Here is a 55381-nt window from a genome sequence, read left to right on the forward strand (position 1 = left end):
AGCGGCAAGGCTCTAACAGGGCCGTTGGTCCCCGGTCAGTCGGCTTCGAGCGACGCGGGGCCGTCCGCTTCCGGTCAGACCAGCCGCGCGGAGCAGTCAGCGTTCGCCGAAACACAAACCCATACGGTCTCCGGGCGAAGGCCCGGCTGCTCCGCCCGCCCTTCCCACCCGTTCACAGCGAAGAGCGATGACGCATGGCCCCACCCGCTCTCCGCCCCCCGGGCGGAGACAGGCGGCGGAGCCGCCAGAGGCGGGCCCGTCACAGCATACCCCATGCGACATCGCCGGAGGAGGATGACGACGAGATCGGGGCGTCGTGGCCCTCGAAAGCCCCCTCCCATTCCCCACCGATTCCCCTATGTCCTGACCCCATGATTCACGACGCCCTCGCCGACGCCCGCGCCGTTCTGGAGCGCGTCTGGGGCCATGCCGACTTTCGGGGCCTGCAAGCCTCCGTGGTCGCCGAGGTGCTGGCGGGACGCGACGTGCTGGCCGTCCTGCCGACCGGCGGCGGCAAGAGCGTCTGCTATCAGGTCCCGGCGCTCATTCGTCCCGGGCTGGGCCTCGTCATCTCGCCGCTGATCGCGCTGATGACCGACCAGGTCGAGGCGCTGCGCCAACAGGGCGTCCGCGCCGCCCGTCTGGATTCCGGCCTGACGCTGGACGAACGCTCGGCCGTGCTCCGCGCCGCCCGCTCCGGCGATCTCGACCTGCTCTACGTCTCGCCCGAAGGCCTGCAATCCGGGGCGCTGCTGGACCGTCTGTCCGAAACGCCGTTGGCCCTGATCGCCATCGACGAGGCCCACTGCGTCAGCCAGTGGGGCCACGACTTCCGCCCCGATTACCGGACGCTGGGCCGCCTCGGTCAGATGTTCCCGGGCGTGCCCCGGATCGCCGTCACCGCCACCGCCGACGCCCGCACCCGCGACGACATCCTGGCCTCCCTGCACCTGGAGGGCGCCGCGGTCTTCGTCGACAGCTTCGCCCGGCCGAACCTTCAGCTGTCCGCCATCCGCAAGGACTCGGCCTCTCGCGCCAAAACGGATGCTCACGTCATCGAACTGGTCCGCGCCCGTCGCGGTCAGTCCGGCGTCGTCTATTGCGGCAGTCGCGATGGCTGCGAACGCGTGGCCGATGCGCTCAAGGCCGCCGGAACCAACGCCATCGCCTATCACGCCGGCATGGCCGGGCCAGAGCGCGACCGGCGCCTGGAACGCTTCCTGGCCGAAGACGGGGCCGTCATGGTCGCCACGATCGCGTTCGGCATGGGCGTGGACAAGGCCGATGTCCGCTTCGTCATCCACGCCGATCCGCCCGGGTCGCTGGAGGCCTACTGGCAGGAGATCGGTCGCGCGGGCCGCGACGGCGAACCGGCCGACGGCATCACCCTGTATGGCCCGTCGGACATCGCCTGGACGCTCCGCCGTCTCGAAACCCGGCCGATGGCCGAGGAGGTCAAGGCGGTACAGACGCGAAAGGCCCGCCAGCTGTTCGCCATGCTGGACGGCGCGACCTGCCGCCCCCAGGCGGTTCGCCGCTACTTCGGAGAGACCGACGCCGGCGTCTGCGGGGTCTGCGACATCTGCCAGGATCCACCGGCCCTCTATGACGCCACCGTCCCGGCCCAGAAGGCGCTGGCGGCGGTTCAGCGGCTGGGCGGTCGGTTCGGCCGGGGCCGCATCGTCGATCACCTGACCGGCAAGACCAAGGACGTCCAGCCGTGGGAAAGCGACCTCTCGACCTGGAGCATCGGCAAGGACATCGCCCCCACCGGCTGGCGCGATATCCTGGATCACCTGATGTTCGAGGGCCTGCTGGTCGAGGACCCGAACGAGGGCAAGCCCTTGGTCATGCTGGGCGACCCCGAACGCATCCGCGCCGTCTATCGCGGCGAGACCAAGGTGGAGGTGCGCCGCACCCCGCCCGGCTTCGGTGCCTCAGGTCGCTCAGCCGCTCCCCGAGACCGCACCCGCAACGACCGGAACGCCGCCGTCGAGGCGCTCGACGCCGACATCCGCGCCCGCTTCGACGCTCTGCGCGCCTGGCGCCGCGACCGGGCCTCGGAACAGCACGTCCCGCCCTACGTCATCTTTCAGGACAAGACCCTGCTGGAGATCGCCACCCGCGAACCCGGCACGCTTGACGCGCTGGCCGCCATTCCGGGCGTCGGCCAATCCAAGATCGACCGCTATGGCGCGGGCGTGCTCAAGGTGCTTGGGGAACTGGCCTGAGCGTCGGGACCGCTCTCAGGCCGGAGCCGTCTCACGGAAGCTGGGCCGCGTCTCCAACTCGGCCTGAAGCGCGACCAGCCCCGGACGCCCGGCCTTCCAGTCGTAATCCGGATGCCGGAAATCCAGCCAGGTCACCGCGCACCCCGCCGTGATGACGCCCATGTCCAGCGGCTCAGCCGCCACGCCCGCCGCCTCCAACGCATCGAGCGCACGTCCCATGTTTTCGATCCACCGCATCATCCAAGACGGCGACCGCTCGCTCTCGGGTCGTCGCTTCTCCAGCACCAGCTTGACGCCCATCTCCAGCACGGCTGCCGCCAGACCCTCGACCTGCTTGACCCGCCACCGCTCTGGGCCATCGATCGGCAGGAGGACCGGACCCGCCCCCTGCCGGTCCAGCCATTCGCAGATCACCGGACTGTCCAGGATCGCCTCGCCGCCGTCGGTCAGCAGGGCGGGCACCTGCGCGATCGGATTGACCGCCAGCAGCGCATCGGGGCTCTCGTACGGATTGACGAGGACCTCCTCGACCCGGTCAAGCAGTCCCTTCTCGCGGACCACGATCCGGCACTTGCGCGCGAACGGCGAGGGCGGGGCGATGAACAGCTTCATGGGATTAACGCCTTTCGATCTGCACGCCCGCAGGTGCCGGCAGGGCCGCCAGCCGCGCTTGTGCGGTCGTATCGCCCAGCGTGTGGGCTCGCAGGAAATCCAGGCTCACTTCGGCGAGGAAAGCCCTCTGCGCCTGCGTGCCCTCGACGACCAGTCCATGTCCGCCGCCTTCGAAGATCACCAGCATTCGGTCTCCCGGCGGCGCTGTGTCGAAGGGAATACGGTGGTCGCGCCAGTCGGGCGCATAGGTCTCGACCACATCCGCATCGCCCGTGACCATCAGCATCGGGACTGTCAGCCCGCCGTAGGTTTCAGGCTGGACCAGGCCCTGAATGGCTCCTGGGGAAGACAGGGCCACGACCACGCGGACGTCGGGATCGCTCTGCGGACCGACCGCCGTCACCGCCCCGCCTGCCATCAGGGACAGCAGGGAGCCGAACGAGTGTCCGGCTGCGGCCATGGGCTTTCCGGCATGCTCAGCGCGCACATGGTCGCGCACCACCGCCAGATCGGCGATGCGCGTCATGAAGGCTACGGCTCCGCCCGCGCGTCCTCCGCCCGGGTGCCTCTGGCTATCGACATGGAGTGGCGCGACCACGGTGAACCCTGCCTGTGCCCACCGGCCGATGATCTCACGATAGGCCCGGGGGTCTCCGCCCAGGCCGTGGCTGAACACCACGACCGCCCGCTCCTCAGCGGCCGGAAAGACGAAGACCGGGATATCGCGACCATCAGGGGCCCGCAGCGTCAGGTCGCCCAGGACCGCGCTCGGTGCCGGCGCCGTCAAGGTCGCCGTATCCTGGGCCGCGACGGGGACGGCCGAAGCGAGCGCGAGGCTCGCAGCAAACAGACCAATAAGGCGCAGGTTGACGGTCACGAATCCCCTCCCTCGTACTCGCGGCACCCTAGCGTGTCGGGATCGAAAGAGGAGTGCCTACTCGGCCGCTTCCAGGGCGGCTGCCTGGGCAGCGCGGGCGGCGTTCAGCTCTTCGGCCTTCTGTTCGACCATCTCGACGATCTTGTCGACCATGCCCTCGTTGGCCTGTTTGTGGGCGATCTTGCCGTTCAGATAGACCATGCCGGACCCTGCCCCGCCGCCGGTGAAGCCGATGTCGGTATAGAGCGCCTCGCCCGGCCCGTTCACGACGCAGCCGATGATCGACAGGCTCATGGGCGTGGAAATGTGGGCCAGCTTTTCTTCGAGGATGCCGACCGTCTCGATGACGTTGAATCCCTGACGGGCGCAGGACGGGCAGGCGATGATGTTGACCCCCCGGTGGCGCAGACCCAGCGACTTCAGGATATCGAAGCCGACCTTGATCTCCTCGACCGGATCGGCGGCAAGCGACACGCGGATGGTGTCGCCGATGCCGGCCCACAGCAGATTGCCCATCGCGATGGACGACTTGATCGTGCCGGTGCGCAAGGGCCCCGCCTCGGTCACGCCGACGTGCAGCGGGCAGTCGATCGCCTCGGCCAGCTGGTGATAGGCGGCGACCGTCAGGAACGGGTCGGACGCCTTCACCGATATCTTGAACTCGTGGAAATCGTGGTCCTGGAGGATTCGGGCGTGGTTCAACGCGCTCTCGACCATGGCGTCGGGACAGGGCTCGCCGTACTTTTCCAGCAGCTCCTTCTCCAGCGAGCCGGCGTTGACGCCGATCCGCATGGAGCAGCCGTGATCCTTGGCCGCCTGGATGACCTCGCGCACCCGGTCCGGGCTACCGATATTGCCTGGATTGATCCGCAGGCAGGCCGCGCCGGCCTCGGCCGCCTCGATGCCGCGGCGGTAGTGGAAGTGGATATCGGCGACCAGGGGAACCCTGGCCTCACCCGCGATGGTCCGGAACGCCGCCGTCGACTCCTCGTCCGGGCAGGAGACGCGGACGATGTCAGCTCCGGCCTCCTCCAGCTGACGGATCTGGTCGATCGTGGCGGCCGCGTCCGACGTCGGCGTGTTCGTCATGGACTGGACGCTGATCGGCGCGTCGCCGCCGACGGCCACCGAGCCCACGCGAATCTGGCGGCTCTTCCTGCGTTCGATGGTCCGCCAGGGACGGATGTGGCCGAGTTCAGTCGCGTCGTGGCTCATGACGCGAGAATATAGGCGAGCAGTCGAGACAAGGCCATGACGGCCGTTCGGCGGCGATCAGCGCGGAGCGACCGAGGGCGTCAGGGCTGTCTGGGCGGCCTGCGTCGTCTGCGTCATGGCCGCCTGGGTGGCGGACGCGGCGCGGGCGGCGGCGGCCTGACGGGCCGTGGCTTCCGCCTCGATGCGAGCTGCCGTCTGGCGCGCCAAGGCGGCGGCGCGCGTGTTGAGCTGGGCCAGAGGCGTGACGGCCGCAGGCAGGGTGCCGCCATGTTCGCCGTTCAGGTAGACGTCGAAGTCGCCGGGCTCGGACACGTCCACCAGTGCGCTGACCCCGACCGGCGCGCGCCAGGCTTCGCCGGCGGCGAGCTGGCGGGCGAAGAGGACGCGGCCGTCGTTCATGCGGACCACAAAGGCCGCGGCGCGACGGGCCTGGATCACCACCTGGGAGGCGGCGGCCTCGGTGCCATAGACCGCGCCACGCGGATTGAAGGCGGCCTGGACCGGCGGGGCGTTGGCGGCGGCAGCGGCGGCGAGCGCCTCCGTGTCGGCTGGGTCGATGCCGGTGAGTTCAGCCTCCAGGCCGGGCGTCAGATAGAGCGCCGGCGTCGTCTGGTCCGGCGGTGCCGGAAGCGGCGCGCCGACGCTGACCGGTTGCTGGCCGATGACGGCGCCCAGGCTCCAGCTCTCGGGCACTTCGGCAATGTCGGACGGCTGGGGCGCGCGCATCAGGCTGACGCGTTGCCAGACGTTCCAGCCGACGATGGACAGCACGATCAGGGCGACGGCGCCGATGATGCGGGGCGAATAGCGACGGACGTCCTCGAACGCGATACCGACGGGCGGCTGCAGCGGCACAGCTGCGTCCGGCGTCTCGCGCTTGAACCGTTCGACCGCCAGCTGTTCGTCGAGGCCCAGCGCACCGGCATAGGCGCGCACATAGCCGATGGCGAACACCCGCGACGGCAGGGCCGAGTGGTCGTTCTGCTCAAGCGCCCGCAGATAGCGTTCATGAACCCGGGTGTCGGCGGCCAGTTCGGCGAGCGAGCGCCCCGCCTGTTCGCGGGTGCGTTTCAGGCCATCGCCGAGGGTCGGTGCGTCAGTGATGGAGGGCACAGGGTCCTTCCAATCCGGATGAGCCCGAAACTCGTCGGGGACGTTCCCCGTGTCCAGCGCCATGACGCCCTGCCCCATACTCAGCGACGGACTGACAGACCCCGTCGCAGTACCCCACACGGGTGCGCCTAGCATGGTGCTGTGACGAAACCCGCCCGGCCCTCCGGGGATACTGAAATCGTCTTGTGGATAACCCATTTCGGCCGCTGGTTCAACGTCTTGTTAAGCTTGTTCGCCGTCCCGAAAGGGAACGGTTCACAGACCGACGTTCAGTTTCCGGGCCAGACTTTCGATCTCGTTCCGGACCGACCCAGCCGAGGAGCCGAGCAGCTTGTCCATGCCGCGACGCGCCGCCGCCAGATCGGTCGACAGGATCATGCGCTTGACCGGACCGACCCCACCCGCCGGAGCCGACAGGCGGGTAAAGCCGAGGCAAATCAGGGCGAAGGCCTCCAGCGGCCGCCCGGCCAGCTCGCCGCAAACCGACACCGGCGTGCCGGTCTCGGCGCAGGCCTTCTGGATGGTCTGGAGCGCCCGGAGCGCCGGGGGCGACAGGGGATCGTAGCGATCCGACACCAGCGGATTGGTCCGGTCCGCCGCGTACATGTACTGAAACAGGTCATTGGACCCGACCGAGACGAAGTCCGTCAGCGGCAACAGCGCGTCCAGATGCCACAGCAGGCTGGGGCACTCGATCATCGCCCCGACCCGCAACAACGCTGGCAAAGGCCGCCCCCGCCGCCGCGCCCATTCGCACTCGACATCGACCAGATCGCGCGCCGCCCGGAACTCGTCGACCGTGGCGATCATGGGGAACATGACGCGCAGCTCGCGCCCCGCGCCGGCCGCCAGCAGGGCGCGCAGCTGGAGCCGCAGCAGGCTCGGCCGATCCAGACCCAGACGGATGGCGCGACGACCCAGCGCGGGATTCTCCTCCCGCTCGGTCGTCTCCATGTAGGGCAGGACCTTGTCGCCGCCGATGTCCAGCGTTCGGAAGGTGACGGGCCGGTCGCCCGCCGCGTCCAGCACCAGACGATAGAGCTCGGTCTGGGAGTTCAGGCGCGGCAGCTCCTCGGACACCATGAACTGGAACTCGGTGCGGAACAGGCCGATGCCCTCGGCGCCGGTGGCGTCGAGGTTCTCGAGATCGACGGCCAGACCGGCGTTGGTCAGGAGGGTGATCCGCGTGCCGTCCAGCGTGACGGCGGGCGTGTCCCTCAGCTTGGCGAACTCAGCCTGACGCTGGCTGCGGACCGCCATGCGGGACCGCACCGAGTCCAGCATGTCCGCGCGTGGCCGCAGATGCGCCTCGCCCGTCTCGCCGTCGACGATCACGAGGTCGCGCTCGCTCAGCCGGTCACGCACGCCCTGAAGGCGCCCCACGCAGGGTATCTGCAGGGCCCGGGCCACGATGGCGGCGTGGCTGGCCGCCGACCCCTCCTCCATCAGAAGGCCCCGGATGCGGTCGCGCGGATATTCCAGCAGGTCGGCCGGGCCGAGGTTCTTGGCCACCAGGATGGCGTCGTCCGGAAGTTCCCGCTCGCTCGGATTGTCGCCCGCCAGGATCCGCAACAGCCGGTTGGCCAGATCCTCGAAATCGTGCAGCCGCTCGCGGATGTAGGGATCGCGCGCCTGGGCGAAGCGGGCGCGATGCTCGTTTCGCACTCGGTCCACGGCCGCCTCGGCGGTCAGGCCGCCGCGCACCGCCTCCTCCAGCGACCGGTTCCAGCCCCGGTCGTCCGCGAACATGCGATAGGTCTCGAGCACTTCGAACGACTGGCCCGCCAGCTTGCCCTGGCCCCCGTCCAGCAGGTCGTCGATGGACTTCTTGAGCGTGTTCAGCCCTTCGCGAAGTCGGATTTCCTCGACCTGCTGGTTCTCGGCCAGCAGCCGTTCAGGCGGCAGCGGCGCCTCGTGGAGCACGACGTGGCCGTACGCCAGGCCTTCGGCGAACCTCTGGCCCTTGATGCGCTCGGGCCGGTGGGGCGCCAGTTCGACGTCGCGCAGTTCGTCGGCCGCCAGCAGCTCGCCGGACGCCACCGTCTCGGCCAGAACCATGGCGATGGTCTGGATGTCCTCGACCTCGTCTTCGTCATAGCGACGCTCGGCCCGGTTCTGGACGACCAGCACACCGATGGCCCGGCCGCCGCGCAGCAGGGGCGCCCCGAGGAAGGCGTGATAGGGGTCCTCGCCCGTCTCCGGTCGATAGGAAAAGCTGGGGTGGCTGGGCGCGTCCGACAGGCTGATCGGTTGGGCCAGCCGCGCCACCTCGCCGACCAGACCCTCGCCGGGCTTCAGCCGCGTGCGGTGGACGGCGTCGGGGTTCAGGCCCTGGGTGGCGAACAGCTCCAGCTCGCCGGACGCCCGCCGCAGATAGATGGAGCAGACCTCGGCCACCATCGACTGGGCGATGGTCTTGACCACGACATCAAGCCGACCCTGCGCCGGACCGCCGTCGGCCATCGCCTCGCGGATCTGGCGCAGGAGGACGCGCGGCCCCCTCGTCATCGCTCCGCCTGCTACGGCCATCCGGTCTCCCTGCTCGGCCCCAAAATGGGGCGGGCCTCAGCCAAACCTATACCGCTTCCAGCCCATAGGCCGCATGCAGCGCGCGCACGGCGAGTTCGGCATAGGCCGCGTCGATCAGGACGCTGATCTTGATCTCGGACGTGGAGATGGCCTGGAACTTGACCCCCTTGTCGGCCAAGGCCCGGAACATGGTCTGGGCGACGCCGGCGTGGCTCCTCATGCCGACGCCGACCACCGAGACCTTGGCCACGTCCTCGTCGACGCGCAGGTCGGCGAAGCCGATCTGATCTTGCGCGGATCGCATCAGCTCGGCGGCGCGCGCAGCGTCGCGGCGACCCGTCGTGAAGGTCAGGTTGACCGCGCCTTCGGTGCGGGCCTGGCTCTGGACGATCATGTCGACGTTGACGTTGGCCTCGGCGAGGCGGGTGAAGACGTCGGCAGGGGCGTCGGTGCGATCGGACAGCCCCAGGAGCGTGATGCGGGCCTCGTCTCGGCTCATGGTCACGCCGGACACGATGCGTTTTTCCACGATTTCCTCCTCGTCGCAGATCAGGGTGCCGGACTTCGGCGGAAGGTTGCCATGCTCGTCGGGCTCGACGAAGCTGGACAGGACGCGCACGGGCACGCGCATACCCATGGCCAGTTCGACCGAGCGGGTCTGGAGCACCTTGGCGCCCAGGGACGCCATCTCCAGCATCTCCTCGTAGGAGACCTTCTCCAGTCGCCGAGCCCGGCTCTCGATGCGCGGGTCGGTCGTATAGACACCGTCCACGTCGGTGTAGATATCGCACGCGCAGCCCAGCGCCGCCGCCACCGCCACCGCCGAGGTGTCTGAGCCGCCTCGGCCCAGGGTGGTGATCCTTCCGTCCCTCGTCACACCCTGGAAGCCCGGCACCACCACGATCTCGCCGCCGTCGACAGCAGTGGCCAAGGCGTCGCCGGGGATGTCCTCGATGCGCGCCTTGCCGTGGGCGTCGTCGGTCAGGATCGGCACCTGCCAGCCCATCATCGACCGGGCGCGAAAGCCCATGTTCCGGAGCGTCAGGGCCAGCAGCCCCGCCGTCACCTGCTCGCCCGAGGCAACGACGACATCATATTCGTTATCCGACAGGGCGATGCCTTGCGCAGGCGGACCGGCCCCATCGGTCCAGGCGACCAGCTCGTTGGTCTTGCCCGCCATCGCCGACACCACCACGGCCACGCCATGACCGGCCCGGACTTCGGCGGCGACGATGCGGGCGGCGCGGCGGATCCGCTCCAGGTCGCCCATGGAGGTGCCGCCGAACTTCATGACCAGCCGAGAGGCTGTTGGCCGCGTCATCGTGACGGGGTCTCCCTGTTGCGCGGCCTTCCGAAAAGGGGTTCACCCTGTCAGCCCATGGCCGCTTCTAACGACCCCTCCGCGATGCGCAAACCCCTTGCCGCCCAAGGATTCGAAGGCGAGGCGCAAGGCCCGTCCATCGACCCCGCCGACGTGGCCCGCTTCTCGGCCCAGGCGGCGGAATGGTGGGACGCGAAAGGGCCGTTCGCGCCCCTGCACAAGTTCAACCCGGCGCGGCTCGCCTTCATCCGCGATCAGGTCGGCGCCCGCTTCGGCCGCGACCCCCGGGCCATTCGCCCCTTCGAGGGCCTGAGCCTGATCGACATCGGCTGCGGCGGCGGCCTGGTGGCCGAGCCGATGCGGCGGATGGGGTTCAACGTCACCGCGATCGACGCCTCGTCCGAGAACATCGGCACCGCCCGCGCCCACGCCGAACAGATGGGGCTCGACATCGTCTACCGCGCCGCGACCGTGGAGCAGATCGAGGCCGAAGGGGGCGGGCCGTTCGACGTCGTCCTCGTGCTCGAGATCATCGAGCATGTGGCCGATCCGGAGGCCTTCATCCGCACCTGTTCGTGCCTGATCGCGCCAGGCGGCATCATGATCGTCGCCACCCTGAACCGGACGCTGAAGTCGCTGGCCCTGGGCAAGGTTGCGGCGGAGTACGTCCTGCGCTGGGTGCCGGCAGGAACGCACGACTGGAACCAGTTCCTTAAACCCGACGAGATCCGGCGGATGCTGTCCGAGGAGCCCGTCGGCGTGCGAGGGCCCTATGGCCTGGCCTACAACCCCCTAACCGACCGGTGGTCCGAGAGCGCCGACGCCGACGTCAACTTCATGATGGTCGCCGAGCGGCCCTAGGCGGCGGGCACCCCCACAACCTCGTCGACCGAGCCGGACGTCACCGGGTGATAGCCCGGCCGCGCCTGGGCGTAGAGCCGTGTCGCGATCGGGCGGCCCCAGTCGCCTTCGGCCCAGAGGCTGGTGAACAAGGGCAGGACGAACTTGCGGCGGCCCTGCGTCGTCAGGAAGCGCTCCAGCGTCGGGACGGCGGGCTGGTAGCGGTGGGCCACCGCGATCTGGAGCCAGGCGAACAGCACCTCGGCGTTGCCCTCGTCCTTCAGGGCCAGGGTCGTCTCCAGATCGGCCAGCTGTGCGGGTGTAAGCCAGTCGCGGGATGCCGCCGCGCCCGTCGGACGCCAGGCCAGGAAGTGCTGACGCTCCTGCGTCGACCAGCGCCGCCACGGGATGGCCGAGGCCGGACCCCTGGCGACGTAGAAGGCCTGGGCCGCCTGATCGACGGCGGCCAGAGCCGTGGAGGTCGGGGCCTGGGCGTTCGACGGCAGGCCGGGCTGGTCGATCCATTGCTCGAGCATCAGCTGCTGTTCAAGCGCGGCGTCGCCCTGGATCAGATTGGCGCGGATGTCGGCGAGGAAGCCGTCGGTCGTCATGGGGCGGAAGGCGTTCCTTTCGAAATAGCCCTTCAGCCAGGCGTCGAACCGCTCGCGCCCCACGATGCGCTCGATAGTGCGCAGGAAGGCGGCGCCCTTCTCATAGGCGATGTCGGTCAGGCCGTCGTCGGGATCGCGGCCGGTCAGGTCGAGCCGCAGCCGGGTGTCGGCGGGCGGCAGGTCGGCCAGCGTGTTCTGAAGGTCGTTCCAGCCCAGCACCTGCAGCATCTGGGCGCGCTCGCGGCCATAGACCGCTTCCATGATGCGGTTCTCGAAATAGACGGTGAAACCCTCGTTGAGCCAGAAGTCCGCCCAGGTGGCGTTGGTCACCAGATTGCCCGACCAGCTGTGCGCCAGCTCATGGGCCACCAGGCTGACCAGGGATCGGTCGCCCGCGACAATCGTCGGCGTGGCGAAGGTCAGGCGCGGGTTCTCCATCCCGCCGAAGGGGAAGGACGGCGGCAGGATCAGCAGGTCGTAGCGACCCCAGCGATAGGGGCCGTAGAGGCCCTCGGCGGCGTCGACCATCTGACGCAGCTCGGCGAACTCGTTCTCGGCCGCCGCCAGCCGCGACGGCTCGGTCCAGACGCCGACGCCCTCGCCCACCTCGGCGAAGGCCAGGTCGCCGACGGCGATGGCCATCAGATAGGGCGGGACCGGATTGGTCATGCGGAAGCGGTAGGTCTTGCGCCCCTCGCCAACGTCCTCACCGTCGGGCGTCAGCATCTCGGCCGACATGACCGCCTTCAGCGCCTCCGGCACGGTGATCTTCGCCGAATAGGTCTGGCGGATGCCGGGGCTGTCCTGGGTCGGGACCCAGGTGCGGGTCAGGATGGCCTGGCCCTGGCTGAACAGGAAGGGCTGTTGACCGCCCGCTGTCTGGGCGGGCGTGAGCCATTGGAGCGCGGCCGCGTCCGGGCGGGTCGAATAGGTGACGACGATCTTCTTCGTTTCGTCGGCCTCGAACGCGGGGACGGTGATCGTCAGGGGACGGCCGAGAATGGAGTCGTCTTCGCCGAGCGCGAACGTCAAGGGCCGGCCGTCCGCGTCGGCGACCGAGCGGATGTCCAGATTTCGGCTGTCGAGGATGACCTGGGTGGCGCCCGGCTCACCCGTCACGTCCAGCGTCGCCGTGCCCGACAAGGTCTGGGCCTCGAAATCGGCGACCAGATCCAGAGCGACGTGCTTGACCCGTGCGATCTCGGGCCGGGCGTAGGAATGGATGTCGCGCACGTAGTTCACCGGAGCGGTGGCGGAGGCGGGCAGCGGCGGCATGTCGGATCTAGGCTCTCCCAGGCCCTCACAGCCCGACAGGGCGGCGGCGAGGGCGAGAGCGGACGCCATCACGGCGAGACGGGCGCAGGACATGGGCAACTCCGAGAACAGCGGCCCGCAACGAGCCCCGAAAGCATGGCCAAATCAAGGGGCGGGGCCGTGGCGGAAGCCGAGCGGCGCCAGGCGAAAACAGCGTCTGAATCGTCTGAAATGTGCGAAATCCCCCCGAGCGATGGTCCAGGACGGACCTGCAGCCGACGCCTGCGTCGAAATCGGACGCACCTCAGGACGCGGCGGCGAGCGGCGGCGCGTTCCGCGACACGAACAGTCGACCTCTCTCCGCCACGAGGACGAAGCCGAGCGCGATCAGGCCGCAGACGGTGATGCCCACCGCCATGGGGGTGACCGTGCCGTCGAACTGTTGTCCGATGAACAGGCCCGCCAGCGAGCCGAAGACGGTGGAGATGAAGCCCTGGGCCGAGGACGCCGTGCCCGCGATGTGGCCCATCGGCTCCATCGACATGGCCCCGAAGTTGCCCGCCAGAAAACCAAAGCAGAACATGGTCAGGCCTTGCAGCACGGCGAAGGTCCAGATGTTTTCGTGACCCGACAAGGCGACGGCGGCGTGGACGGCGGCGAAGCCGATGAAGCCCAGGAGCGCCGTGTGCCCGATCAGCCGCGAGCCCAGCCGCTCGACCAGCCGCGCATTGGTGACGGCGGCCACCGCGATGCCTGACGCGATCACGGCGAAGGTTCCGGCGAACAGATGGGGCGCTTCAAACACATCGAAGAAGATCTGCTGCGAGGAGTTGATGAAGGCGAACAGGGCCCCGGTGATCGCCGTCATGGCCAGGGTGTAGCCGATGGACTGGCGGTTGGTGACGGCCTCGGCGAAGGCGCGGGCGATGCGCCTGGCCTGGACCGGTTGGCGATGTTCGGGATGCAGCGTCTCGGGAAGCCGGATCGCGATCCAGAGGATGAGGGCCAGGCCCGCCACGCCGAGCAGGCCGAAGATCGCCTCCCAGGGGGCGACGGACAGCACCAGTTGGCCCACCGTCGGCGCGATGATCGGCACGCCGAGGAAGACGAGGAAGCTCAGCGACATGACCCGCGCCATGGTGCGGCCAGAGTAGCGATCGCGCACGATCGAGACAGCCAGCACCCGCGTCGCCGCCGTCCCCATGCCTTGGCCGACGCGCGCCAGGATCAAGGTCTCGAAGCTGGGGGCCAGCATGGCGACGGCGCTGAAGACGACGAAGACGCCGATGCCTGCGAGGATCAGCGGCTTGCGCCCGTACCGATCCGCCAGCGGGCCATAGACGATCTGCAGGGCGCCGAAGCCCAGCAAATAGGCGGTGATCACCCACTGGCGGCTGTTCTCGTTGGCCACCCCCAGCGCCTCGCCGATCTGCGGCAAGGCGGGCAGCATGATGTCGATCGACAGGGCGTTGATCGCCATCATCGAGGCAATGAGGCAGACGAATTCGGGAAACCCCGGCCCTTTCGCGGGCGGAGCGACGGCGTCGGGGGAGGTCATTCAGGCCAGATGCGCGTCGGGTGCGACAGGCGCAACCGCCGCGCCGTCACATTCTGCAACGCCGTTCGACGGTCAGGGCGTGAAGACGATGGTCCGGGCGAACTGGACGTCGCGCGGCCCCGGCTCGACCTCGGCCCCGTTCATCAGGGCGACGGCCGCCTCGCCAAAGCCCAGGCCGGGATGGGTTTCGTCCATCACCCGGCAGGCCTCGACCTTGCCGCTGGCCTTCGCCGTGCATTCCAGCGTCACCGTCACCCCCTGAAGCAACGGCGCCGGGGCCGGAGCCGAGGCGGTCGCGGCGGCGGGCGCGACGCGGAGCGCGCTTGGCACGATCGAGGGATTGGCGACGAGGGCGACGGAAAGGATCAGCGGGATCATGACGTTGGACCAGGGTTGCCCCTTTCAAATGTCTTAACGGCGCTTGCGTTCCGTGGGCGCGGAGGTCACCCGCCCAGGGCGTCGATCACCTTGACGGCGGTCTCGGCCCCGGAGAAGTTCTGCTGACCGGTGATCAGATTCCCGTCCCGGACCGCGAACCCGCGCCAAAGCCCCGCCTGTATGAAGTTGGCACCCAAGGCCTTCAAAGCGTCCTCGATCCGCCAAGGCATGACATGCTGGTCGCGCGGCAACACACCCATGGACCAGACGGCCTCGTCGGCAAAATCCTCCTCCACGTTGGCGAAGCCGGTCACCGTCTTGCCTTCGACCAGAAGACGACCGTCTGACAGACGGGCATAGCGAAGGATGGCCGTGCCGTGACACAGGGCGGCGGTGACCTTTCCCGCTTCATAGAAGGCGACGAAGGCGCGGTGCAGCGCCTCGGCCCGGTCGAAGGTGAACATGGGCGATTGCCCGCCGGCCACCACAAGGGCATCGAAATCCTCGACCCGCAGGTCCGACACGGGTCGTGTCGTCTCGACCAGGGCGGCGAGCCTGGGGCTGGCGATGAAACCCATGGAGACGAGATCGGTCTCGGAATAGCCCGACGGATCGCGCGGATCGCTCATGGCATCGGCCTCGCAGCGGCCGCCGTCGGGCGAGAAGATCGAGACCGAATAGCCCCTCTCCGTGAAGGCCAGATACGGGTGGGCCAACTCCGACCACCAGAATCCGACCGGCCAGCCGGTCGTCGTGGAAACCGCAGGATTGGCGATGACGATGGCCACGCGCCGGGGCCGGCGGGCGTTGACAGGGTTGGGATCTCTGAGGCTCACGACCGACGCTCCACTTTTATTTCGCTGATCACACCCCGTCGGGATATGAGCAAAGTGAATTCAGCCCTACTGAAATAGGCGCATATCCGATATGCAGGATGCTCAACTCAGGCGGCTGGACCTCGGCCTGCTGTTGGTCCTTTCCGAGACCCTGAGGCATCGGCGGTTGACCCTCGTGGCCGCGCGGCTGGGGCAGACCCAGTCAGGCGTCAGTCATGCCCTCGGCCGGCTCCGGCAGATTTTCGACGATCCGCTGTTTCTGCGACGACCGCATGGGCTGGAGCCCACGGCGCGGGCCTTGGCGCTGGAGCCCACCGTCAATGCCATCCTGGCGCTGGCGCGGCAGGCGGTGGCGGGGGCCGAGTTCGATCCCGCCGTCGTCGAGGGCGAGGTCCGCATTGCGGCCCAGGACTACCATTGCGGTCTGTTCGCCGCCCCTTTGATCGCGAAATGCCAGGCCGAGGCCCCGGGCCTGAAACCCGTGTTCTTGCCTCTGACGCGACGGCGTGCTCTCGACGCACTGGAAGCCGGCGAAGTCGATCTGGTCATCGGCTTTATCGTCCGCCCGGGCGACCGGTTCGTATCGGCACCGCTGTTCGAGCAGGACTATGCGGTCACGGCCCGGGCGGATCATCCGCGTCTGGACGACCTGTCCGACCTGGACGCCTATGCGGCCGAGCGACATCTGCTGATCAGCCAGAACGGCGAGCGGACCGGGGTGGTCGACGGTGTGCTGACCCAAATGGGACGGCGGCGCGAGGTGGCGGCGGCCTTGCCCTATGCGCTGGCGGCTCTCGCCACAGTGGCGACGACGGACCTTATCGCCACCGTCCCGCGAAGACTGGCGGAGCGGTTCGGACCCACCTTCGGCCTTGCGATGGTGGAGCCGCCCCTGGCGATCCGGCGGTTCACCCTTAGCCTGATCCGGCGCAAGCGTGACGTCGGCTCAGGACGGCTGGACTGGATCGAGGCGGCGCTGAAGGCCGAAGCCTGACAGGTGGTGCCCCGGGTCGGGCTCGAACCGACACTCCTCTCGGAACCGGATTTTGAGGCCGGTGCGACGTTAGCAAAATCAGATACTTAGGCAGTCTGCGGCGCTATCGCGGCGCTCAGAGCGTTTGCGGAGTCGTCGGAAGCATACCGGAAAGCCCGGGAATAGCGCGATGGTGCCCCCTCCCGGACTCGAACCGGGACGCCTTGCGGCGGGGGATTTTGAGTCCCCTGCGTCTACCAATTTCGCCAAAGGGGCGCGCGGCGATCGTCATAGACGAAGGGGCGCCCGGCGCAAGTCGCCTGTCGGGCGGCCCCTCCCGCCGAGCGGAACAATAGCGGAACATTCTCTTGCGCGCGAACCTATCCCGGGCGTACGGGTGCGCGGGTCGACCGCCCGTTTGGAGCCGAGGGATGAACGACAACGAACCCGGCCGATCCAGCCGATCGCCAGCTGCGCGACGGGCGCGCCTGGTTCTCCTCGCGACCAATCTGGAACACGGCCCCGACGGCCGCCCCCTGATCGGCGAGATCTTGCGCGAGATCGAGGCGCTTCACCCGGGCGCGATCGAGCGGGAAGCCTCGCGGCTGCAGCGCCGGCGAGCCGCGCCCCGATCAGGAGGGCTGGATCTCGCCCTCCTCGACGATCCGAGGAGCTGAGGCGATGCGCGATCCGTTCGCGCATCTGGGCGACGATCGCTTCCCCATGGTTTCGGGTCAGGGCGGGGGCGCCGGTCCGCTGATCGATCTTCCGCACCGCGGAAACGCGCTGGACGTCCGCTGTCTGAGCTGCGGCCGCGAGGCCAGGCTTTCGGGGAGACGCCTCGCGACAGAGTTCCGCAGCCGACTGGCGGCCTCAGTCGGCCAGTTCGTTCGTTCCCTTCGCTGCGGCGAATGCCAAGGGAAGCGCCTTGTCGCCTATGTCGCGAGTGATCCCATGGCCGAGGGCTTCCGGCGTAGCACCCTGGACCCCGCGCAGATGATCTGGGCCCGCCGCCTTGACGCCTGGCTGCAGGAGGCCGGATCAAGCCTGGGCGAGTTTCGGGACGTGCTGCGCGATCTTCCGTCCGAGGCCGACCGCGTTGTTACCGGGACCCGTGCCAAACCGTCGAACGATGGTCCGGTCGCGTGAAATGCGAACCCGGTTCGCATGCGCGGCGCACGGTCCGTCTCTTGCCCCGGAATCGGGCCCAGAAACGCGAAAAGGCCCCCGGGCCGCCCCGCATCTGCGGAGAGGCCCGGGGGCTAGGCTCAGGAGGGGGAATCCGATCGGGATCAGTCAGTCGAGCGGAGCGCCCCGATCACGGCGCGCAGCTCGGGAACGCCGACATAGATCCGGACATAGGAACTCCCCCCTTCGCCCAGGATCGGGCGATCGGCGAGTTCCGACCAGGTGTCGGCGATGGTCGCGAGATCAAAGAAACCTTCGCTGGGCCCGGGCGAGCCGTCGCTCTGGGCGACCAGGCTCGCGCCCAGCGTCTGGATCTCGGCGAGTGTCAGGGCCTTCGGATCCCGCATCGCCAGCGAGGCGAGCGTCTGGACCCGGGCCGAGGGTTATTTGTCAGTCATCCGGCGGCCTCGGATCTGGCGGCGGCGGGGACGCGGGGCACGACAGCCGCGCGTCCGCGATCACCGCGTCGAGGAGATCCTCGCGGGCGAAACGGCGCGCGACGTAGTTCAGGCCTTCTGGACTGCCCTGCAGGGTCGCCCCGGCCGGAAGCGAGATCGCCTCCGGAACCGGCGCGAGCAGCTCGGGCGGACAGGCCGTCCGCGTTTCAACGCGGGTCGCGAGGACCGGCTGCGGAACCGACGGCGGGTCGGCCGCCGGCGAGCTGGCGCATGCAGTCAGCGTCGCAGACGACAAGGCCAGAAGGATCCCGAGGCGCAGCGTCGATTGCGCTTTGAGCATTGGCGTAACTCCGGGCTTGAGAAGCGCCGCGGGCCTGGGCCCGGGCGATGGCGGCCGATTGGCCGGATCTGAGCTGCGCGATCTCCCGATCGCGATCTGCGACCGCATCGATCGCCACGTTCTGCGCGGCCGTCAGCTCATGGATCCGCGCGTCGCAGCCGACCGGCGCCGCCCAGCGCTGCGGATCCGCGTCGAGGCGACCGATCCGAGAAACGCAGGCCTGCGCCTCGGCGGCCGCCTTGAGCTGGTCGACGACGGGAGCCGGACAGCGCTCGCCCTTCTGTCGGCCGAGTTCGCCACCGGCGATGGACTGACAGTCGGCCAAGCGCTCCGAACGCGCGAACGCGCGCTGCATCTCGCCGACGATGACGACCAGGAGGAGGAGGACCGCGAGGCCGCCCAGGACTTTCAAGGCGAGACGGGTCATGCGGCAAGCTCCACATTCGGGACGGTCGCCCAGACCGTGGCCAGGTGTTCGACCTCGGCCAGGCGGCGAAGCCAGCCCTTGCCGAACGTGTCGAAGGTCGACAGCGAGCGATAAAACTCCTCGCGGATCTCGCTCAGGCGATCGACCAGGCGTTCGGGGCGCAGAGCCAGGGCGGCGGCGATCGTTTTCGGGCCGACGATCCCGTCCTCGGCGACGCCGGCGGCGCGCTGCAGATAGCGGATCGCCCGCTTCGTCCCCGAGTTCACCGCCAGGTCGAAGATCATGTAATCGACGCCGGGCGGAAGGCGGTCACAGGCCGCCTTGAGCCAGTACCCGTCATAATAGACGGGGGCGGCCGTGGTCGGCGTCAGTAGCCGCAGATCCGCGACGTCGACGTCGCCGTCGCCGTCCAGATCCAGACGCCAGGCCTTGGCCGTTCCGAGGGTGATCCCGAGGTTCGTCGCGCCCCCGGGGTCGCGGGGGTGATTGACGAAGCCGCCCTCATGACGAAGCAGGAAAGGCAAGGCGCGCTGAAACCGCGCCCGTTCGCTGAGCATGGTCGTTCTCCGGATTTGGGGTCTGAGGCGACGCGGCCGTCGGGCGCGCCGCTATCGGCGCGGGCGGTGGGCCGTCGTGACGATCTCGGGCCCGCGATCGCCGCCGAGGAAGGGTGAATCGATCGAGCGGGCCCGCTGCTCGATCCGGCGGCCGTACGTCAGGACGACCAAGCCGAGGACGCCAGCGAGGAACACAAGGTCGCCCAGGCCGACGCCGCCGGCGCTCAGGCGCGAAGGGGCGGCCATGACCAGGCCTGACGCGATGGCGCAGAGGGCGATGCGTTCGCCCCGGGGCGCGGACGCCCAATCGAGCAGCGCGACCAGGACGACGATCGCGACGATGGCGCTCGCCAGGGCTCCGCAGGGGATCAGGAACAGCGCGCTCATGCCGGACCGACCTTGACCTTGAGCAGGCTCAGCGGATCGCCGGCCAGTTTCTGCAGCCAAGCCAGGAGCTTCGGCAGGCATCCCATGGCGCAGAGGCCCGTCAGGAACAGGATCGCCTTGGCCACCGTCCCGGGAAGGTCGCCTGGCCAGAACAGGTCGAGGAGCGAGCAGATCGCCGGCGCGAGGAAGATCGCCGAAAGCAGGCCGACCAGAACGGCGACCATGCGCCCCCGGATCGTCAGCGTCTCGACGAAGGCGAGCGACAGCACCGCCCCGGCGAACCCGGGGGCGAATGCTATGACTTTCGCCAGGACGCCAGCGATGGCGGGTTCGGTAAGCGGAGCGTCGGCCATGCGGCCTCCTATGGATTCGATGATGCAACAGGGTTGTCGTCGCCTCTGACGGGCGACTTGACTTCGACCGCCGCGGGAGGGCCCGGCGACGCGGATCAGAGCTGGTCTGAGAAGGCGATGGCGTTCAGGCGATCCATGACCATGCGACCGGCGTCGACGGTGTGGACGTAGGTTCCGAGGAAGAGGGCCGGCGAGCGCCAGCCGCCCGCTTCCATGGCGACGCGGACATTGACGCCCGCATTCAGAGCATTCGTCGCAAAGGCGTGACGCCCGACGACATGGCTGGACTTGTACGGCAACCCCGCCCGGGCACAGACCGCCTTGATCCGCTCATTGACGGAGTATCGGCTTGTGTAGCGAAACACCCGTTCGCCCGGCCGCGGATCGAGCGCGCGGATCCGCTCGATCAGGGGATCCGGAAGCCAGCGGAGACTGTCGACGTCGGTTTTCGTCCGGACCAGGACTGCAGTCCGCCGAACCAGGTCGACGGACTGGCCCTCCAAGGCGACGGCCTCCGATACGCGCGCAGCGGTCATGTTCATGAACAGGACGCAGCCCGCGAGATGAAACAGACCGTCAGCGTCGCAGCGCTCCAGAAAGCGTTCCATCCACCGGCGGTTCGCCGGGAGAGCCCTGCGGGTCGGCGGGGCCCTCAGAAGGCGTATCCGGACAGGCGTTCGCCATCCGAGATCGTGCGCGTGGTAAAGGACGGCCCGGGCCGGGGTTATCACCTGACGATTGCGCGTCGCATTGGATGCTTCCGGATACAGATCAAAGGCCGCCCGATGCACCGCCATAGGCGTCACGGTCGCCACGTCCGATGCGCCGAAGATGGCGATCAGCCGCGAGATGAACCGGGCCTCGCCGCCATGCTCAACGTAGCTTGCGGCGGCCTGGGCGAAGGTGAAGGGAGCGGTCATCCGCCCAAGGATCATCCGACGCGGGAGGGGCCAATGCCCTACATCCGACAGGGGATGCATCTCGCCCGAGGGCTGAGATTAACCATCTAAGCGTTCAGAGATACAGCCTCCGGGCGTCCAATGGATCGAGGTTTGCCCCCCCCACATTTTTGAGAGGGGCGTGGGGGTCAGCCGATCCTCCAGTTGGTTCCATCGCTGTAGACAGGAACGCCATTCGAGCCCCCGCCCGCGACGATGGAGGCGAAGGTCGTCGCATTGGCATCAGAGACGAAGGCCCGCGCTCCAGCGCCCGCGCCTGTTCCAGAGGCACTCGGGAGCGTGGCAACGGTGTAGACCGTTCCCTTCTGGACACCGCGCAGAACGGTCTGGGTGACGTTCACGTTGCCGATGACGACCTGATTGTCGAGCGTGCAGGTCGCTTGGTAGCCGAGCGCCGTCTGATTGGTGCCCGTGGCAACGCCGCCCGTGCCCCAGCCAAAGTAGGAGTTGAACTGGCCGGTCGTGTTGCTTTGACCAGCGGACAGACCTACGGCGGTGTTCCTGATACCGGTCGTGGTGCTGAATAGAGCGTCTTTGCCGAAGGCAGTCACATCGGCGGCGGTCGTAATGTTGTAAACGACGCGATGGCCCACCGCAGTGACGCCGTCGCCACCTGCGCCAGTGTTGATCAGGGCCGCTTGAGAACCGATGATGACGCTGAAGGCGCGAGACGTAGTGCTCTTGGCGACCCCGCCTCCGATCAGCACATTCTCTCTGCCCTGGGCCAGCAGTTCGGCGGCCACATAGCCCATGATGACGTTGTCATAGCCGGTCGTGAAGCCGAGGGCCAAGTTACCGGCATCAACCGGAACCGGGGCCAGGCTCCAACCTGACGAGTCACCAACACACGTATTGTTCGCCGCATAACCGGCTTTTCCGAGGGCGCGACGACCCACACCAACATCACCGACTCCGGCGGTCTGAAGTTCCCCTGCTTCCCAGCCGATATGAACCACGTCGATGCACGCGGTGGAGAGGCGGCCCGCCTCCGACCCAATCCAAACGTTACCGGTGCCGGTGAGGTGGTTCGGAGCTGCGTTCCATCCCAGCGCCACGTTATGCGTTGCTGATCCGACCGCTGCCAAAGCGTTGACGCCGATACCCGTGTTGGCCACGCCGGTCGTAGTGGTGTTTCCTGCGTTTTTGCCCGCGAACAGAAGGTCGGTCGTGCTCGCCTCGTTTACGAGGGAGCCCAAATCCCTGAGGGCCGATTTGTCGAGGATGCCGTCTGCAATTGTCATGTCAGGAAGCCTTCAGCCAATAGCCGCCTTGGGCGCGGCGGACAGGAGTGGAGTTGGGAAAGCGCCACGCATTTCCGGGCACACCCTTCGATGGGGAGAGGGCGGCCAGGCGGCGAGAGAGCGGTCCGGCGAGCATGACGAAACCCCTAGGGCTGAATGATCACCGTCAACGTCCGGGCGGCGACCTGAGGGACCGCGGCGCCGTTCAGGACGCTGCGCAGTTTGAAGCGGCTGAGATGCAGGAAGTCGGCCGCGTCGATCGCCACGCGCCGCGCCGCCGTCAGCGCGCCGACCTTGACCAGCTGCTCGACGCCGAGCTGATCGAACGCCGGCGAGAAGGCGGCCCCGTTGGCGACGGAGACGGCCAGGTCGGCGGTCGTCCAGCCGTTCGGAACGGTGATCCCGACGACCTTGGCGGACCCGATATCGATCTCGGCGGATATGCTGTCCCCCGCTGCGAACGCGACGGTGATCTCGACCAGCGGGGCGTTACCGACCGGGGCGGCGATCGCCGGGGCTTCGATGAACGCCAGTCGCTGTCCGGGCGTGACCGCGATCGTCTGCGGCGAGCCCGGAAACGCGAGGACGTCCTCGCCGTCCGCCGTCGCATCGCCCCATCCGGTCACATAGACCGCGCCGGACAAGACGATCACGCGCGCCAGGCCCCGTTCGCCCGCGAAGCCCGGAGCGGCCTCGCTTTCGAGTGAAACCGCGCCGACGTCGAGGGTCTGGGATCCGTACGACCGGGCGATCGCTTCCTCGACCTGGCCACGCGCGGAATCGACGCTGGCCATCGCCAGCCACTCAAGGCGAACCTTGGCCGTCATCTTGATCTCCGATGTTGGATTTGTGCGAGGCGATGCGAACCGGGTTCGCAGCCCTCAAAAGGAAAGCAGAAGGGCGAACGCACACTCGATCAGCGCCCAGCCGATCGAGGACCAGCATGTCGCCGCGACCAGGACGCCGAGCGTCCAGGCCAGCGCGACGCTGGAGACGATGCGCCGGCGGGGCGGACGGTTCGCGGGATGACGCGGGCCGAAGCTGCGTCCGCCGAAAAGGCGGACGAAGGCGAAGCGCAGAAGCCGCCACCACATCGGGGCGTACGTCTGGCCCTCGGCCTTGAGCTTGGCCGCCTCGACGCCCATCGCCTCAAGCCAGATCCGATCGGCCTCCAGCCTTGGCCGGGCGCCGGTCCGATACAGTTCGTCATGAACGACGTCCGACTTCGCGCAGAGGCCGAACGGCGGGTCGATCAGCCAGGTCAGCCGGGGCGTGCTTCCGTAGTCGGAACCGCAGCCCGGCTCGATCTCGACCAGGTCGCCGGAGCCTTCGAAGCCGACTTCGTAAGCGAAGGGCTCGACGACGTCGACGCAGCGCCGGCCGTGTTCGGTGCGGTACGCGACCCGGACGATCAGGTCGCGAGTGAACGAACTCATGATAGCCCCCCGACTGTTCAGGTTGTCGGCGAGGACCCCTGTCGTTCATCGCGGCCGGCGGATCCCTGCGGCTGGCCGAGTTCGATCGACGTCGTCAGCCCGCCCGATCGATCGATCGAATGTTCGACGGCGTCGATACGGTAATCCCCGTCGATCCCGGGGCGAGCGCCGATGACGCGGCAAATCCCCTCGGGCTTGGCGCTGACGTCCGCGTCGATCGAGACTGTCCCTGCGCCCGACGATCGTTCGGCCTCGGCCGCCGATGCGTTGGCCTGGTCGCGTGACGCGCCTTCGTCGGCCGCCGGATAGCGGACGACCAGGTCAGCGTCTGCGGTGTCCTCGGCGATCGGCGCGGTCTGCTCGCGAACCGTCGCGGAGTCGGGATCGTAATGGCGGGATCGAGCCCGGGTATGACGCGGCCGCCCGATGAACGGCGCGATATCCCAGCTCAGAAGGTTTCGGCCGTACTCTGCGATGGTGACGTCGAGCTGACGTCCAGAAACGGCCGTCCCCGCGTTTCTGCGGATCAGGAGCGCCCGATCCCCGATGACCTTGAACGTCCCGCCGACTTCGCGGCCGAGGCGCTGGCCGAAAGCGAGGAAACTCTCGCCTTCCATGGCGAGATACGGGCGCTGGATCTGGGAAAGTTCGGGATCGACCCTGACGTCCGAGATCCCGGCCGATTGGCCCGCCTGGCGCAGCGCCTGCTCGATCGTCACGTCGTCGAAATGACGTTCCTGGATCTGCTTGGCCCGTCCTAAGACGTCTGCGCCCTTAGCTGAAACTGTCAGGATTCGGCCCCCACTGCGATCCCCCCGTGAACGGGTTTCGTCGACCGTCCCGACGAAGGCCAGGCTGAGGCCGCGAGCGTCCGATAGGCGGATCTCGATCCTCGCCCGGGGCCTGGGGAGAACGATCGAGCCCGCCCGGTCGTCGAGTTCGATCTCGGCCGTGTCTGACGACTGGCCCGCCGCATCCCTGACGCGCAGGGACTGCAGGACGGGCGCAAGGGCGGGCGATATGTCCCGCCCGTTCACGTCGACGCGGAAGCGGGCCAAAAGGGCCGCCGCCGCCGATGCGTCTCGCGCCATGGCGTTAATCCCAGAGCTGGATGATCTCCCGCTCGGCCGGCTGGGCGGCCTCCTGCAGGACGGGGAGGACGACAACCGTCCCGAGGGGAATATAAGGCCCGAGCTGGGCGAGGCCGGGGTTCAGGGCGAGAACCTGTTCGACCAGGCCGGGGATCGGGCGGCGATACTTGCGCCAGACCAGGTCGGCCAGTGTTAGCTGATCCGCCGAAACGGTGATCGAGTCCGTCGTCATTGGATCAGCCCCAGCTGCGCGCCCTGATACTCGCCCTCGGGCGGGGGATCCCCTTCCTTGAGCTGGATCTCGAACTCGATCACCCGGGCGACGCCCTGGGCGTTCAGGCTCCGTCCGGATTCCCGAAGCCCGAAGATCAGATACCAGCCCATGGCCTGGCCATCGCCGCGTATCAGATGCTGGGCGGCCCCTGCGCTCTTGAGCTGCTCCAGCTCTTGCCATTCTTTCTCGCCGCCGAGCGCCTCCGGAAACAGCTTGCCCCGGAACGTCAGCTCGCGGGCGCTTTCGCCCATGAACTCGAATCCGGGCCGCCGCCCGAGGATCGGCTTTTCGGCGAAGTCGGCCCCCCCGGTCCGTTCGACTTCGTCGACGTTCAGGGGGGACACTTCGAAAACGATCGAGCCGAGGGCGTAGAGCATTAGGCGAACTCCCCGTTATCCGCGTGAATCCCGCCCATGAACTGACGGAACTCGGCGCGAAGCTGGGCCATGACGTCGCGAAACACGGTCTGGGCATCCGCGCCGGTGACGTGAAAGGGCCCGATCTGCGGGGCGAAGGTGTATCGCCGCTCCCCGCCGCGACCGCTCCCGGCGCGCTGCAGCTGGTCGTTCGGATAAACCGTCCCCGATCGCCCAGCCTTGAAGATCTCGGGACCTTCCTCGCCGACCAGATACTCGGCGCCCTGGCGGACGTGACCGCCCCGGGCGCGAGCGCCCGCAAGACGGGGAGCTGCGCCAGGGGCGGGCGGACGTCCGGGCCCAGGCGGGCGGGTCCCGCCGGCGCGTGGCGTCGGAAGGTTCGGAGCCTGTCCGCCGTTGCGCAGGCGGGCCCACATTTCCCCGGCCTTCTGGATCACGGTCGCGATCCCGCCGATCAGGCGGGCGATCCAGACGACAACGCCGCCGATCGCCCGTCCGGCCGACTCGCCCCAGCCGCGCCAGCTTCCCTCGGACCCCCCGCTGTCGCCGAGGAGCCTGCGAACCCATCCGACGACGGAGGAGATCCCGTCGATCAGGGGCTGCAGAGCCGGACGAACGGGCGCGATCGCGGCCATGAAACCGCTCGCGAACCCGGCGAAGAAGGCTTTCACCTTGGACCAGTTTTCGATGATCCAGGCCGCAGCCAGGACCAGGATCCCGATCCCGCTTCCGATCAGAAGCCCCCGGAAAGCGAGCTTGGTAAGCGCCAGGGCGCCCCGGACCATGCGCAGGGGGTTGAGCATCGTAAGCAGCCCGGTCGCCATGCCGCGAACGCCACCCGCCCGCATGCTGCGCGAGAAGATCGTCGCCTGCAGCGTTGCCGCCATGTATGCGCCGACCAGCTGGCGGCGCAGCCCCAGGGCCAGCTCGACGACGGCCGAACCCATGCCGACCATCCCGCCGCGCGTTCGATTCAGCTGGCCCCGGAATCCGATCAGCCCGAGGCCGAGATCCGCAAGGCCGGCCAACATCTGCGCCTTGCCGAACCGGAAAGCGAGCGTCGCGAGCCGAAGGGCGATCAGGGCCGCGACAGAGCCGACGACAAAGCGTGTCAAGCCAGGGAAGCGCTCGGCCATGGCCGCGACGCCGTCGGCGAAGGGACCGATGACGCCGAGGACACTGTTAATCCCGGGAAGCAGAGCCGTTCCGAAGCTGATCGCCAGGTTCTGGATCTTCGCCTTGAACGCGTCCGCCGCAGCGGCCGACGTCTGCATGCGCCGGGCGAAGTCCTGGTCGACGACGTCGCCGCCGTTAGCCGCAGCCGCCCGGATCCGGCGATACTCTTCCAGGTTCTGGATTAGCGGACGCAGCCCCTTCTGAACCTGCGCGTCCTCGAACAGGTCGCCGATCTTCGACAGATCGCCCCGGAGCGTCCGGTTCGTGATCTCGGCGATCGCCTCGATCGGCGTGAGCCCGCGCTCGGCGGCCTGGCGCAGCGAGGCCTCCAGGTCGACTCCCATCGCCGCGAACTTCCGCCGCGTCGCCGGCGCGTTGATCTTCTGCAGCACGTTCGACAGGTTCGTCGCAGCCTCGGCGCTGTCGCCCGCGCCCTTTCGAGCGATCTGCAGGGCGGCGGCCAGATCGGCGACGGCGGGCGTCCCCGTCTGGCCCAGCGCCGCAGCCGCAGCCGTCAGGCTGGGGAAGTACTGCGCCATGTCGCGCAGCTCGAACGCGCCTTCCTTGCCCGCGATCGCCATGACGCTGAGCGCCCGCGACGTCTGATTGAACGGGACGTCCAGGTTATCGACGGCAGCGAAGCTGGCCCGGGCGAGATCTTCGATCTGGGCCCGATAGGCCGTCGCCGCCCGGCCGATCGGCCGCATCATCGTGACCGCCTGGTTCGGATCCAGGCCGAAGCCGGCCAGGACGTCGACGCCGGCGGCGATCTCCTGCGCCGAACGGTTCACCTGCGGCCCAAGCGCCCGGATCGAGGATCCGAGCTGGAGCTGCGCCCGCCGGCTCAGGTTGGCCTTCTGGCCGATATCCTCAAGGACGGATTCGAACTCTCGCGCCGCCGCATAGGGACGCGAGAGGGCGAAGCCGAGGGCGACGGCCGTCGCGGCCGTGTCGACCAGGTCGGCGCGCAGCCGTCCGATGTTCTGACGGTTCGCGTCGGCCATCGCGCGCAGGCGCTGGCCATTGGCTTCGGAGATCGCCTGAGTGATCCCCCGGACCGACTGCGCCGCCCGGCGGGCGGGAGCCGTCACGCGATCGATCAGGGACAGGATCAGCTGCGACGTGCGGCGGGACATTCGGATCTCCTATTTCGTCCAGCCCCTGGCCCGGGCGATGCGCAGCGCCTCGGAATGCCAGAGGCGCAGCCTGGACCAGCGAAGCCGAAGCAGCTGGTCCAGGTCGCCCATGTTCAGGACGTGTGCCGTATCGGCAGCGAGGGCTCGCCACCCTCGCCAGTCGGAACCGGCGAGGAGCCCGTCGAGGAGGGCAAAGGGTCGAGCTGTTTGACCTCGGCCATGGCCGCCTCCAGATCCGACTGGCGCATCTTGCGGACGACTTCGATCGGCGTGTCGCCATCGGCGGCGATCAGTTCGATCATGGCCTTGATCTCGTTACCCCCGGCCATCACCGCCTCCTGGAACGTCTCCAGGGCGCCGAGCGAGGGGTCGAAGTCGACGACGGTCCAAGCCTTGCCGTCGTGGTGGATCGTCTTTTTGAGCGTGACCTGGGCCATCGGCTTAGCCCTGGATCCCCAGCATGCGGTTCGTTTCCGCTTGCTGGTCGACGCCGTTCATGCGGAGCGTATTGGTGAAGAAATCCCAATAGATCAGCTCGCGCCCGCCGAAGCTCAGCTCATAGTGCATGACCTGGCTGATCGAGTACTCGTCGCCGTTCAGCTCGCCGCGCTTGTACGCGTCGGGCGCGACCTTGCCGAGGCGTCCCTCGATCGAGGCGATCGACTGGATCGCCTGGCCGGTGCGCTGATCGCGCATCACGCCATACCCGGTGAAGCGGGTCAGCCGTTTCGCGCCCAGACCGAACTGCGTCAGCAGCTCGGGATCGAAGCCCTTGAGCTTGAACGTCGGCTCCAGCTTCTGGATTCCGACGGCGAACTCGACCTGAACGGCCGCGCCGCCGGCCATATGCTCCTGATACATCTCCTGGAGATCGGGGAGCTTGAACTCCTCCAGGGTCAGATGCTTCGAGTTCGACGGGTCATGGTCGCCCGCGAACAGGTTCACGGCTTCCATGAGATAGAAGGTAGATGCGGCCATCGGCCTGCGCTCCTCTTGAGGGGGTGATTAGGAAGGCGAGGGAGCGGCCCGGGCTCAGGCCGAGGCCTGGCCCGAGAGGCTTTCGAGCAGGTCGTCCAGGGCGTCGCGGTAGCGGGCCGACTGGATCGTCATATGACGCAGGACCGGGGCTTCCTCGAACGCGGTCCGGATCACGATCCGCCCCAGCCGCAGCTGATCGGGCTGGTTCTGGTCCGCGCGGAACTCGACCTTGGATCCGAGGATATCGCCGTCGGCTTCCCGGTCGCGCAGCTCATACTTCACCGTGTCCAGGATCGTCCGCAGGACGTTGCCCGTCAGGTTGAAGCGGCCGAGGTAGAACCGCAGCGTCCGCAGGAAAAACAGGTGAACGTAATCGCGGCCGCGCACCTGATGGTACTGACGCCAGAGTTCGTCCGGACCCGCGTTGTCGGTTCCGACGAAGACGAAGCCGCCGTCGGCGATCGCGCCGTCGACGCCACCTTCGCCGCGGACCACGATTCCGATCTGGTTCGCCAGGAGATCTTGTCCGCTGATCGCGCCGTCCGTCAGGCTGAACGCGATCGCCCGCGCCGGTCCGACGCCGCCCAGGATCGGGCGGTTCGCCCAGCTCCGGAAGGGGCGGCCGCCGTTTTCATGATCGACCTTGACGGCAAGGCCGAGGATCCTCGGCGCGAGCGGAACGGCCGTCGCGACGTTGCCGACCATGACTTTCCAGCCGCCGGTGATCGGGATCAGGCGCTTGTGCGCGATCGTCGCCCGCCAGGCCTTGTCGTTCGCGTCTGTGTCGTTCGGGCCCTCGACGACGGCGACGGCGAGCAGGCTGTCCAGGACAGCGCCCAGCGCCGCGCAGACGGCGTTCGCGGCCGCGCCGACGCGTTGATGCGTATAGCCCGGGACAGCGACCAGGCGGGGCGTCACGCCATGGGCGGTCGCGGCGGCCTTGAGGGCATGGATACCGCGATTGGCTGCGGTGATGTTCGCGATCGTCGCGGTGTCCTTGGCGGCCTGGTCGGCCCCGGCGCCCTCGGCGACGCGCACGATCACGATCTGCGCGGCCGTCTGGAACTCGCCGAGCTGATCATTGATCGCCGTCACGGCGTCGACCAGGGTTCCGGTCGCGCCGAGATCCGTCAGCGCCTGGGCGTCGTTCGAATAGATCAGAACCGGCGTGTCGACCGGATACTTGGCCTGGTCGGCCGCCGGGGCGGTGCCGACCAGGCCGACGACGGACATATTCGCGCCAGCGACGCTACGCGGCTCCGTCGCCTCCTGATTGATGGAAAAGCCGAAAGTGGGGTCGGCCATGGTGGTTTCTCCTGGGGCATGAAAAAGCCGCCCCGAAAGGCGGCGCGGGATGGTCGGAATGCGAACCGGGTTCGCATGGGGAGGCGGCTAGGCGATCTGGTTCGACCTTGGCCGCCAGGATCGTCAGGGCGTGATGATTTCGATCACGCGGGCCTGGGTAAGCACGCCGAGGTACGCGAACAGGGAGAGGCCTGCGAACGTATCGGGGTGGTTCAACTCGATGAACTCCGCCGGCAGATCGAACGCCTGCAAAACATCCTCGGCAGCCAGGAGCAGCGCGTTCGCTGGATCCTGATAGTCGGCGGCCGTGAGCGCGTTCAGTTCGCGCCGCAGCGCATTGACCGCGTAGCGCTCAGCTGGCGTCAGACGCCGCTGGAAATCCGCCTTAGTCACGCGCAGAGGCTGACGCGGCAGATCAACGAAGGCCGCGACCCTGACGACCTCGTCGCCCTCAACCGCAAGGGTCGAGGACGCGATCATCTGGCCAGGCGGAACCTCGGGCTCGACAATAGTGTAAACGCCGATCGCAGCCCGATCCTCAGCCGCCATAATGCTGAGGCTGGACCAGGAATGATCATTGTCGTCGCCGTCCCGATAGTCGACGCCGGGTGTAAGCTCGACGGGAACGCCGTCGAGGATGGTAGCGAATGCCATTTTGGCCGCCCCTTTGTTTGAAGCTGATTAAGCGACGTCGGCGGTTTCGATCGCTGGGAACTCTCGCCCCGGGCCCCAGATGATGCGCGCACCGGCAACGGAGTCACCCGCGCCGGACCCCTGCTGGCCGCAGAGACGCGCAATGGTGTCGGCCGCACCGTTAAGGGATGTCGGCGTATAGCCTGGCGGGCCCGAGTACTTCGCCGCGCCAGCACCGGGTCCCAAATCGTATCCGTGCCCGCCAGTCCTCAGGACCGCGCCAACGACAGAAGCATCCGCCGAGCCTGAGCCGCCAGCCGAGCCAAAATAGGCCGCAACGCTGACAGAGCCGTCCCCCCGGCTTCCGCCGCCCGCAGTCAGGAGAGAGGTTGCGCCCCTGAGCAGCCTGGCAGAACCGCCGGAGCCCGCCCAAGAATCCGTGATGACAGTTAGGGTCTCGCCGGGCGTGACTGGCAGGCCGTTCACATAGACCAGGCCACCGCCGCCGCCGTATGCGACGATAGTGTTACCTTCCCCATCGTCGATGTTGTAGTTCGCGCCGCCTCCGCCGATCAGAACGACAGAGATTGCGGTTACTAGCTCCGGCACCACGAAGGACTGACTGCCCTGGTTTCTCCAGAAGGCCTGTCCTTTCGGGCCGCCGGCGGCCGCGCCGACAAGGGCAGATCCGCGCATCAAACGAAGCCCTTCATGAGCGGCGAAACGTTAGGGATGGCGCCGTCGTACCAAAGCGTCAGCTGATCGACCGCGTTGGCGGCGGTCGAGAGCGTGATCGCCGACGTCTTCTTGATCGCTGAGTTAACAGCAACCGTTCGCCCGCCCGTCGCGTCCTGGCTGATCTTGATGATCCCGACGTACCCATCATATGCGCCGATCGGAGCGGCGATAACGATGTTTCCGATTGCTCGCATCTTGAAGTTAATGCCGGTGGAGAGATCCAGCGTCACCGCGCCTGACACGTTCCCCAGATCGACAAACGCCTGAGCATCCTTGAGAGCCTTCGCCACGACGAAAGCCGTGTCGTCAGCACCCTGACGGATCTGCGCGGGTGTGGCCGTATAGATGTTGAGGCCTACGGTACGCATGAGGGCTTGAGACGCCTGGCCCAGCAAGGTTCGCGCGACCGCGGACAGGTCCGTAAGCGCCAACGCTCCCGCGCCTGTCGCGTAGGGCAGTTTGTTCGCCGCCAGGCCCAGTCCGGCCAAGGCGTCGCCGTTGGCGCTCTGGTTTTGTTTTCCGGCCAAGCCAGCCAGGATCGGAGCGGACGCATCCGCCACGGCTTGCTGAATAGCGGCGGCCGCGTTCCTGAACGCCTCGGCTGCATCCCGGAAGACGCCCGCTTCGTTACGCTTCTCAGTGGCCACGCCTGCGGCGGCGGTTGATACGTCACGGGCGGCGACTGACACGCCAGCGGCGGCGATCGAGGCGTCGCGATGCTCAAGCGCAGTGTTTCGCGCGGCGACCGTCTCGCCGCGGACCGCCCGCCCTTCACTCAGCAGCGCTCTCTGGGAAAGCGTCGATCCAGCGATCGCCGCAATCTGCCATGAGGCCCAAGGGCCTGGGGCGCCGGTGAACGCCTCGACGCGCACGTCCCACTGTCCGATAAGGCGATCATAGCCGAGCGTCCGGACGACCGCGTAATCCTCGGGCCCGCCGCCCGTCCAGGTTAGGACGGCGTAAGGGCCGGGAGCAAAGAGATCCCGTTCCTCCTCGATAATCTCAAGCGCGAACTGCGCCTCAAGGGCGAGGGTCCGAGCCGTCGTCGAACGCGCCGTCAGCCACTGCAGTTGAGTGATCTGCAGGAGGCGATCCCGTAGCGATGCGATCACCTCCTCTGATCGGCCGAGGACCCGGTCGAGAACCAAGGAAAACCCCTGGTCCTCGCTCATTCGGGCGATCTCGGCCTTGGACAGCCTGTCGTCGAGATCCTTGAACCGGCGGTTCAGGAGATCGTCCGTCAGGGAGTCGTCGGGCTTGATCCGATAGATCTCCTCGAACCGGGTCGTCATGGATCAGTCCCCTTTCGGAGGCTCGGCGACCAGCTCGGCCGACGCGATCGCGTCCTCCAGCTGGGCCGCGACGTCGCCCCGCAGTTCGAGGGCGTCTGCGCCGGGCGACAGGAACCGGCCTGAACCGGCCGGATATTCGACGGACCGCGACAGCTGGACGCTGTAGCGGCGCGCAGGATCGAACCGCGCCCCGGAAGGCGCGGCTGCAGGTTTTCTGGCCATCGTTGGCTGGTCCTTACTGAGCGATCTCGACCAGCTCGGCGACAGACCAGTTCGAAAACTCGCTGTCAGTCGTTCCGTCGAGGATCGAGCGGTACGCGTTCGTCGCGGCCGCCAGGTTGAAGGTTGCGCGTTTCTCGACGACGCCGTCGCTCTGGGCGACGGTCGTCACGGTGTCCGCCGTTTCGATCACCCCGTCCGCCCGTCGGACAGTCGGCGTGAACGTATGGTGAGCCGGGTCGAACCCGCGCAGACGCCAGATCTGGGTGATCGTGTTCGCATTGGCGGGAAGCGCCTTAGAGGGCGTCACGCCCTTGAGGATCTTCGCCATGCGGGACACGCGGACCCGGGATCCGGTAAGCCGCAGCGCGGGCGCGACGTCGGGCGTACCGACGAAGGTCGCCCGCAGCGGGAGCAGGGCGTTCAGGGCGGCCAGGAGGCCGGGATCCGTCTCGCCCAGCTTGCGCCAGAAGCCGCCGATCTGGACGCTCCAGACCAGGTCGGTCGAACCGGGGACGATGGCATCCGAGAGGATGTCGATCCCCTGGATCCCGCCGGCCAGCTGGAGAGGCGCGAAATCGACGTCGACGGTCGCCTTGGGGAAGGCGGCCCGCCAGTCTCGCCAGATCAGGTGAACGGAAGGCTCGGCGAACCAGGTCCCGCCGTTCATCCCGTAGAAGTAGGTCCCGGTCGCGCCCTGCGTCGCGGCGCCCTGGGCGTCCGCCACGCCGATCTGGAACGCGTGCTGCGTCACAAGGAAGTACCCGTACCGCTTGCCGCCTTCTAGGAAGGTCGGCTCGATCGGGAACTTGGCCGGAAACTGCGCCGTCTGTTCTCCGATCGTGAGAACCTGGTTCGCATTGAGCGTGACCATGGCGAGGACCCGGCTCAGGTCCGGCTGACCTCGATCCGTTTCGCAGATCCCGATCGTCAACGTCCCGGCGGCGGGCTTGGCCGTGATATGCGGGCCCAGCGCCGTGATCCAGGCATCCTGAGAGTTCAGGAAGGTTTCGACGTGCGCGTATCCGAGCAGGTTCTCCTCAGTCGGGAGGCGCGACCAGTACGGCGCAGACGTGCTGTCGATCCAGAGCTTGGACAGCCGCAAAATCTTGTGACCTTCGGAGTCGACGCGGCCCGTATCGAACACCTGGAACACTTCGCCCGCGCGGGAGAAGGTGTTTCGGACCCCCGCATTCAGGCGGTCGCCGTACGCGCCCTGAGCCCACCAGGCCGAGCCGGTCGAAACTTCGAAGTCCGCGCCGTAGCGGATCCGGTCGCGGCTCATGCTCAGGCGGACCAGAGCGCGGTTTTCCAGGTTGGAGTACTCGGCCAGGGAGAGGATCCCGCTCTGGCCTTTCGTGATCCTGCGCTCGATCTCCGTATAGGCCGGCATAAGCAGGCCACCGGCCGACTTCACCACGCCCGGCGCGTTCGGATTGAGCAGGGCGAGTTCGCCCTCATGCTGGGCCGCGAACGGGAACCGCAGGCCTTCGTCGACCCGGGCCGCATAGCCCGCGAAGGCTGCGTCGACGGACGTCGCCGGATCCAGAAACTGCGTCCCGCGATATCCGACGTACGTCGAGGGGACGTCGAGGCGCGCCTTGAGCAGGGCGACGTCCGCCGTCGTCGACAGGAGCAGTTCCTTGTCGCCGCCATCGGACAGCTGCGACGCGATGCGGGCAAGGTCCGACTTCAGGGTCGACACCTGCGGACGGATCTCCTGATCAGAGGCGACCAGATCCTCGACCTGGTCGGCGACCTGGGAAAGCGGCCGCAGCTCGCGCGACACGTTGCGCGAGATCGAGACGATCCCCGCCGGATCCATTTCAACCAGGGCGACGATCACCGCCGAGGCGTCGATCACCGGCGCTTGCGGCGAAACCGCCTCGGCCCCGCCGACCGCCTCCAGGCGAGCCTGGCGACGACGTTCCATGGCGACCGGCTGGGGCTCATAGGTCAGCGTCTCGGCGTCCGTCAGGAACTGGCGCTGCTCGACGTCCGTCTCGATCTCCTCGGGCCAGGCGACGACCGCGACGATCTTGCGCTGCAGGTTCGGACGCAGGCCATTTAGATCCAGCGGGACACCGCCGGGTTCGTCCCGGAAAAAGCGCTTCCCGTCGAACCAGAGGCGACCGGCCGCGACCTTGACCGACGTCGCCGTCGATTGCGTCACGGCGAAGCCGACGAAGCGCCGACCCGGCTCGATCGCATCCATGGCGATATGGTCGTCGGACTCCTGGCCAAAGCGGCTGATGTTGTTCAGGTCGTCCGGTGTGACTTCCTGGCGGTCGCGAAAAATAGGCCGCTGTTCCATGTTCAAAGGCTCCTGATGATCTGGCCGACGCGGAAGGTCCCGTCGAGCGGGACGCCGTCGCCGGCGGTAATGCGGCGGTGAAGGGCGGTGCGAACCTCGACCTTGTCGCGGCCGAGCTTCGCGGAGCGGATGGCGGCCATGGCCTCCTCAGTCCGCTGCGGATCGAAGGCTTCGATGAAGCCGGGCAGATGCGGGAAGCGGCGGGCCTTGCGGCGGCGCTGCGACAGGTCGACGGCCAGTTCCAGGTGGAACGCGGGCTGTCCGAGGCGTGAGAAGCCTGCGGTAAGGCCCGCCCGCCTGCGGACCTTGCCCCGCTGGACGCGGCTCGGCTCGAACAGTCGGATGCTGTCGTAAACGGCCTCCCGCGCGCGCGAGGCTCGGACGAAGCGGAAGGGCCCGGCGAGCGCCTGGCCGACGGGGAGGGCTATCAGGCCGGGCTGAGGCGATGCGACACGCTCTGGCCGGACGTCGATCGGCTGCAGGCCTGGCCGCAGCGTATCCGGACCCGCAGCCCCCGGCCGGAAGGCGTACAGGCGATCCGCAGCTTGGGAAGCCAGCGGGACCAGGAAGCGCGCCGAGGCGATCCCGAGAACGCAGCGGCGACCAGGCGAGGGAAGCGCGATCCTTACGGACTGCGCAAACTCGCTCGCGCCGCTGACGACCTGAACGGCCGCCGAGGACTCGAGTCCCCGATCAACGATAACCGCCCGAGCGCCCGCATAGATCGGGCCCTCGCTCGACCGAACCGTCCAGCGTTCTGACAGCCAGCGTCCGGGCGTCGCGACGCCGAGCTGACGGTTCCGGTTCCGATAGTGATAGACGCGCAGCTCCGGGAACTGCTCCAGCCATCGCTGGCGCTCCTCGACCGTCATCGCGTCACGCGTGACGGCTCGCTGAGGCGGCGCAATGATCTGGACCAGCTCGGCGTCGAGGAACGACAGGTGCCCCTCGAAACAGGGGACGGTTCCGCGTTGTCGCTTGAGCTGGATCGAAGCCGTGATGACCTGGCGCTTTTTCGCGTCCGCCCAGTCGGATCGCCAGACGGAGACGCCATGGGCCGCCGCCAGATAGGGCAGGACGGCTGCAGGGGCCGTCAGTGGAGCCCAGAGCGTCGACAGGTCCGCCGGCGCTATCGGGCGACGCCCTGCGTTCGTCAGCGATACCGCCCGCATGAGCGGCGTCGCGTTCTGCGGTTGCAGCGAAACCTGATCAGACAAGAGGCGTCTCCAGTGTCAGGTTCACGACGCCCAGAACCGCGACGCCCGCGGCGCCGGGATCGACGTCGGCGGCGGGTACGGTGCGAACGACACGCTCGACGGCCGAGGCGTGAAGCGCGGCGTCCAGGCCGCTCTGCGCGACGACCCGGCCGCAACGGCGGCGGTCGTCGGCGTATGCGTCCAGACGCTTGCGGATCTCGGCCAGGACCAGAGCAGGATCCGGGCCTCTCGCGATCTCGATAGTCGCCGCGACGTCGTAAACAACGGGCGTCGCCAGGGAAACGGAAAGGACGTCGCTGGCGGCTGCGGTGTCCCGGTCGAACACGGCCGCGCGCACCGCAGCAAGGACGTCGGCCTCGACCTGATCCCGCTCGCAAACGATCTGGATCCGGACTTCGCCGGGAGGGACAAGGCCGGAAGCGTGGTTCAGCGCCAGCGCGTCGCGAACGCCGGGATGCGCGCTGAGCGCCTGGTACTCATAGCCGCCGAGGGTGCCGGGGCTGGCCGCCTCGGCCGCCAGCGAGATCCGCTTGCGGAATCGATCGTCGGCCTCGCCCTCGATCCGGCGAACGCCGACCGTAGGGAACAGGGTCGCGGCCAGCTGGTCGAGGATCGCGCCCCGGGCATAGGCCAGCGTCAGGCTGCGCCCGGCGTCATTGATGGCCTGACGTTCCAGAAGCTCGCGATACGCGTCCTCCTGTTCAAGGATGGCCAGAGGATCCGTCTCAAGGCCGCCGACGTCATAGTCGAGGCCCGCGTCGGCCAGGCGCAGTCGCAGGCTGGCCAGCCGTTCGGACAGGATCTGTTCGTAATCGGCCGCGACCAGCTCGAACGACGGCAGTCGCGAGACGTCCAGGGTTTCGGCGAGGAAGCGGCTCATGACGTTCGGATCCCCTCCCCCTGCTCGCCTGTCGCGAGCGTGATGCGGCGCGTCCCCTCGGGCCGGGGGTCGCCTAGATGACCGCGCGGGCGATACTCGCCCTCGATCCAGATCTCGACGCGCCCGCTACGCTCCAGCCGGACGGGGACGACGCGGGAAACTTTGAAGCGCGGCTCGAACAGCTCGATCGCGACGGCGATCGACTGGAGCAGGCGCAGAAGGTTGGCCCGGTTCACAAGGCGGCCGAGAAGGGCGGCCGTGACCGCGCCGACGTAACCGCGCATCTGGCGCTCGCCCAGCCGGGTCGTCAGGAGGATTCCGACGGACTGGACGACGTGCGACCAGCCGCCGAGCGGGCGGCCCGTTCTGGCGTCGATACCGGCCATGAGGGCCTCCTGAGTTTAGACGAACACGCGGTCGGACCCGGTGCTGTTCAGGTCGCCCCCGCTGTCGCTGGAGCCCTTGAACACGACGCCGCGCTCGCCACGGTCGAGGCGGGTCTTCCCGTCAGTCACGATCTCCGATCCCTTGAGCAGGATCTGATCGCTGCGGATCTGGATCTCGCTGGACCCGAACCGCACGTCGAGGCCCTCGGCGGTGATCTCGATCCGAAGATCTCCGAAGGTCAGGACGTGGCGATCGACGTCGTCGCTCGGCGAGGGTTCGGCGTTCGACCAGGTGAACGGGATCGCCTGGCCCCGACGAATGTCCCCCGCAGGCGCGAGCAGCGTCATTTGCTGGCCCTCGCTGGGCGGACTGTGAAACTTGAGCGCCCCGGCGGTCTGCGAGTACGGGATCCAGGGCGAAAGGAAGGGTTCGCCGTCGGATCCGCCAAGCCGCAGACGGACCCGCTTGCGACTGGCGTCGACCGCTTCGACCGTTCCCTCGCGCATCGTATTGGAGAGACGACGCTCGACGTCGGCCAGGCGGCGCGACAGTTCCGCAAGCTCGCGCATGAGCTACTCCTCAGGCGGATCGATGACGCGATCGGCGTCGTCCCCGGCGATGGTGATCCTCGAAAGCAGAGGCGCGTCCTCGGACAAGGCCGCGTCGAACGGAGGCGCGAGGCCGATCCCCTCGACGCCCTCGCGCGTCAGGCCCAGAAGCCCCTGCGCGACCCGCCAGTCCGGCAACGCTTCGCCCGAGATCTCGGCCTCCAGGAGCGGAACTAGATCCTGCAGATCGGGCTCGCCCTGCAGGGCGTCGAGAACGCGCCGCCAGATCCCCTCGGCGGCCCGGCCGAAGCCCGGCTCGGGCAGGGGCTGGACCGTCAGGAGGAGCTGGCGCGCAGCGAACCGGACGCCTTCCTTGAACCCTGCGCCCCTTTGACATTCGACCTTGCGGACCCGGCCGATCATGGATCGCCAGAGTTCCGGCCAAGGCGAGCCGTCGGCCTGCAGAACGCGCAGAACCTGTCGCTCCAGCAAGTCGAGCTGCAGCTCTAGGCCCTGATCCGTTTCGGGGATGCTGACGGAGATCTCCGTCTGCGGACCGCCCTCGCCCTCGACCGTGCGCTCGACCTGATCAGCGACCACGATCTCGATCGAGATCTGCAGCGCGCGTTGCCCCGTCAGAAGATCGCGACCCTCGACCTGATCGGCCGCGAAGTCGTCGGTATAGACGACTAGGGCCGGGCGGCGCTGATCGGCGATCCTCTGATCGACCGGCAAGATCGCGGAATCTGAAACCCGGTCGCCGGCCATCGTTTGCCCCTTGAGGGACAGGACCGTCGCCAGGCGCAGGAACAGGGCCGCGATCGCCATCGTCAGCTCCTCCGAAGAACAGGGGCGTTGACGCGGTCGCCGTCGTCGGCGGCCGCGTCGAGGGTTTCAAACAGGTGGCCCGCGTTCGGACCCGTCTCGACCCGGATAAGGTCGCCCTTGCGGGGCCACTGATCGCGGGATGCGAACCCGGTTCGCATGAACGACGCCTCGATCCCGCCCGCCTTTAGCTGCAGATCGAAGTGACGCGCCCCGGCCGTCTGGCCGTCGGCGGGGCCTTCGGCTTCGCCCTCGCTGATCACGCCCTGCAGCTGCAGCACGACGTCGGAATCCGCAGAGCCCTTGACGTACGCCGAGCCTTCACGCGGCCGCAGGATCGTGACCAGCTCCCCGAAGAAGCCGTCGGCCGCCCGGTTCAATCGGGCGGCCGCGCTGGCCCAGCGGGACACCCCGCTTAGACCTTGCGGAGGGTGCGAAGCGTTTTCGGACGGGTGCAGAGGTTCAGTTCGTTCATCTGGATATCCAGATTGACGCCCTTCCCATTCGGCATCTCGTACTGCTTCGCATACAGGCGCCGCCCGCGGGTGTTCACGGTTTCGATGTAGTCCGCCGGCGCATGGTAGGTGCGGAACAGGCCGGGGACGCCCTCAGGGAACGAATGCCCGTCGTCGATCTCGACGAACCGCGCGTTGCCGACCTGGCCCCGGTAGTTCTCGAAGATCACGTCGGCGAACTCGAACGCGCCGAAGGACTCGCCGTTGGCCTCGATATAGCCCTCGCGCAGAATCTGCGCTTCGGTCCAGCCCTTGAAGGTCTCGCGAACCTCCTGATTGCCGAGGACGTGGTCGAACAGGTTGTCGCCGCAGAACACGCGGACCTTGCCGGTCCAGGACAGGCCGCCCAGCTCGGCCGCCTGGGCGCGAACCAGGGCCGCGCACCACTTGCGGAACGCGCCGTCGTCCTTGGCGGCCTTGAGAGCCGCGGCGTCGAAGTTCACGACGCCCGGCGCTGCGACGCCCATGGTCGTGAACAGGTTCAGCTCGGAACCGTCAGCGTAGGTGACGACGCCCTTGATCGCGCCGAGCTGGCTGAACTCCGTCGTCGCCGCCAGGTCCTGGCTGTGATCGGCGATCTTCTCGGCGACCTTGCCCATGACGGTTTCGAGTTCGGTTTCGGAGCCGAAGGCGCGAACGCCCTGGACTTCGTCGGCCATGACGGCGTCGTTCCGTTCGAAGTGCGGAACGCTGATCGGGATCAGCTTGCGTTCCTTGTCGGTATTGACGGCTTCGCCGGGAGCGCCGCGCGGGGTCGGAGCGACCAGCGACAGGCGCGCGCCTTTGGTTTCGATCACCGCCGTCGTGGTGGTGATCCCGTCGGCGCGGAACAGGCCGCTTTTCGAGATGCGGCCCGGGACGAACGCAAGGTCGTTCGCCGCGTCCGTCAGGTTTACGACGGAGAACGCGTCGTTATTGAAGATATCCAACATGAGGGTTGGTCTTTCCTAGGTTCGGTTGTTCGGAAGGGGCGGAGCGACGGGCGCTTAGCGGGCGATCAGGCCGTGCAGCGCCATTTGCTGCAGGGCCGTTTCCTTCTGCTCGGCCGTGACGCCGGCGGGCCAGGTGATCGAGTCCGCGATGATCTCCGCATCGCGCGCGATGGTGGCGATCGGGCGACGCTCGCCGACGGCCGTTTTCTCGGCATACAGCGGAAGGCAGGCCGCGATCTCCGTCCCGTCGTTCGCGGTCGGATCCCAGGCGACGACGGCCTCGCCGCCGGCGTCCAGGTCGACGACGATCTCGAACGAGTCCCCGACGACGAAGTCGGCCGCGCCGTCGGCGATCGTGAACTTGACGGCCTTGTTGAAGGCCGCGCCGACGTTCACCTGGCCGATCTCGACGCCCTCGGGATCATCGATCCGGAAGCGGCCGCCGTTGGCCGCCGCGGCGATGCAGATCGCCTTGTAAGCGCCCGGCTTGGCAGCGCGGCTGTAGGCGGGGTTCGCCAGCGTCAGAACGCCGTTTCCGGTGTTTCCGGCCACGGCGGCGGACGTCACCTGGACGCCGAGCGAGTCGAGGATGCGGGCCAGAGGCTGGCCGGGTTTGATGTCCTGTTCAGCGCCCAGGAACTCGGCGGCGCGCGAGCGCATGCCCTGGGCTTCGGACAGCACAAAGGCCGCCGCGACGCGGCCTGCAGTGAGGATGGTCATTTCGGGGTCCCGTATTCTGGGATTGAAGGGATCGCCGCAGCCTCAGGCGCGGCGGGTTCGATCGGACGCCTTACCGGGCGCCCGGGATACGCTTGTTCACGCTGGCGACGGCCTTCGACCAGCTGGCCTTGGCCTTCGACTGGTCGTTCAGTTTCGGCGCGGGTCCGCCCAGGCCGTCGCCCTGGCTTTCCTTACGCTCCAGGAACGACGCGGTCGGATCCGCGCCTTCGGAAGCGCCGCCGGCCGGGGCGACCTTGAGGAGCGCGATCGCGTCCTCGGCCGAATGCGCGGTCGAGAACGCCAGGTGCTGCGCCATGGCCTCGCGGCCGCGCGCTTCGTCGCTGGACAGGATCGCCTGGACCCGCGCATTCGCGGCGGCGACCGCCTTCGTCCGTTCGTCCGTGCGGATTTCGTCTTCGTTCAAGTCAGCCAAGGGGGGCTCCTGTGTGTCTGGCTGGGCGGCAGGAGCCGCCGGGGGGGTTGAGGCGACGGGCGTCGCCGGCGAAGCCCCGGCGGTTGCCGGTGCTGGGCCTGCAGCCGAGGTGGCCGCAGGCTTGATCGATTGGGGAGGCTTCCAGCCTTTGGCGTTGGCCAGGGCGACGATCCGCTCGGGCGCGCGGCCATACAGGCTGTAAGCGAAGGCCGTCGGCTCGGCGGCGTTGTCGTTGGCGGTCGCCAGCCGATCCGCGAACCCCTGATCGACGGCTTCCTGCGCCGTCAGCCAGGTTTCGGCCCTCATGAGCGCGCGCATGGCGTCCGGCTCGCCGCCCGTCTTTTCCGCGTAGGTCGCGGCGTAGGACGTGGCGAGACTTTCGAGCATGCGGATCGCCAGCTCATGATCCGACGACGTGCCCCAGGTGATGGTGGCGGGGTCATGGATCATGAACACGGATCCGAGCGCCATCTCGACGACGTCGCCGGCGCAGGCGATCAGAGAGGCGGCCGAAGCCGCGATCCCCTCGACGATGACCGTCACCCGGCCCTTGTGCGACGTCAGGGCCGCATGAATCGCCGCGCCTTCCGTTGCGATACCGCCGCCCGAGTTCAGGCGAACGACGACGTCTGTTCCCCGGCCGAGCTGGGCCAGCGCTGCGATGACCTGGCCCGACGTGAAGCCGTCGCCCCAGAAGTCGTCGCCGACCATGCCGGACAGGATGATCTCCCCGTCCTGGATTTGAACCGCCATGGTTCCTCCGATGAAAAAGGCGACCCGGGAGGGCTGCCTTGCAAGGATTGAGAGAGCGCTACGCCCCCGGGCCGCGCGGATTGAATCCGGCCCGAACCGCGTATCGAGCCCGGCGACCCTGGCGACGTTCGCAAGCCGCCTTGAGCTTCTGGATCTCGCGATCGAGCAGCTGCAGGTTTGCGCGCCCGAGTTCGACTTCGCGTTCCCGGAAGCGGACCCTCACTTCCGTCTCGCCGGCCAGGAGCTTGAAATAAGCCTCCTGCAGGCGAGGCCAGACAAGGCAGGGATCCGTCAGGTCAAGGCCGTCGAGCAGGGCCATCGTCATCCTCCAGGATCTTCGCGGGGTCCGGCGTCGGGATCGAGCCCGGCGGCGGGGCGTAGGGATCCGGGAGCCCCAGCCGTTCGGCCCGGGCCCGGTCCTGGGCGCGCTGTTGCTGCTCGGCGTCGGCGTCGAGGCCGACTTCGCCTGCGGCCGTCGAAGCCGACATGATCCCCAGATCCTTGACCAGGACCTTGAGGGCCATTGCCGTTTTCAGTTCGTCCGGAGACGGCTTGGCCGGGCCTCGCCAAGTCGCCCGGGAGGCAGCCGCGCGTTGCCTGAGGAAGCGGCTGTAACCGCCCGGGAAAGGCGTCAGCCCCCTTGCGATCCGCTCCTCTAGCCAGGCCTCGAACACCGCCTGCAGGAACGGCCGGGGGATGACCCGGCGACGCCTGACGACGACCGGCCAGTCGGACGCGATCCCCATCTTGATCGAGGAGAACGTCGCCCCCTGATAGTCGCCGGTGTACTTTTCGTACGACGTGCCGATGCAGCGCGCGATCTCGCGGTTCAGGTTCTGCGAGAACGGCAGATAGTTTCCGCCAGGCGTCTGCGCAGTCGTGAACTTGAGCTGATCGCCCGGGAACATGGTCGCGATCCGCCCATGCGTCCCCAGATCGATCCCGGAAGCCCCGTACCATTCCGCCCGGGAGGCCATGAGGGCGGCCATGCCTCCGGGGCCGGTCGGATCCGCCTGACCGCCGGAACCGGCCCCGAAGTCGCCCTCTGTCAGGAGGCCCTCAAGCGCTTCGGCCGGAAGCTGGGCGCTTTCGAAGGTGGCGGCGAAGATGGTCTGCAGAAGCGCCGTCGTCAGTGTGGCGTCGGCCAGTTGGTCGTACTGCCGCGTGACCTTGAGGGCGGGCGCGAACGGCGAGATCCCGCGCGTGGCGTCCGGATCGCCGTCGAAAACGTGAACGACCAGGGGGCGGCCGTCCAGGTCGCGCGCTGCGACGTCAAGATCCTGATCATAGCCGCCGACCTTCGTCCGGAAGCGATAGCCGATCGGCTGGCCGTCTCCGTCGAGGAATACGCCTTGATGAAGATCCTGCAGGTCGGACGATTGCTGCGACAGCCGGATCGGCGAGATCAGCTGAACCTTCGTCAGCATCGTCGCGCCGGGACGTTCCCGAAGCAGGATGCGGCCGACGCCCTCCCCGAAGGGCATGTACCAGCGGACCATGGCGTCAGCCATCGTCGCGAGGGTGGCCTTGCCGCGGGCGTCGCATTCCTGCGGACTGTTCGCGAAGGCGACGAACTCGCGCTCGACGTCCTCGGACCAGCTGTGCGCGAAGTCCTCGGACCAACGCAGGGCGCGATGATCCGGAGCGACGTTGATCGTCAGGCCTTCGGGCCCGTTGATGTCGGCGATCATCTGCTCGATCGCGCCGGTGATCCAGCCGCTGTTATGCGCGGCGTCGATCGCGCGGGCGGAAACGCCGGTCCAGGCCTCGCGGACGTCGTCGCGAGCCTGACGCAGGGCGGGCCGCCAGCCGCCGAGGACGTTCGCGCTGTCCGGCCGCATGTAGCGGGCGGTCGGGCGCCGGTCCTGGCGGGCCTGGCTTTCCTTGCTACTGAACAGGCGCTGCAGGCCGCTGAGCATGACTTACCTCCTGTTCAGGCGGGCTGCGATCTCGGCCAGGGTCGGCCGGGGCTTGCGGGCGGCGGCGGTGCGAACCGGGTTCGTATCCGGACGATCCGGCTGGGCGGGGCCAGGCCCCGGATCCGTCGGATTGTCGAGAACCGTCGCCGGCTGGTTCATGAGATCTTCCAGGTCGAGCTGGAGATCCTCGGGCGGGGTTTCGCGCTCCTCCTCCAGTCGCGACCAGGTCGCGTCGGGAAGGGTGCGGATCCCCAGACGGATCGCGGCGGCCTCGGCCTGCAGGTGCGTGTCGAGGCCTTCGTTCGCCTGGGCCGCGTCCTTGACCCATTGGTACACGGTGAAGCCCTGACGATTGCGCTTAGGCTTCCGACGCTCGGACGTCAGCTGGCGGAAGTAATCGTCCTCCAAACCCTCGGGCAGGCCGACATAACCCCGCTCCAGCGGATCCGCCTTCGCGAGATTGCGATACAGCGCCATCTTCAGGACGGACGTCGCGAAGTTATAGAACCGACGCGAGTATCGAAGCAGCTTGCCCTGGCGGTTGCGTTCCCGCTTCACCCTGGCGAACAGCGGAGCGGTTTCAGCGCCGACGCCGCGGACCATGATCACGCGTGTCGCCGGGTGCCGCTTGGCCCAGCTCCAGACGTCCTCGGTCCAGGCGTTGCCGTCGATCGCGGCCAGGTCGATCCCGATCCGCCGACCGACGAAGTTCGGCCAGCGCTGCTGCAGGAGATCGTCCAGCTTGGCGCGGCATTCTTCGTCGCTGATATGCTTCGGGATCACGCCGTAAGCGATCACCCAACGGCGAAGGTCACGGCCCCAGCCGACCAACTGCCATTCGACGCGGTCGTCCTGACAGTCGATCCCGAGCGTGATCAGGAGCGCGCCCGACGGGATCTGGCCCACCTTGTAAGAGCTTTCGGCCGCTCGATCGCGCAGCGTTTCCCAGGCGACCGCTTCGCCGGCCGCCTCATAGGCCAGCCCGCAGGTGTCGTTCAGGAAGGTCTGCTCGGCCGCCGGATCACCCTTGGCCGCCAGCCATTCCTGGGCGATCCGCGCGAACGACTGCAGGACGCTGTAAGCCGACCAGATCCAGAAGCTGCGATGATGCGCCTTCGCCTTAGCGTTTCGGGCCGTCCAGCGCAGGCGTTTCTTGATCTCGGCGCGGTGATGCTCCCGGATCTCGCATCCGCACTCGACGCAGGTGAAATGCGGGTCCTCGGGGTCCGCCTCGATCGTCGCCCGCATGTTCTCCCATTCCAGAACCTGGAATGCGTCGCAGTGGGGACAGGGAACTTCGGGGACTTCCTGCGATCCAGCTATGAAAGAGCGGGTGATCCGACAGCCCGGCAGGACAAGCGGCGTCGAGATCTTGAGGATCTTCGCGAACTCGAATGCGCGTGACCGGCTGTCGGCCTGGCGCTCCGGATCGCCGGCGGTGTTCATCTCCCATTTCGCCAGATCGTCCTGGACCTGGCGACGCATGCTGACTTGCGACAGCGAGGCGGGCGAGTTCGCGCCCGAGATCTGGATCGAGCCTCGCCCGTCCGCCCGTTCCTTGAACATGACGGAGTCGGCGCTGTCGCGGGACCGCTCTGGGAACAGCCGCGCCAGAGCGGCCGTACCGCGCAGCATCGGCTTGAGTTTCAGCCTGGACCAGCGCCGCCCGTTGTCGTCGGTCGGATGCGTGTACAGGAAGTCGCAGGGATCCATATGGAGCGATCCCAGCGTGAAGATGTTCGCCAGGATCGTTCCGCCCAGCTGGGCGGACTTGGACAGCGTCACAACGCGGCAAGGATCGTCCGGACTGGCGGCCCGCAGGATCTCGTCGAACTCGGGAAAAAGCTCCGGATTGTACGGCCCTGGGATCGGGCTTTCCCGATCACTGAACTTGATGTTGTCGATCGCCCAGGCGCGATAATCGACAGGCGGCGGCGGCTCCAGAACTTCGGCGACAGCCTCGGCGACCATGCGTTCCGGGTTCATGAGGTGGATCGACATTCGTCAGCCCTCCTCGCCCTGCGTCGCCTCCTCGGCCAGGTCCGCAGATCCGTCGTCAATTATCAGGAGCGGAAGCTCCTCGGCCTTCTGCCTGGCGGCGGCGGCGGCCCTCGACCTGAGGGCGCGGAACTCCTGTCGCAGGACGTGCGCGAGATCCCGCTGCGGGATCTCGAAATGCGTCGCCAGCGCCTGCGCCAGATCGGCGACCGCGCCGTCGAACACGTTGAGCATGCTCTGAGCAACGCCAAGGAGGGCGACCCTTGAATGATCAGCCCGGACGTACACGCCGCGGCGCGCGAGATCGTCCTCCAGCGCTTGCCGCTCCCGCCGCTCGGCGTCGTTCAGCTTGAGCTGTTTCAGGCGGTCCGCGACCGGATCCGAAGGCCCGGGCGAGGGCTGCGTCGGCGACGGTTGGCGCAAGCCGTCCTCGGCCCCGGCCAGCCGCGGCGCGTCGTCTGCGACGCGGTCAGTCAGCTGGGCGTCGGCGACCAATGACAACGCGCCGTCCAGGCGCGTTGTCAGGCCGTTTCCGAGGCGCTGGCCCAGATCTGTCCGCTCGCGCAGCTGGGCGCGCGCCGTCTCGATCCGGATTTTTGCGCTGCGCCCCTCGCCGACCAGGGCCTCGGGCCCGATCTTACCTTCCGCGATCATTTGCGAAACGCGGCCGGGCGAGACGCCGATCAGCTCGGCGAACTGGCCTTTGGTTACGATCGGATCCGCGACAGGCTGGGCCAGGAGGACGGCTTCGGCGGTCATGCGAAGCCCTCCTCTTTAGCCGGGGCTTTAGCTGTTTAGGCTCTGATTTTAGACTGCAACTGGCCAAGACCCGGACCGCAGCGGCGCCGCATACAAAACCGCCCCAGGGAGGACCCGCGATAGGGGGGGTGGTCGGCGCGGTCTAGGGAGAGCATGCGGGGCGGGGGGCAGACCCCGCTCTGCGGTTTCATTGCGCGCCCTTTAGCGACGCGCTCACCCGCGAAGATCAGCTGACGACCAGGCTCGCGCCGCGATACTCGCGCGCAGATCCTGGCCGTCAGCGCTCAGCTCCCCCGAAGGGACGGGGAGCGAGGCTGTCAGCCGAGCCGGGACAGCTCCCGGTCCAGCTCATGCGAAATGTCATCTCCCAGCCGGGCGTTCGCCGTGTCGAACACGTCGACGATCCGATCCTCGACCAGCTCTTTCGGGAGGGCCGGGCCCCATACCGTTTTGATCGGGAGCCTGGCGGCGCTAGTGCGGACGAACACGTTCCCCCGCATCCCGCCCTTCGTCAGGTCGACGCGGTCCGGCCAGCGGCCGCCGCGCATGAACGCCCCTTCGAAGCGCTGGAACCGGCCCCAGACCTTGGCCCGGACGCCGAACTTGAACTCGGCCCGTGTAAAGAACCGAAGCGGCAAGGCCGAGCCCGTCGCCATGATCGTGTACTTGAGCTTCCCCGATCCGCTTTCGTCGCCTCCCCAGGCGCGCTGCGCGACGACCTGGCTGCGAACGACCGCCATAGGCGCGGACGTCGACCGGACCAGCTCGCGCCGGACCTTCGTCAGCGTCGGATTGCCTGCGCGGTTCAGCGCCCGAGCCATGACCTTGCGGGCGCGCCCCTCGCCCAGAGCGCCCAGGCCGTTCGCGAAGCGAGCGAGAACCTGGTCGTTTTCCCTCAGCCGGACTTCCATTGGGATCGCTCCTGGAACCGGAGCGGCGCGCAGCGGTTAACCACGCGCCGCCGTCGGTGACACGACTTCGACCCTTTGGAGAAGGGGTGGGCGTTCTGGACCACTAGGCCCAATCATCGTCCGGAGTAGCGGACACGAAAAACCCGCCTCGGGATCCCCGGGCGGGCTCTGTCGCTTTTTCTGGCGATGACTGAATAGGGCCTCGATTCGGCCCCCTCCTCAAGTCCGATTTGAGCGTCCTGTTTAGGTCGCTGCGGATCTCTTTAGCCCCGCGTGAACCGGCTTCGACAGCACGTCGAGCGCGGCCTCGGCCGCCCGGATCAGGGCCTTCGTGTCAGCCTCCCGGGCATTGCCGCTCCCGCCGAGCGACCGGATCGTCCGCCCCTCGCCCGCGACCGCGCGCAGGACCCGCAGCTCGCGCGGACCCTTGCCGGCGACGGCCAGTTCGATCTGGCGCAGGCGGGCGAGGACATAGGCCCGCTGCAGCTCGGCCGCTGATCGTGCGGCCAGGCCCGAGGCGAACCGGCGGCTAGGCGAAACTCCGAGCGGGTTCAGGTTGGCGACCCGCAGATCGGCCGCCGCCATTTCGAACGCGATCCGATAGCTGCGCAGGGCGCTGTATTGGCTGGTCGACAGCTTCCCCGTCTCGAACAGGGTCGCGAGGCCGTCGCGGCTGGAGATCCGGATCGGCTTGTACACTTCGCCGCCGTCGACGCGCCCCTCCAGATCGGCCGCCGCGACCTTGCCGAGCTGCTCGCCGCGCTGCTCGGCCATGGTCGCCGTCTCGACGACCGCCCGCTCGGACCATGCGGCCTCCAGCTGTTCACGACGCAGGCGATCCGCCTCGGCCGAGCGCTCCCGGACCAGGCCGAGCGCTTCCCAGGTCGCCGTGCGAGCCCGGTTCGCATCGTCCAGCATCTGGGCCGGGATCTCCTCGCCCTGCTTGCGCAGCTGGGCGATCGCCGCGCTCAGTCGCTTGGCTTCGACGCGGGCGGCGCGCAGGCGGACGGTCGCCTCCTCGACGCTCGCCAGCGCCTTGCGGACCGGCTTCGACAGCTCCGGGGCGGCAACGTCCCGGTTCGCCTGAACGACCTTGCGGCGAGCCTGTCCGGCCTGGCGACGCCGGGCCTCGCGCTGGGCCCGGGCGACGGCCGTCGCCGCCAGCTCGACGCCGGCGACGTGCATCTCGCCGCTGACGCCCAGCTCGCGCTGAACATGGGCGACGATCGCCTCGGCGACGGCGCGGCGGCCGATCCCGGCGAGGCGGGCCGCGCTGTTCAGAGCCGCGACCTGGGCCCCGGACAGGATCGAGGGAAGCGGCTGGACGAAGGCGACCCCGCCGATCGACAGCACCTGGAACGCGCCCTTGGCGCTGGTCCCCAGGTTTTGGAAAGAGTTTTTATCTTGATTGATCATTTCTCAGATCCCGAAGGGAAAGGCAGAGCCGAAGGCAGGGAAGCAGGGGACGGACGGACGGACAGCACACAGGACAGGCGTGTCTCGCATGGGCGCAGCGGGCACATAGCGGCTAAGGCGGGAGGATCGTCCGTATCGTCCGTTCCGTCCGTTTCCCCAGCCAGATCAGGGGCTTGAGGGACGGACGATCCGGCGGCGACGGACGATCGATCGTCCGTTTTCGCGGCTCGGGCCGCCGCCTCCCCTTGCCGGGCGCGGCGGCATCGTCCGTTCGTCCGTTATCGTCCGTCATCGCCCGCCCCAATCAGTGGGGTCGTCCGAGAAGGTGTCCGCCGGGGCATGATCGCCCTCGATTCCGTCGCCGACGCCATCGGAAGCAGCATCGGTCCCCAGGCCCGACGATCGGGCGCGGTGCGCGGCCTCGGCCGCGTTCGCCTCGGCGGCGCGCTCCTCCAGGGTCTTGAGCCGGATCGGTCCGCGATACTTGAGCCCGGCGGCGTTCTTTCCCGCCACGCCGACCTGACGATCGCGCAGGGCGTCGCCGAAGGCCTTCGTACTCATGACGCGGTCGTTTCCGTTCTCCTCGCTCCAGTCCTGGAACGACTTGTACAGGACGCCTGACAGCTCCCGATCGCTCGGCTGACACGCGTCGCCGGTCAGACAGCATTCGGCCAGCCAGTCGCCGAACGGGCTCGACGCCCGGCGGTAATCCTCAAGCACCTGGTCGAGGCTGGCGGGCGGCTGCAGGCTCCCGGCGCGAAGCCAGTCGCCGACGCCCTCGATCAGCCAGTTCAGGATCCCGGCCTTCTCCTCGGCGAGCTTCTGCGGGAGCAGGCGATCGATCTGGTCCTTGGGAACCTGTCGCCGGAACAGCACCGGCCGGATCCGGCGCCAGATCCCATCGTCATCGCCCCGCGCGACCATGAAGCTGTTCATTTCAAAAAACAGCTTGGCCTTCGGTCGGAAGTTTATCGGCTTGGAATGCAGATCCCGCGCCGAGATCGGCGAGCCCGACGTCCAGGCCTTGAGCAGGCCTTCGTTCATCTTCGACCCGCGCTTCGGTTCGGACAGAACCGCGAGCCGCGTATCGCCGGACAGGGCGATCAGATCCGGCGCTGCGTCCGAGCCCGAGCGGATCCCGCCCTCAAGGAACGTGTCGGGCGAGGCGGCCAGGCCATAGGTCCCAACCGCCTCGCGACAGGCGTCCAGGATCGTCGACTTGCCGTCGCGGCCCCGGCCCTGGAACATGAAAAACACCTGCTCATGCGCGCAGCCCGTCGAGCCGTATCCGAGGCATTGATGCGCGTATCGGCGCTCGGCCGCGTCCGGAAGCGAGTCGGCGACGACCCTTAGGAACTGCGGCGCGGTCGCCTTGGGATCGAATGCGGTCCCGCAGACGCGCGTGATCCGGTCGGCTGGATCATGGGGGAGCAGCTCGACGTCGAACGCCCCCTCGGCGTCCGGCTCGGCCGGGGCGGTCCATTTCAGTTTGAGGGTCCCGTTCAGGACGTTCAGGGCGAACGGATCGGCGTCGAACGCCCCGATCTCGACCGTCAGATACGACTGCGCCTGGCGCAGCATGGCCGACGTCTTTCCGGCCGATCCGGCGTCGTTCGCGAACTTGTAGAAGTCCTTGGCCGGGACGTCGCTCGTAAGGTGCGAGAACAGGGACGGGAGCTGGTGCGCGACCTGGTGCGCGAGCTTGCGGGCCAGATCCTCGCCGAACTTCGTATCCCAATAGATCCCGTTGAAGCCGACCCAGCCGACGCCGAGCAGGTACAGCAGGGTCGAGTTCGTCGAGTCGACGACACCGCTGCGCGGGACCGCCCCGCCGGCGAGCAGGATCAGCCGCATGGCGTTTCCGATATCGTTCAAGGGGAAGGCGGCCAGGTCGCCCGGGCTCGGCCCGCCGCCGCCCTCGCGGACGCGGTCGCCAAACGCGGCCAGCTCGACAACATTGCTCGCGGCCATTTATGCGGCCCTCCCTTCACTGAAACCGGCCCCGGTCGAGGGCTTGAGGATGCGAACCGGGTTCGCACCGGCGCGCCGCCAGGCCTGATCGGCCAGCCCGCCGTAAAATCGCGCCGCGGCGTCGCCCTGCAGGACGAACCGCTCGGATCCGCCGAACGTCTGGCGGCCCTTGAACTCGGGCGATCGCAGATCCCCACGCACCGCCAGGAACACCGGCCGGACGCCTTCCAGGGTCCAGGGCGGATTGGCCGGATCCGCATGCGGCGCTCGCGGATCGATGCGCCCCCAGCGATCGCCCAGCGCCTCGCCGGCGAAGGTGCGCAGCGAGGGGGCGACGATCGCCGCCAGATCATGGCCGTTCGCCTGGGCGTTCTCGGCCAGCGTCCAGACGTCGACGAAGTCGATCCCGACCAGGAGCGACCCGTCCTCGGGAAGGTGTGTCAGCCAGCCGACGCGGCCGCGGGCTGGACCGACGAAGCGGGCGATGCGCGAGCCCTCCAGCGGGAGGATCGCCAGGGCGTCGGGAGCCTGGTTCCAGTTCAGGTCGTCCGGCGTCGAGATCAGCGGGATCAGAAGCGCCGGGCCCGTCAGATCCTCGCCGTACTCGCCGACCCCTACGGGCGCCGCCGCATGGGCGCGAAGCTGGGCCAGCGCTCCCGGGAGGCCGTCGGGATCCAGGCCGTGATGCGCGAACCATGAGCGGACGGCCCTGCAGTCGGCCGAGCGCGCGCCGTCCCAGAGCCGCCGGGCGGTCTGGATCTCGCCGTCCCAGAGCCGCCGGGCGGTCTGGATCTCGCCGGCGGCCTGCGCGGCCGTCTCGGCGGGCTTGGACGGCTCGCGCGGTCCCGCGCTTCGGAATGTCTCGGGCTCGGGCGCGGACTTGGGATGCGCAGCGCCCTTTTCCATGCCGCGCACGACGGCGCTTTCGACTTCCTTGCGCGTCCAGGCCCCCTTGGCGGCCGTCATCTGCAGCCCGGCGGCGATCAGTTCGTCGCGGGCCTGCGCATGCTCGATCTCGCCGCCGGCGACGTACGCCCCGATGAAGGCGGCGTATCCGAACAGGGTCGACTGTTGCTGGCCCGGCTGGGCCTGGGCGACGGTCCTGCAGGCGGTCCGCAGCGTCGCGGCCCCGAACCTGGACGTCCCGCCGATCGCCCGGAACTCGCGAGGCCTGACGGGCTCGGACGACGCCGCCGGCGCGGGCGGACAGACCAGCTGCAGAAGCCAGTCCGGGGCGTTCGCAAAGGCGCGATCGCGCGGCGATCGGCCCTCGGACCAGGCATAGACGCGGCCGGACGGATGGATCGACGGCGGGAGGACGATGTATCCGCCGGTCCCCCGGACGTCGATTCCGCGCCCGATCTTCCCCGCCGAGTTCCGCACGTCGAAGCGCGGATCCCAGGCGAAGCAGAGATGACGGCCCTTGCCCGTGCCCTGCTCGACGGTTTCGGGCAGATCGCCATGCACGGCGATCAGGGCGGCGAGATCCTCCTCGGCCTCGGGCCCGTCGAGATCCAGAACCCAGAAGCCCGAGATCTCGCCCGTCGCGCAGGCCACGTTGCAGGACGGGTTCGCCCAGATCCGCGCAGGAAGGCGCTCGCCCTCGAACTTCGGATCCCGGATCGGAAGGTCCGCCCGTCCGGCCCAGCGGTCGGCCGCGACGTCGGCGTCGGCCGAGGCGGCCAGGAGGCCGGTCGAGAACGGAAGCGGCTTTTTCTCACGCTCGCGCAGCGGAAAGACTGCGATTCCGAGGCGCGCGTACGCCTGGGCGGCCGCTGCGAAACGCGGGCCGGTCAGGGGGCGGATCTCGGCGCTCATGCGGCGCGCTCCCGCTCGGCGACCGTCAGGCCGTCGAGGTTGCCCCATTGAGCAGCCATGGCGTCCGCGATCCCCTGGAACGTCTTAGATCGGAAGGCCCAGCGGTTCGGCCCGGGCGGCGCGCGATGGATCGCGGACCATGCCTTGTGTTCGGCCGTCCCGGCCTTGGGCGGCGTCAGCCTGTTCGTCGGGACAAGCGGCGGGAGGCCGCGCAGGTAGAGTCCGGTCCCCTTGAAGGCCTTCTCGCCAAACCACCACGGCTGAACCGTCTGGCTGGCTGGTTCGAAGTTCGCGATCCGCGCCTTGGCGTGACGGTGCATGACCGGGTTCTCGACCGCGATGCGCGGGATCTTCGCGTTCCAGCATGCCGAGAACAGCGCGGCCCCTTCGTCGAGCAGCCGCCACATGATCGTCAGCTGCTCGGCCTCGCTCATGCCCGGCCAGCGTCGCTGTTCGTCCTCCGTCGCCATGTTCGGCGCATTCTTCGGAGGCCGGTTCAGCCAGCGGACGCCCGAGTTACAGAGCCGGGTGCAAGGCGGGTGCATCACCGCGAGCAGGTCCCAGCCGTCGCCCAGGACGTCGCGGATATCGCCGATGATATGGCGGTTCGACCGATCCTCGGCGGGAAGCAGATCGCAGGACCAGACGTCGTGTCCGAGCGCGGCGAACGCGTTGCGGACCACGCCCGAGGTTTCGCATCCGATCAGGATTTTCATGCAGCGGCCCTCACGGCTGCGAACTGCAGATCGCTCGGCCGCGTCAGCCGGGCCTTCGCGCCCGGGGCGATATCGATGACGTAGGGATGCGGAGGCCGGACCCGGGGGCCGACGCCGGGTTTCAGCCAGAGGAACCAGGCATAGGCGGCCGCCGACGCCTGATCGGGATCCCAGCACCCCATGACCAGGGGGAGGCGCTCAGAGAACGGCGCGACCGCGTGATACCGACATTCGCCGTAAAGCAGCGCGTGGCGTTCCTGGCCCTCCAGGAAGGCCAGCCGGACCAGCATCGCGACGCCTCGACGCGCCCGTCGATACGCCAGCCGGACGAAGTCCTCGCAATGGTCGAACGGCGGATTGGTGACGATCCAGTCGGCGACGAACGGGGCCTGATCGTCGGGATCCCGGACGAAGTCGAAGATCCGATGACGGCCGTACTGGACGAAGTCGGACAGATAGACGGCGTCGAAATAGTCCTGCAGGCCGTGCGCCATCATGCCGGGCCCGCAGGCGCATTCCCAGGCCGTGCGCGCGCGCGGATCCAGCTTGCGGATCAGCTCACCGCCGACCCGGCCTCCCCAAGGGGCCGTGGGGAACAGATTCACGGCGTCGCGAGCCGGGTTGACGTGCGCCATGGTGGCGCTCAGGCCGCGCGGTTTCATACGAAGGGCTTTCCGCCCGACGGAGACTTCCCGGCCTTGGCCGCCTTGTTCCGCTCGCGGATGATCCAGTCGCGAGCGGTCGCCTCGGCCCGCAGCCGATACGCGTCCGGCTCGACGCCGGGCCGGTGCGAATGTCCGAGCGACAGCCGGATCTTGACCGGAAGGGCCGCCCAATGCGTCGCGCAGGCCCAGCCGAACCGCGAGGCGACGTTGCCGCAGCCCGGCCATTTGCAGTCGCTGCTCATGCGGAAACCCCGAGGGTCGGCGTTAGCGGTCTGACTTTCCGGAAGGGTGACGCGGCCTGACGCTGCATCACCACACCGCAAACGTCCTCGACGATCCTTGAGAGATCGACATTCCAGCTGAGCAGCGCGCTCCCGTGGGAGGCGGCTTCCTGGCGACCGTTGTCGCGCATCACGCCGAAGCGCAGCCGTGCGTCGATAAACAGGACGCTGTCGCAGCTGCGCAGCGCGAGCTGAAAGACCTTCGATTCGGTATGGGCCGGGATAAGCAGAACGACCCGCGTCCGCGTCCCGGCCTCGACGCACCGCTCGACCCAACGCTTGCGGGCCTCGCCATAAGGGGGGTTCACAAAGATCGACGGCGCATCCCAAGGAAGCGACGCGCCATCTTGCGGGAGGCAGTAGAACCGATCCGCTCCGGTCGGATTATCCGGGTCTGTGCAGGGATCTAGGCCGATCCCGCCCAGCAAGCGGCGGACCGGCTCCAGCACATAGGCCGGCGTGGCGAGCGCTTGGCGAGGGTGATCGTCGGATCTCCGTCGTTTCGCGTTGTCGAACCGATGCGACGCGCTCATGCGGCCCGCTCCCCGGC

58 protein-coding genes and 1 tRNA gene (1 of these 59 cut by a window edge) are annotated in these 55381 nt (G+C 68.2%); 5 read left to right on the forward strand and 54 right to left on the reverse strand.

Annotation, left to right across the window (positions count from 1 at the left end):
• Positions 1-371: 371 nt before the first annotated feature.
• Positions 372-2231 carry a DNA helicase RecQ gene (recQ, locus tag Q333_RS0114720; protein WP_029418009.1) on the forward strand — a complete coding sequence of 620 codons (1860 nt, stop codon included), beginning with the start codon at positions 372-374 and terminating at the stop codon, positions 2229-2231.
• Between the two features lie 15 nt (positions 2232-2246).
• On the opposite strand, the gene Q333_RS0114725 is transcribed toward recQ, so the two are convergent.
• From Q333_RS0114725 to Q333_RS0114750, 6 genes are all read right to left on the reverse strand, one after another.
• On the reverse strand, positions 2247-2843 hold the full coding sequence (locus tag Q333_RS0114725) for a glutathione S-transferase N-terminal domain-containing protein (protein ID WP_029418010.1): 597 nt from the start codon (positions 2841-2843) through the stop codon (positions 2247-2249).
• Between the two features lie 4 nt (positions 2844-2847).
• A complete protein-coding gene (locus Q333_RS0114730; protein WP_051651359.1) occupies positions 2848-3720 on the reverse strand; it encodes an alpha/beta hydrolase family protein in 873 nt (290 codons plus the stop codon).
• 57 nt (positions 3721-3777) lie between these two features.
• Entirely contained in the window at positions 3778-4935 is a 1158-nt protein-coding gene (ispG, locus tag Q333_RS0114735; RefSeq protein WP_029418012.1) for a flavodoxin-dependent (E)-4-hydroxy-3-methylbut-2-enyl-diphosphate synthase, read from the reverse strand.
• Positions 4936-4992: 57 nt separating this feature from the next.
• The gene (locus tag Q333_RS16700; RefSeq protein WP_245591558.1) at positions 4993-6048 is read right to left on the reverse strand and encodes a helix-turn-helix domain-containing protein; all 1056 of its coding nucleotides are present in this window, start codon (positions 6046-6048) and stop codon (positions 4993-4995) included.
• Between the two features lie 255 nt (positions 6049-6303).
• Complete coding sequence (ptsP, locus tag Q333_RS0114745) at positions 6304-8577, reverse strand: phosphoenolpyruvate--protein phosphotransferase (protein ID WP_029418014.1); 2274 nt, start codon at positions 8575-8577, stop codon at positions 6304-6306.
• A gap of 46 nt (positions 8578-8623) precedes the next feature.
• The gene (locus Q333_RS0114750; RefSeq protein ID WP_029418015.1) at positions 8624-9898 is read right to left on the reverse strand and encodes an aspartate kinase; all 1275 of its coding nucleotides are present in this window, start codon (positions 9896-9898) and stop codon (positions 8624-8626) included.
• A gap of 84 nt (positions 9899-9982) precedes the next feature.
• On the opposite strand from Q333_RS0114750, the gene ubiG reads away from it, so the two are divergent.
• Positions 9983-10759 (forward strand): bifunctional 2-polyprenyl-6-hydroxyphenol methylase/3-demethylubiquinol 3-O-methyltransferase UbiG, encoded by a 777-nt coding sequence (gene ubiG, locus Q333_RS0114755; RefSeq protein WP_051651360.1) that lies wholly within the window; start codon positions 9983-9985, stop codon positions 10757-10759.
• Here ubiG and Q333_RS0114760 read toward each other — a convergent pair.
• The 4 genes from Q333_RS0114760 to Q333_RS0114775 form a co-directional block, all read right to left on the reverse strand.
• Positions 10756-12717 (reverse strand): M1 family metallopeptidase, encoded by a 1962-nt coding sequence (locus Q333_RS0114760; protein WP_029418017.1) that lies wholly within the window; start codon positions 12715-12717, stop codon positions 10756-10758. The genes ubiG and Q333_RS0114760 overlap by 4 nt on opposite strands.
• Positions 12718-12907: 190 nt before the next feature.
• Complete coding sequence (locus tag Q333_RS0114765) at positions 12908-14161, reverse strand: multidrug effflux MFS transporter (protein ID WP_029418018.1); 1254 nt, start codon at positions 14159-14161, stop codon at positions 12908-12910.
• 72 nt (positions 14162-14233) lie between these two features.
• Entirely contained in the window at positions 14234-14539 is a 306-nt protein-coding gene (locus Q333_RS0114770) for a TonB family protein (protein ID WP_029418019.1), read from the reverse strand.
• A 65-nt stretch (positions 14540-14604) separates the two neighbouring features.
• On the reverse strand, positions 14605-15375 hold the full coding sequence (locus tag Q333_RS0114775) for a type 1 glutamine amidotransferase domain-containing protein (protein ID WP_029418020.1): 771 nt from the start codon (positions 15373-15375) through the stop codon (positions 14605-14607).
• Between the two features lie 91 nt (positions 15376-15466).
• On the opposite strand from Q333_RS0114775, the gene Q333_RS0114780 reads away from it, so the two are divergent.
• The gene (locus Q333_RS0114780; RefSeq protein WP_035294547.1) at positions 15467-16369 is read left to right on the forward strand and encodes a LysR family transcriptional regulator; all 903 of its coding nucleotides are present in this window, start codon (positions 15467-15469) and stop codon (positions 16367-16369) included.
• 170 nt (positions 16370-16539) lie between these two features.
• Here Q333_RS0114780 and Q333_RS0114785 read toward each other — a convergent pair.
• Positions 16540-16624 (reverse strand) — tRNA-Leu (locus Q333_RS0114785).
• A 155-nt stretch (positions 16625-16779) separates the two neighbouring features.
• Between Q333_RS0114785 and Q333_RS0114790 the strand changes: the two genes are divergently transcribed.
• Both Q333_RS0114790 and Q333_RS0114795 read left to right on the forward strand, forming a co-directional pair.
• Positions 16780-17025 (forward strand): hypothetical protein, encoded by a 246-nt coding sequence (locus tag Q333_RS0114790; protein WP_029418022.1) that lies wholly within the window; start codon positions 16780-16782, stop codon positions 17023-17025.
• A 4-nt stretch (positions 17026-17029) separates the two neighbouring features.
• Positions 17030-17497: a hypothetical protein gene (locus Q333_RS0114795; protein ID WP_029418023.1), complete on the forward strand. Its 468-nt coding sequence runs from the start codon at positions 17030-17032 to the stop codon at positions 17495-17497.
• 143 nt (positions 17498-17640) lie between these two features.
• Here Q333_RS0114795 and Q333_RS0114800 read toward each other — a convergent pair whose 3' ends face one another.
• From Q333_RS0114800 to Q333_RS17135, 43 genes are all read right to left on the reverse strand, one after another.
• On the reverse strand, positions 17641-17883 hold the full coding sequence (locus Q333_RS0114800) for a hypothetical protein (protein ID WP_029418024.1): 243 nt from the start codon (positions 17881-17883) through the stop codon (positions 17641-17643).
• 257 nt (positions 17884-18140) lie between these two features.
• Positions 18141-18701, reverse strand: a complete 561-nt coding sequence (locus Q333_RS0114805) for a hypothetical protein (protein WP_029418025.1) — start codon at positions 18699-18701, stop codon at positions 18141-18143.
• Positions 18698-19258, reverse strand: a complete 561-nt coding sequence (locus tag Q333_RS0114810) for a glycoside hydrolase family 108 protein (RefSeq protein WP_029418026.1) — start codon at positions 19256-19258, stop codon at positions 18698-18700. The genes Q333_RS0114805 and Q333_RS0114810 overlap by 4 nt, the downstream gene beginning before the upstream one ends.
• Positions 19259-19309: 51 nt before the next feature.
• Positions 19310-19645, reverse strand: a complete 336-nt coding sequence (locus Q333_RS0114815) for a hypothetical protein (RefSeq protein WP_029418027.1) — start codon at positions 19643-19645, stop codon at positions 19310-19312.
• On the reverse strand, positions 19642-19998 hold the full coding sequence (locus Q333_RS16705; protein WP_035294549.1) for a hypothetical protein: 357 nt from the start codon (positions 19996-19998) through the stop codon (positions 19642-19644). Before Q333_RS16705 ends, Q333_RS0114815 begins: the two co-directional genes overlap by 4 nt.
• Positions 19999-20093: 95 nt before the next feature.
• Complete coding sequence (locus tag Q333_RS0114825) at positions 20094-20918, reverse strand: tyrosine-type recombinase/integrase (RefSeq protein WP_029418028.1); 825 nt, start codon at positions 20916-20918, stop codon at positions 20094-20096.
• Between the two features lie 167 nt (positions 20919-21085).
• Positions 21086-22198, reverse strand: coding sequence for a hypothetical protein (locus tag Q333_RS17695; RefSeq protein ID WP_157072480.1), 1113 nt, complete (start codon positions 22196-22198; stop codon positions 21086-21088).
• A 146-nt stretch (positions 22199-22344) separates the two neighbouring features.
• A complete protein-coding gene (locus Q333_RS0114835; RefSeq protein WP_029418030.1) occupies positions 22345-23025 on the reverse strand; it encodes a hypothetical protein in 681 nt (226 codons plus the stop codon).
• A 54-nt stretch (positions 23026-23079) separates the two neighbouring features.
• Complete coding sequence (locus tag Q333_RS17115; protein WP_051651362.1) at positions 23080-23634, reverse strand: DUF1353 domain-containing protein; 555 nt, start codon at positions 23632-23634, stop codon at positions 23080-23082.
• 17 nt (positions 23635-23651) lie between these two features.
• Complete coding sequence (locus tag Q333_RS0114845) at positions 23652-24725, reverse strand: phage late control D family protein (RefSeq protein WP_051651363.1); 1074 nt, start codon at positions 24723-24725, stop codon at positions 23652-23654.
• 4 nt (positions 24726-24729) lie between these two features.
• A complete protein-coding gene (locus tag Q333_RS0114850; protein ID WP_029418033.1) occupies positions 24730-24957 on the reverse strand; it encodes a tail protein X in 228 nt (75 codons plus the stop codon).
• Positions 24954-25376, reverse strand: coding sequence for a phage tail protein (locus Q333_RS0114855; protein WP_051651364.1), 423 nt, complete (start codon positions 25374-25376; stop codon positions 24954-24956). Before Q333_RS0114855 ends, Q333_RS0114850 begins: the two co-directional genes overlap by 4 nt.
• Positions 25376-27688 carry a phage tail tape measure protein gene (locus Q333_RS0114860; RefSeq protein WP_051651365.1) on the reverse strand — a complete coding sequence of 771 codons (2313 nt, stop codon included), beginning with the start codon at positions 27686-27688 and terminating at the stop codon, positions 25376-25378. Before Q333_RS0114860 ends, Q333_RS0114855 begins: the two co-directional genes overlap by 1 nt.
• A 113-nt stretch (positions 27689-27801) precedes the next feature.
• Complete coding sequence (locus Q333_RS0114870; protein ID WP_029418036.1) at positions 27802-28125, reverse strand: phage tail assembly protein; 324 nt, start codon at positions 28123-28125, stop codon at positions 27802-27804.
• 4 nt (positions 28126-28129) lie between these two features.
• The gene (locus Q333_RS0114875) at positions 28130-28666 is read right to left on the reverse strand and encodes a phage major tail tube protein (RefSeq protein WP_029418037.1); all 537 of its coding nucleotides are present in this window, start codon (positions 28664-28666) and stop codon (positions 28130-28132) included.
• Between the two features lie 54 nt (positions 28667-28720).
• Complete coding sequence (locus Q333_RS0114880; protein ID WP_029418038.1) at positions 28721-29971, reverse strand: phage tail sheath protein; 1251 nt, start codon at positions 29969-29971, stop codon at positions 28721-28723.
• Positions 29972-30094: 123 nt separating this feature from the next.
• Positions 30095-30625, reverse strand: coding sequence for a hypothetical protein (locus Q333_RS0114885; RefSeq protein WP_029418039.1), 531 nt, complete (start codon positions 30623-30625; stop codon positions 30095-30097).
• 27 nt (positions 30626-30652) lie between these two features.
• A complete protein-coding gene (locus tag Q333_RS0114890) occupies positions 30653-31300 on the reverse strand; it encodes a hypothetical protein (RefSeq protein WP_029418040.1) in 648 nt (215 codons plus the stop codon).
• Positions 31300-32634, reverse strand: a complete 1335-nt coding sequence (locus Q333_RS0114895; RefSeq protein ID WP_029418041.1) for a hypothetical protein — start codon at positions 32632-32634, stop codon at positions 31300-31302. Before Q333_RS0114895 ends, Q333_RS0114890 begins: the two co-directional genes overlap by 1 nt.
• A gap of 3 nt (positions 32635-32637) precedes the next feature.
• On the reverse strand, positions 32638-32856 hold the full coding sequence (locus tag Q333_RS0114900) for a hypothetical protein (protein ID WP_029418042.1): 219 nt from the start codon (positions 32854-32856) through the stop codon (positions 32638-32640).
• 13 nt (positions 32857-32869) lie between these two features.
• Positions 32870-35167: a hypothetical protein gene (locus Q333_RS0114905; RefSeq protein WP_029418043.1), complete on the reverse strand. Its 2298-nt coding sequence runs from the start codon at positions 35165-35167 to the stop codon at positions 32870-32872.
• 2 nt (positions 35168-35169) lie between these two features.
• A complete protein-coding gene (locus Q333_RS17120) occupies positions 35170-36384 on the reverse strand; it encodes a phage tail protein I (RefSeq protein WP_051651366.1) in 1215 nt (404 codons plus the stop codon).
• On the reverse strand, positions 36377-37264 hold the full coding sequence (locus Q333_RS0114915; protein ID WP_029418045.1) for a baseplate J/gp47 family protein: 888 nt from the start codon (positions 37262-37264) through the stop codon (positions 36377-36379). The genes Q333_RS17120 and Q333_RS0114915 overlap by 8 nt, the downstream gene beginning before the upstream one ends.
• Entirely contained in the window at positions 37261-37650 is a 390-nt protein-coding gene (locus Q333_RS0114920; RefSeq protein WP_051651367.1) for a GPW/gp25 family protein, read from the reverse strand. The genes Q333_RS0114915 and Q333_RS0114920 overlap by 4 nt, the downstream gene beginning before the upstream one ends.
• A 15-nt stretch (positions 37651-37665) precedes the next feature.
• Positions 37666-38220 (reverse strand): phage baseplate assembly protein V, encoded by a 555-nt coding sequence (locus tag Q333_RS17125; protein ID WP_051651368.1) that lies wholly within the window; start codon positions 38218-38220, stop codon positions 37666-37668.
• 3 nt (positions 38221-38223) lie between these two features.
• Positions 38224-39027: a hypothetical protein gene (locus Q333_RS0114930; protein WP_051651369.1), complete on the reverse strand. Its 804-nt coding sequence runs from the start codon at positions 39025-39027 to the stop codon at positions 38224-38226.
• A 2-nt stretch (positions 39028-39029) separates the two neighbouring features.
• The gene (locus tag Q333_RS0114935; protein ID WP_029418049.1) at positions 39030-39434 is read right to left on the reverse strand and encodes a hypothetical protein; all 405 of its coding nucleotides are present in this window, start codon (positions 39432-39434) and stop codon (positions 39030-39032) included.
• Positions 39435-39439: 5 nt separating this feature from the next.
• Positions 39440-40471, reverse strand: coding sequence for a major capsid protein (locus Q333_RS0114940; protein WP_029418050.1), 1032 nt, complete (start codon positions 40469-40471; stop codon positions 39440-39442).
• A 54-nt stretch (positions 40472-40525) separates the two neighbouring features.
• Complete coding sequence (locus tag Q333_RS0114945) at positions 40526-41191, reverse strand: head decoration protein (RefSeq protein WP_029418051.1); 666 nt, start codon at positions 41189-41191, stop codon at positions 40526-40528.
• Between the two features lie 70 nt (positions 41192-41261).
• Positions 41262-42377, reverse strand: a complete 1116-nt coding sequence (locus tag Q333_RS0114950) for a head maturation protease, ClpP-related (protein WP_029418052.1) — start codon at positions 42375-42377, stop codon at positions 41262-41264.
• A 58-nt stretch (positions 42378-42435) separates the two neighbouring features.
• On the reverse strand, positions 42436-42696 hold the full coding sequence (locus Q333_RS0114955; RefSeq protein WP_029418053.1) for a gpW family head-tail joining protein: 261 nt from the start codon (positions 42694-42696) through the stop codon (positions 42436-42438).
• Complete coding sequence (locus Q333_RS0114960; protein WP_051651370.1) at positions 42674-44296, reverse strand: phage portal protein; 1623 nt, start codon at positions 44294-44296, stop codon at positions 42674-42676. The genes Q333_RS0114955 and Q333_RS0114960 overlap by 23 nt, the downstream gene beginning before the upstream one ends.
• 3 nt (positions 44297-44299) lie before the next feature.
• Positions 44300-46297: a phage terminase large subunit family protein gene (locus tag Q333_RS0114965; RefSeq protein ID WP_051651371.1), complete on the reverse strand. Its 1998-nt coding sequence runs from the start codon at positions 46295-46297 to the stop codon at positions 44300-44302.
• Between the two features lie 3 nt (positions 46298-46300).
• Positions 46301-47053 (reverse strand): hypothetical protein, encoded by a 753-nt coding sequence (locus Q333_RS0114970; RefSeq protein WP_051651372.1) that lies wholly within the window; start codon positions 47051-47053, stop codon positions 46301-46303.
• A gap of 317 nt (positions 47054-47370) precedes the next feature.
• Positions 47371-47964: a hypothetical protein gene (locus Q333_RS0114975; RefSeq protein WP_029418057.1), complete on the reverse strand. Its 594-nt coding sequence runs from the start codon at positions 47962-47964 to the stop codon at positions 47371-47373.
• Between the two features lie 243 nt (positions 47965-48207).
• Positions 48208-49380 carry a hypothetical protein gene (locus Q333_RS0114980; protein ID WP_029418058.1) on the reverse strand — a complete coding sequence of 391 codons (1173 nt, stop codon included), beginning with the start codon at positions 49378-49380 and terminating at the stop codon, positions 48208-48210.
• 288 nt (positions 49381-49668) lie between these two features.
• Entirely contained in the window at positions 49669-51351 is a 1683-nt protein-coding gene (locus tag Q333_RS0114985; RefSeq protein ID WP_029418059.1) for a DNA primase family protein, read from the reverse strand.
• Complete coding sequence (locus tag Q333_RS17130) at positions 51352-53169, reverse strand: bifunctional DNA primase/polymerase (protein WP_051651373.1); 1818 nt, start codon at positions 53167-53169, stop codon at positions 51352-51354.
• On the reverse strand, positions 53166-53885 hold the full coding sequence (locus Q333_RS0114995; RefSeq protein WP_029418061.1) for a hypothetical protein: 720 nt from the start codon (positions 53883-53885) through the stop codon (positions 53166-53168). The genes Q333_RS17130 and Q333_RS0114995 overlap by 4 nt, the downstream gene beginning before the upstream one ends.
• On the reverse strand, positions 53882-54520 hold the full coding sequence (locus Q333_RS0115000) for a hypothetical protein (RefSeq protein WP_245591559.1): 639 nt from the start codon (positions 54518-54520) through the stop codon (positions 53882-53884). The genes Q333_RS0114995 and Q333_RS0115000 overlap by 4 nt, the downstream gene beginning before the upstream one ends.
• Positions 54521-54543: 23 nt before the next feature.
• Entirely contained in the window at positions 54544-54792 is a 249-nt protein-coding gene (locus Q333_RS0115005; protein WP_029418063.1) for a hypothetical protein, read from the reverse strand.
• A complete protein-coding gene (locus tag Q333_RS17745; RefSeq protein WP_035294554.1) occupies positions 54789-55364 on the reverse strand; it encodes a DNA N-6-adenine-methyltransferase in 576 nt (191 codons plus the stop codon). Before Q333_RS17745 ends, Q333_RS0115005 begins: the two co-directional genes overlap by 4 nt.
• A protein-coding gene (locus tag Q333_RS17135) for an ASCH/PUA domain-containing protein (RefSeq protein WP_051651374.1) crosses the window boundary here: on the reverse strand, positions 55361-55381 show its 3' portion. The gene runs 567 nt beyond the window's last position; the window shows 21 of its 588 coding nt (coding positions 568-588); its start codon lies off the right edge, out of view — the gene reads right to left on this strand; the stop codon is at positions 55361-55363. The genes Q333_RS17745 and Q333_RS17135 overlap by 4 nt, the downstream gene beginning before the upstream one ends.

Source organism: Brevundimonas bacteroides DSM 4726 (assembly GCF_000701445.1).
GTDB lineage: Bacteria > Pseudomonadota > Alphaproteobacteria > Caulobacterales > Caulobacteraceae > Brevundimonas > Brevundimonas bacteroides.

Bases quoted from the DNA above. Each gene is read 5' to 3' on its own strand.
- Q333_RS0114835 (WP_029418030.1), bottom strand. From the start codon at position 23,025: ATGACGGCCAAGGTTCGCCTTGAGTGGCTGGCGATGGCCAGCGTCGAT.
- Q333_RS0114965 (WP_051651371.1), bottom strand. From the start codon at position 46,297: ATGTCGATCCACCTCATGAACCCGGAACGCATGGTCGCCGAGGCTGTC.
- Q333_RS0114780 (WP_035294547.1), top strand. From the start codon at position 15,467: ATGCAGGATGCTCAACTCAGGCGGCTGGACCTCGGCCTGCTGTTGGTC.
- Q333_RS0114975 (WP_029418057.1), bottom strand. From the start codon at position 47,964: ATGGAAGTCCGGCTGAGGGAAAACGACCAGGTTCTCGCTCGCTTCGCG.
- Q333_RS17745 (WP_035294554.1), bottom strand. From the start codon at position 55,364: ATGAGCGCGTCGCATCGGTTCGACAACGCGAAACGACGGAGATCCGAC.
- Q333_RS0114945 (WP_029418051.1), bottom strand. From the start codon at position 41,191: ATGACCATCCTCACTGCAGGCCGCGTCGCGGCGGCCTTTGTGCTGTCC.
- Q333_RS0114995 (WP_029418061.1), bottom strand. From the start codon at position 53,885: ATGAAAATCCTGATCGGATGCGAAACCTCGGGCGTGGTCCGCAACGCG.
- Q333_RS0114795 (WP_029418023.1), top strand. From the start codon at position 17,030: ATGCGCGATCCGTTCGCGCATCTGGGCGACGATCGCTTCCCCATGGTT.
- Q333_RS0114950 (WP_029418052.1), bottom strand. From the start codon at position 42,377: ATGGCGGTTCAAATCCAGGACGGGGAGATCATCCTGTCCGGCATGGTC.
- Q333_RS0114920 (WP_051651367.1), bottom strand. From the start codon at position 37,650: ATGGCCGGTATCGACGCCAGAACGGGCCGCCCGCTCGGCGGCTGGTCG.
- Q333_RS0114860 (WP_051651365.1), bottom strand. From the start codon at position 27,688: ATGTCCCGCCGCACGTCGCAGCTGATCCTGTCCCTGATCGATCGCGTG.
- Q333_RS0114765 (WP_029418018.1), bottom strand. From the start codon at position 14,161: ATGACCTCCCCCGACGCCGTCGCTCCGCCCGCGAAAGGGCCGGGGTTT.
- Q333_RS0114810 (WP_029418026.1), bottom strand. From the start codon at position 19,258: ATGCTCAGCGAACGGGCGCGGTTTCAGCGCGCCTTGCCTTTCCTGCTT.
- Q333_RS0114750 (WP_029418015.1), bottom strand. From the start codon at position 9,898: ATGACGCGGCCAACAGCCTCTCGGCTGGTCATGAAGTTCGGCGGCACC.
- Q333_RS0114955 (WP_029418053.1), bottom strand. From the start codon at position 42,696: ATGGCCCTGCTCGACGGCCTTGACCTGACGGATCCCTGCCTTGTCTGG.
- Q333_RS17125 (WP_051651368.1), bottom strand. From the start codon at position 38,220: ATGCGCGAGCTTGCGGAACTGTCGCGCCGCCTGGCCGACGTCGAGCGT.
- Q333_RS16705 (WP_035294549.1), bottom strand. From the start codon at position 19,998: ATGGCCGACGCTCCGCTTACCGAACCCGCCATCGCTGGCGTCCTGGCG.
- Q333_RS0114845 (WP_051651363.1), bottom strand. From the start codon at position 24,725: ATGGCGCGAGACGCATCGGCGGCGGCGGCCCTTTTGGCCCGCTTCCGC.
- Q333_RS0114890 (WP_029418040.1), bottom strand. From the start codon at position 31,300: ATGCGCGGATCTGCCCTTGTCGGCGCGGCCGCCGGCGGCCCGAAAGGA.
- Q333_RS0114855 (WP_051651364.1), bottom strand. From the start codon at position 25,376: ATGCTCTACGCCCTCGGCTCGATCGTTTTCGAAGTGTCCCCCCTGAAC.
- Q333_RS0114985 (WP_029418059.1), bottom strand. From the start codon at position 51,351: ATGGCCGCGAGCAATGTTGTCGAGCTGGCCGCGTTTGGCGACCGCGTC.
- Q333_RS0114930 (WP_051651369.1), bottom strand. From the start codon at position 39,027: ATGGCGATCGCGGCCCTGTTCCTGCGCCTGGCGACGGTCCTGTCCCTC.
- Q333_RS0114940 (WP_029418050.1), bottom strand. From the start codon at position 40,471: ATGTTGGATATCTTCAATAACGACGCGTTCTCCGTCGTAAACCTGACG.
- Q333_RS0115005 (WP_029418063.1), bottom strand. From the start codon at position 54,792: ATGAGCAGCGACTGCAAATGGCCGGGCTGCGGCAACGTCGCCTCGCGG.
- Q333_RS0114885 (WP_029418039.1), bottom strand. From the start codon at position 30,625: ATGGCATTCGCTACCATCCTCGACGGCGTTCCCGTCGAGCTTACACCC.
- Q333_RS0114875 (WP_029418037.1), bottom strand. From the start codon at position 28,666: ATGGCCGCATCTACCTTCTATCTCATGGAAGCCGTGAACCTGTTCGCG.
- Q333_RS0114960 (WP_051651370.1), bottom strand. From the start codon at position 44,296: ATGCTCAGCGGCCTGCAGCGCCTGTTCAGTAGCAAGGAAAGCCAGGCC.
- recQ (WP_029418009.1), top strand. From the start codon at position 372: ATGATTCACGACGCCCTCGCCGACGCCCGCGCCGTTCTGGAGCGCGTC.
- Q333_RS0114870 (WP_029418036.1), bottom strand. From the start codon at position 28,125: ATGGCCCAGGTCACGCTCAAAAAGACGATCCACCACGACGGCAAGGCT.
- ispG (WP_029418012.1), bottom strand. From the start codon at position 4,935: ATGAGCCACGACGCGACTGAACTCGGCCACATCCGTCCCTGGCGGACC.
- Q333_RS0114725 (WP_029418010.1), bottom strand. From the start codon at position 2,843: ATGAAGCTGTTCATCGCCCCGCCCTCGCCGTTCGCGCGCAAGTGCCGG.
- Q333_RS0114915 (WP_029418045.1), bottom strand. From the start codon at position 37,264: ATGAGCCGCTTCCTCGCCGAAACCCTGGACGTCTCGCGACTGCCGTCG.
- Q333_RS0114880 (WP_029418038.1), bottom strand. From the start codon at position 29,971: ATGGCCGACCCCACTTTCGGCTTTTCCATCAATCAGGAGGCGACGGAG.
- Q333_RS0114825 (WP_029418028.1), bottom strand. From the start codon at position 20,918: ATGACCGCTCCCTTCACCTTCGCCCAGGCCGCCGCAAGCTACGTTGAG.
- Q333_RS0114970 (WP_051651372.1), bottom strand. From the start codon at position 47,053: ATGACCGCCGAAGCCGTCCTCCTGGCCCAGCCTGTCGCGGATCCGATC.
- Q333_RS17115 (WP_051651362.1), bottom strand. From the start codon at position 23,634: ATGAGTTCGTTCACTCGCGACCTGATCGTCCGGGTCGCGTACCGCACC.
- Q333_RS0114760 (WP_029418017.1), bottom strand. From the start codon at position 12,717: ATGTCCTGCGCCCGTCTCGCCGTGATGGCGTCCGCTCTCGCCCTCGCC.
- Q333_RS17695 (WP_157072480.1), bottom strand. From the start codon at position 22,198: ATGACAATTGCAGACGGCATCCTCGACAAATCGGCCCTCAGGGATTTG.
- Q333_RS17130 (WP_051651373.1), bottom strand. From the start codon at position 53,169: ATGAGCGCCGAGATCCGCCCCCTGACCGGCCCGCGTTTCGCAGCGGCC.
- Q333_RS0114905 (WP_029418043.1), bottom strand. From the start codon at position 35,167: ATGGAACAGCGGCCTATTTTTCGCGACCGCCAGGAAGTCACACCGGAC.
- Q333_RS0114815 (WP_029418027.1), bottom strand. From the start codon at position 19,645: ATGAGCGCGCTGTTCCTGATCCCCTGCGGAGCCCTGGCGAGCGCCATC.
- ubiG (WP_051651360.1), top strand. From the start codon at position 9,983: ATGCGCAAACCCCTTGCCGCCCAAGGATTCGAAGGCGAGGCGCAAGGC.
- Q333_RS0114895 (WP_029418041.1), bottom strand. From the start codon at position 32,634: ATGACGACCCGGTTCGAGGAGATCTATCGGATCAAGCCCGACGACTCC.
- Q333_RS0114805 (WP_029418025.1), bottom strand. From the start codon at position 18,701: ATGACCCGTCTCGCCTTGAAAGTCCTGGGCGGCCTCGCGGTCCTCCTC.
- Q333_RS0114850 (WP_029418033.1), bottom strand. From the start codon at position 24,957: ATGACGACGGACTCGATCACCGTTTCGGCGGATCAGCTAACACTGGCC.
- Q333_RS0114770 (WP_029418019.1), bottom strand. From the start codon at position 14,539: ATGATCCCGCTGATCCTTTCCGTCGCCCTCGTCGCCAATCCCTCGATC.
- ptsP (WP_029418014.1), bottom strand. From the start codon at position 8,577: ATGGCCGTAGCAGGCGGAGCGATGACGAGGGGGCCGCGCGTCCTCCTG.
- Q333_RS0115000 (WP_245591559.1), bottom strand. From the start codon at position 54,520: ATGGCGCACGTCAACCCGGCTCGCGACGCCGTGAATCTGTTCCCCACG.
- Q333_RS0114790 (WP_029418022.1), top strand. From the start codon at position 16,780: ATGAACGACAACGAACCCGGCCGATCCAGCCGATCGCCAGCTGCGCGA.
- Q333_RS0114800 (WP_029418024.1), bottom strand. From the start codon at position 17,883: ATGCGGGATCCGAAGGCCCTGACACTCGCCGAGATCCAGACGCTGGGC.
- Q333_RS0114980 (WP_029418058.1), bottom strand. From the start codon at position 49,380: ATGATCAATCAAGATAAAAACTCTTTCCAAAACCTGGGGACCAGCGCC.
- Q333_RS0114900 (WP_029418042.1), bottom strand. From the start codon at position 32,856: ATGGCCAGAAAACCTGCAGCCGCGCCTTCCGGGGCGCGGTTCGATCCT.